This is a genomic window from Nocardia sp. NPDC019395, from assembly GCF_040632335.1.
In the GTDB taxonomy this organism is placed as follows: domain Bacteria; phylum Actinomycetota; class Actinomycetes; order Mycobacteriales; family Mycobacteriaceae; genus Nocardia.
Map to the genome: position 1 here is coordinate 57,672 of NZ_JBEYBT010000015.1, position 57,671 is coordinate 115,342.

Sequence of the window (57,671 nt, forward strand, 5' to 3'; positions counted from 1 at the left end):
CACATTCAACAGAGCCTCAACCAGGTAAGCCGGTGCACCGAGAACTACAGCCTCGCCCCTTCACGGATGCCCCGACAACAACGATGACAGGCCTGCCCCGACCCCGAAACACATCTCACGGCGCCGTGATCCGCCCCTTCCAACGCCCCAGCGCCTCAGCCCGGAATTCCTCGAAATACCCACCGTCGATACTCGCCCGGATCCGGTCGACCAGCCGGATCGTGAACCGCTCGTTGTGAATGGTGCACAGCGTCGAGGCCAGCATCTCCTTGGCCTTGAACAGGTGGTGGATATAGGCACGCGTGTAATTCCCGCAGGTGTAGCAATCACACGTTTCGTCGATCGGCGTGAAATCCCGTTTGAACCGCAGCGTATCGATATTGAAGCGACCCCCCTCCACATAGATCCCACCGTTGCGACCCACCCGGGACGGGTTGACGCAGTCGAAAGTGTCCGCGCCCGCCTCGATCGCGGCGAACATATCCTCAGGCTCGCTGATACCCAGCATATGGCGCGGTTTGTCCTCGGGCAGTTCGTCGCAGCACCAGCCGACGATCGTGCCCAGGTTGTGTTTCTCCAGCGCACCGCCGATCCCGTATCCGTCGAATCCGCTTCCCTCGGCGCCGCGTATCTCGGCGAGCTCGCGTGATGCCTTGCGTCGAAGGTCTTCGTACTGCGCACCCTGAACCACCGCGAACAGCGCCTGATACGGCCGGTGTGTGCGGGTGGCCGTGAGAAGTTCGTGCTCGTCGATACACCGCTGCGCCCACTGATGCGTGCGCTGCACCGATTTCTCCTGGTAGCCACGGGTGTTCATCAGTGTCGTGAGCTCATCGAAAGCGAACATGATGTCCGCCCCGAGCTGATGCTGGATCCCCATGGACACCTCGGGGGTGAACCGGTGCTTCGACCCGTTCAGATGCGACCGGAAGGTGACCCCTTCGTCGTCGACGGTGGCCAGTCGTTCCTTACCTTTGGCGATCACATCGTCGTTCTGTATGTCGACGGTTTCCATCGCCAGCACCTTCTTGAACCCGACGCCCAGCGACATCACCTGGAAACCACCGCTGTCGGTGAAGGTGGGTCCGGGCCAGTTCATGAAAGCGGCCAGGCCACCGGCCTCGTCGACGATATCCGGGCCCGGCTGCAGGTACAGGTGGTAGGCGTTGGCGAGCAGCGCCTGGGCCCCGAGATCGCCCATCGCTTCGGGGAGCACCGCCTTCACCGTGGCCTTGGTTCCCACCGGGATGAACGCGGGCGTGGCGACCGTACCGTGCGGAGTCCGGATCACCCCCGTCCGCCCGTGCCGCCCATCCAGGCGGGTACCGATGCTGAACGAGAAACCGGCGCTGTCGGACACGCCCGCCATCCTTGCAGGTGGCGGGTCAGGCTGTATCCATGGGGCCTGACTCGCTCAGGCCTCGACCGCGGCCGCCGCGAACTGCGAACTGTAGAGCCGGTAGTACGCCGCCTGCCGTTCCAGCAGCCCCTCGTGGGTGCCCTGTTCGACGATATGGCCGTCCTCCATCACCACGATGAGGTCGGCGTCGCGGATGGTGGAGAGCCGGTGGGCGATCACGAAACTGGTCCGGTCCCGGCGCAGTTCCGCGGTGGCGTGCTGCACCAGCAGTTCCGTCCGGGTATCCACCGAACTGGTGGCCTCGTCCAATACCAGGATCGTGGGTTTGGCGAGGAATGCGCGCGCGATGGTGATCAACTGTTTCTCCCCGGCGCTGACACCGGTGCCCTCTTCGTCGATCACGGTGTCGTACCCGGCGGGCAGCGAGTGGACGAACCGGTCCACATAGGCGGCCCGGGCCGCTGCCAGGATCTCGTCCTCGCTCGCCTCCGGGTCGCCGTAGGCGATGTTCTCCCGGATCGTGCCCTTGAACAGCCAGGTGTCCTGTAGGACCATTCCGATCCGGGAGCGCAACTGGTCCCGGCTGAGATCGGTGGTATCGATCCCGTCGATACTGATCGTGCCGGAATCCAGTTCGTAGAACCGCAGCAGCAGGTTGACCAGCGTGGTTTTTCCGGCGCCCGTGGGCCCGACTATCGCCACCACATGCCCCGGCTCGGCGATCAGCGAGAGGTCGTCGATTACCGGTTGCTCCGGTTTGTACCGGAACGAGACGCCGGCGAATTCGACCCGTCCGCGCTCGGGCGGCCGGGTGATCTCCTGCGCCGGGTCCGGGCTCTGTTCATCGGCATCGAGGATCTCGAAGATCCGTTCCGCCGACGCCACCCCCGATTGCAGCAGATTCGCCATGGCACCGATCTGGGTCAGCGGCTGGCTGAACTGGCGCGAGTACTGGATGAACGCCTGCACCTCGCCCAGTGACAGCTGTCCGGAGGCCACGCGCAGGCCACCGATCAAGGCGACCAGCACGTAGTTCAGGTTCCCCAGGAACATCGAGGAGGGCATGATCAGCCCCGAGATGAACTGCGCCTTGAAACTGGACTGGTACAGGTGCTCGTTGCGCTCGTCGAATTCGGCACCCACCTGGCGGCTGCGACCGAACGCCGTGACCACCTCATGCCCCGTGTAGGCCTCCTCCACCTGGGCGTTGACCAGGCCGGTGTACTTCCACTGGTCCCCGAAATGCGGTTTGGACCGTTTGGCGATCTGCGCCGTCACCACGATCACCGCGGGCACGGTGAGCAGGGCGATCAGCGCGAGCAGCCACGAAATCCAGAACATCATCCCGAGAATGCCGAGCACGGTGAGCACGGAGATCAACAGCTGACTCATCGTCTGCTGCAGGCTCTGCGAGATATTGTCCACATCGTTGGTGACCCGGCTGAGCACATCACCGCGCGGTGCGGAATCGAAGTAGCTCAGCGGCAGCCGGTGGATCTTGTCCTCCACCTCGGCGCGCAACCGTTTGATGGTCCGGTTGATCAGATCGTTGAGCAGGTAGGCCTGTAACCAGCCGAACAGCGCCGCGCCCGCGTAGAGCACGAGAACCAGGATGAGCACCCGGCCGACGGCCGTGAAGTCGATCCCGACGCCCGGCACGACATCCATCCCGGACAGCATGTCGGCGAAGGTGTCCTGCCCCTGCGCCCGCAATCCCGCGATGGCGTCGTCTTTGCTCACCCCGGCGGGCAGTTGCCGTCCGACCACACCGTCGAAGATCAGGTTGGTGGCCTTGCCGAGCAGGTACGGCCCGGCGATATTGAGCACCACCGAGACGACACCGAGCGCGACGACCACCGTCACCCGCACCCGTTCGGGCGCGAGCCGGCCGGCCAGCCGCTTCATCGACGATTTGAACGATCTGGGTTTCGCGTCAGGAGCACCCGGCATCCCTGGTCTCATCGAGCCTCCTCGGGAGCGAATACCCGCGGTCCGCGGACGCCGCAGCAACTACGCATCATCGCGCTTCCTCCACACTCAGCTGGGATTCGACGATCTCGCGGTATTCCGCGCAGTCGCGAACCAGCTGGTCATGTGTTCCGATACCGACCATCGCACCGTCCTCCAGCACCACGATCTGGTCGGCATCGCGGATGGTGGCGATCCGCTGCGCCACGATGATCACCGCGGCGTTCGCGATCTCCGGGCGCAACGCTTCGCGCAGCCGCGCGTCGGTGGCGACGTCGAGTGCGGAGAACGAGTCGTCGAACAGATACACCCGGGGCGACCGCACCAGGGCCCGGGCGATGGCCAGCCGCTGCCGCTGCCCGCCCGATACGGTGGTGCCGCCCTGCGCGACCGGTGTGTCCAGCCCCTGCGGCATGGCACGGACGAAATCCGCGGCCTGGGCGATCTCCAGGCAACGCCACAATTCCTCGTCGGTGGCCTCCGGGTCGCCGTAGCGCAGATTGCTCGCCACGGTGCCGGAGAACAGGTATCCCTTCTGCGGTACCAGACCGATCCGGGAGCGCAGTTCGTTCAGGTCGAGCTCGCGCACATCGGTACCGCCGAGCAGCACCGCGCCTTCGGTGGCGTCCATGAGCCGCGGGATCAGGTTCAGCAGGGTTGTCTTCCCCGCGCCTGTCGACCCCACGATCGCGGTGGTCTGCCCCGGTTCCACCCGGAAGTCGATACCGCGCAGCACCGGCTGATCCGCGCCCGGGTAGCTGAACCCGGCGTCCCGCACCCACACCTGGGCCGGGTCGCCCTGGAACGGCTGTGGTTTCTCCGGTGAACGCACCGACGATTCGGTATCCAGCACCTCCGCGATCCGGTCCCCCGAGACCGCCGCCCGTGGCGCCATCATGGCCAGGAACGAGGCCATCATGACCGCCATCAGGATCTGCATGATGTAGGAGAGCAGCGCGGTCAGCGATCCGATCTGCATATCGCCGGCGTCGATCGCTTTCCCGCCGAACCAGATCACGGCGACCGAGGTCACGTTGCTGATCAACATGACTGTCGGGAACATCAGCGCCATCAGCCGGCCCACCCGGACCGAGATATCGGTGAGTTCGGTGTTGGCCACTCCGAAGCGCCAGACCTCGAGCCGCTCACGGACGAAGGCGCGGACCACCCGGATACCGGTGATCTGCTCGCGCAATACCCGGTTGACCTCGTCGAGGCGGGTCTGCATCAGGCGGAACGCGGGCACCATCCGGGCGATGATCAGCCCCATGCTCAACGCCAGGGCCGGCACCGCGATCAGCAGCAACCAGGAAAGCCCGAGGTCTTCGCGCAAAGCCATGAAGATGCCGCCGACGCACATGATCGGGGCCATCACCGCCACGGTGGAAGCCATCACGACGAGCAACTGCACCTGCTGCACATCGTTGGTATTGCGGGTGATCAGCGAGGGTGCGCCGAACACCCCGACCTCCCGGGCCGAGAAGGTGTTCACCCGGTGCAGCAGCGCCGCACGCAGGTCCCGGCCGGTGCCCATCGCGGCCTGCGCGGCCAGCAGCACCGAGGACGCGGACGCGACGATCTGGACACCCGATACCGCCAGCATGCGCAGCCCGGCGGTCCAGATGTAGCCGATATCACCCTTGGTGATGCCTTCGTCGATCAGGTCGGCATTGAGGCTCGGCAGATACAGCATGGCTATCACCGAGATCAGCTGCAGCGCCACGATCCCGGCCAGCTGTTTCCGGTACGGGACGAGAAATGTACGGAGCAGTCGGATCAGCATGATGACCGCACGCTACCGTCTGGACCTGCGGATCGCCCCATAATTTCCGGTGGGTCCGGTGGAGTATCACCGCCGGGTTCCCGGCGGGCCCAGGCGCCCGGGTCGGCGGTCAGGTTTCCGACGAATTCCGGCAGTCCGCCGGAGGCGATATCGGCCAGGGTGACATTCTCCAGAACCGCGCGGATATTCACGCGTAATGCGATCCACACTTGCTGCAACGGTTCGGCGGCACCCGGATACCGCACCTCCTCGGGCCGCAGCCCACGCACCGAAGCGAGGGGCCCCTCGATCGCGCGGATGATATCGGCGATCGAGATATCGCCGGCCGGGCGAGCCAGCCGGTATCCCCCGTCGGGGCCGCGCCGGCTCGTCACCAGGGCGGCGCGACGCAGATCGGCGAGCACGCTCTCCAGAACTTTGGGCGCGATCTGCTGGGCGGCCGCGATCGCTTCCGCTTTCACTGCCACGGCCTGATCGGCTGCCGTGATCTCGAGCAGTGTGCGCACGGCATGATCCACCTTCGCGGTGATGTGCACGACGAACCTGACCTTTCCGCTGTGCTATCGCACGTCCGGTTGCAGAGCCGCGATCGCCGCGTCCAGCAGCGTCGACTCCACCACATCATCCCCCGCCTCCGGTGCTACTTCGTTCGAAACCAGCGCGACGGTCAGAATCTCCATGGCCGCACTCGCCCGCAACAGCCGCACCGGTGTGGGCTCGGGCCCGGCCAGCCAGTTCCGCAGGACCTTGTTGGCATCGACGATCACGGGGTACTGGTCGGCGACGGCATTGACGATGGCCACCGCGTTGCGCACCAGCATCTCCCCGGCGGACCGGTGCCGGATCATGGCCCGGATATAGGTGCGCAGCACCGTCCGGCGGCCTTCCGCGTCGGGTGCCGCCATCGCCTCGACCTCGTCGGCCAGCGCGCGCAGATCGTCCAGCAGTGGATTGATCACGGCGACCAGCAGGTCGAGTTTCGAGGAATAGTGATAGTAGAGAGACGGCTTTGTGATTCCCACCGCATCCGCGATCTCGCGCAGGCTGGTCTGTTCGAAACCTTTACTGACGAACAGTTGCACAGCAGCATCGAGGATGGCCTGCTTGGTGTCTCGACCTGCGGTAACGTGGTCGTCAGCTCTCCGATTCGCCATGCTCGGTCCTCTCGTTCTCCCGGCGTCGCGCCCGGTCGGCCGCCGGAAGTCGAGTTTGTTCCTCCGTTTAACCTGCCGGTAGTCTACCTACCGTACGGTAGATACAGATGGCGTCCACCGTGTAGGCGGGTCCAGCCGATTTCGCGCATCGAGGCAACGATCTCATCCGCGGAATCCGGTCCGCGAAAGCGACGCCGGCCGTCAGTTCGTCACAGCACATACGACCAAACCGTCTCGGCCTGGCCTAGGAGAAATCCCTCGTGTCCGTATTCCTGTACAGATGGGGAAAGTTCGCTTTCCGCCGGAAGTGGATAGTGCTGCCCATATGGGCGCTGATACTGGTCTTGCTCGGCGGCGCGGCGGCCTCTCTGGCCAAGCCGTTCCAGGACAGCTTCGAAATGCCGGGGCTGCCCTCCGAGCGGGCCACCGCCATCCTCGAGGAACATATGCCGCAGATGGCCTCGATGTTCAGCATCGACGCCGTCAACGGTCAATATGTGATCGCCGCACAGAACGGCACGCTGGCCGACGAACCCAATATGACCGCACTGGACGCGCTGGTCCAGCGGCTGAACGAAATGGATATCGTCGATCACGCCGAACCGGTCGTCAATCCGGTCACCGCGACCTCGATGATGCCCGCGAGCCAGGAGGCCGCCAAGGAGCAGGCTCAGGCAGCGGCGAACCTCGCGCCCGGTGAGACACCGCCGGCGCCGGAGCCGAACTGCCTCGACGGGCAGAGCTCCCCCGAGTTCAAGAGTTTGTGCGGCGGCGCCCCGCTGAACGTATTGAACGAGCAGAACCCGCAGACGGTCGCCGTGGTCGACGTGAAGTTCACGATGCCGTCCTTCTCCGATATCACCGAGGAGAACCGGCAGGCGGCCGAAGCCATCGCCCAGGAGGGCCGCAACGCCGGCCTCACCGTCGAGATGACGGGTGCCATCGCGCAGACCCAGCCCGAATCCGGCCAGTCCGAGATGATCGGTATCGGGGTCGCGCTGATCGTCATGATCATCGCTTTCGGCGCCGTCGTCGCTGCCTTCGTTCCGATCATCACCGGAATCGTCGGCGTCGCCTGTGCCGGTGCCCTGCTCCTGACCGGAACCTCCCTGACCGAGGTCCCGACGTTCACGCCGATCCTGGCTTCGATGATCGGCCTGGCACTGTCCATCGACTACGCCCTGTTCATCGTGTCCAGGTACAAACACGAACTGGTCGTCCAGGACTCGCCGGAAGAGGCCGCGGGTGTCGCGGTGGGCACCGCCGGATCGGCGGTTGTCTTCGCCGGCCTCACCGTGGTGATAGCCCTGCTCGGCCTGTCCGTCGTGGGTATCGGCTTCCTCACCGCGATGGGTATCGGTGGCGCCATCGCTGCCGGATTCGCCGTGCTCGCGGCCATCACCCTGATGCCGGCCCTGCTCGGAGCGCTCGGCAAGGCACTGTTCAAGCCGAAGATCCCGCTGGTGGCCAAACACGATCCCGAAGACGACAACTCGGTCACCAACGGGATGCGTTTCGCCCGGATCATCGCCCGGGTCCCGGTGCTGACGCTGATCGCCAGCGCGATCGTGCTGGGTGCGCTCGCCGCCCCGGCCACCCAGCTGAACCTGGGACTGCCCGGCGGCGACAGCATGCCGGAGGATTCCTCGGTCCGTAAGGCCTACGAACTGCAGACCGAGGGCTTCGGCGAAGGTAAGAACGGCGCCCTGATGGTGGCAGTCGATCTGTCCGGAACCCCGGAGGATCAGCGCGCCGCCGCGCTGTCCACCCTGCGCGACCAGCTGGCCGGCTACGAGGGTGTCGACTACCTGAGCGTCGCGCAGCCCAGCCAGGACGGTCGGGCAGCGCTGTTCCAGGTGGTGCCCGAATCCGGTCCGAACAGTGCCGAGACCCAGGACCTGGTCGAACACGCCCGCGATGCCGAAGCCGCGCTGAAATCGCAGTACGGCATGGAGTACGGCATCACCGGCCAGACCGCCATCTACGCGGATGTGAACAGCGTCCTGCTGACCAGCATCATCCCGTACCTGGCCATTGTCGCGGCGGCCGCGTTCGTCCTGCTGCTGCTGGTGTTCCGGTCCATCCTGGTACCGCTCACCGCCGCACTCGGCTTCCTGCTGTCGATGGCCGCGACCTTCGGTGTCACGGTGCTGATCTTCCAGGAGGGCGCCTTCGGCCTGGTGAAGGACACCCATCCGATCATCAGCTTCCTGCCCATCGTGCTGATCGGACTGGTGTTCGGTCTGGCGATGGACTACCAGGTGTTCCTGGTGACCCGGATGCGCGAGGAATACGTGCACGGCAAGAATCCGAAGGAGGCGATGATCAGCGGCTACCACCACGGAGCGCGCGTGGTCACCGCGGCCGCCATCATCATGATCTCGGTCTTCGGCGGTTTCATGCTCTCGCCCGATATCACCTCCAAGTCCATGGGCTTCGCCCTGGCGGCGGGCGTTTTCTTCGACGCCTTCCTGGTCCGGATGGTGCTGATCCCGTCACTGCTGGTGCTGCTGGGCAAATGGGCCTGGTGGATGCCGGCTTGGCTGGACCGGATCCTGCCGGATATCGACGTCGAGGGTGCGAAACTGCGTGAGTTGCAGGAGCGCGAGAAGCCCGCGGCTGTCGAAGCGGAACACGCCGGGGTCTGATCCACGAGAAGAACAACCGGCCGGCGCTTTACAGGCGCCGGCCGGTTTTCTCTTATCCGAGCGGAGTCAGCGCCAAGCGGGCAGCTCGGGCAGATCCTCGGGAAGAGTCTCGTCCGCACCGCGACCGAGCAGCCAGGCCAGCAGTGACGCGGCCGGCGCCGCCACTGTCCGGTCCGGATCACCGGTACCGACGACCGCGCCGAAACCGGTATCGGTCGCGCTGATTTCGAAGGGCCGCTCGAGCTCGCGACCACCCAGATCGGTGGCGACCTCGGCGAGCAGTTCCGTCACGAAATCCGCCGGCCATCGGGCAGGTGTGTAGCCCGCGCCCAGATCCACGTGGTGGATCCGCAACTCCTGCAACCGCATCCAGGGAATCCGGTCCGCGGTGAGCGGCCGCCCCTGCCTGGTCCGGACCTCGGTCTGCCATTGTTCCGCGGTCAGCACCTGAACCATCCCCGTCAACCGGTCCGCGGACTCCACAAGGTCCGTGCGCTGTTCGGCGAGCGGGCGCGGCGCACCCAACTCGATATCGGCATCCCGCAGCGCCGTACTCGCGTACTGCGGCGTCTCCACCCCGGTATGCGCCCACAACAGCAGATTGACCAGACTGTCGGCGTTACGGGAAATATGCGCGAGCACATGACCCCGAGTCCAGCCCGGTAACGCGGACGCGGCCGCGAGCGCCGAATCGTCCAGGGTGTCGACGGTCGCGAGTAGATCTCCGGTCGCCTCCACGACCGCTTCCATACGCCTGGTGAGAATTTCGATGAAATCGCTGGGCACGCCACCGAGACTAATGGGCGCGGTAACACGGCGAGCGGGTCAACGGTCCAGCGCCGCCTGCACCTTGTCGGCCGCGCACACCGGGTCCTCGTGTTCCCAGACCCGGATCACCTGCCAGCCCGCCGCGACCAGAGCCGCGTCCGTCGCCCGGTCCCGCGCGACATTGCCGGCCAGTTTCTCCGCCCACCAGTCCGCGTTGTTCTTCGGGTCGGTCGCGTGATCCGGACAGCGATGCCAGAAACATCCGTCGACGTACACCGCGACCCGGCGCCGCGGAAACACCAGATCCGCCCGCCGCCGTTGACCGCGAATCGGCGCGCGATCCACGAAGTACCGGATCCCGCGCCGGTGCAGTTCACGCCGCAGCGCCAGCTCCGGTTCGGTATGCGCCCGCCGCTGCCGCGACATCCGCGCGCTGGTCACCGGATCGGTGGCCGGACGCCGGCTGCCGCGGCCCGGATCACCGGTCATGCCGCCCAACCACCCATCCGGTCCAGATGTGTCTGGACATCGTCTAGGAAACCGGCCGGGAACCGCAGCTTCCCCATCCCGGTGCGCCGCAGGAAACCTGCCGTGGCCCGCGCGGAGAGCAACCGGGTGTCGGTGAGGAAGAACCGCAGATCCTCATAGGGCTCGTGCACGGGCCACGGCGAGACCGGCACCTCGAACACCTGGCCGGAATGCCCCCAGGCCGCACCGGGCCACGGACTCCCGGGCGGCAGCGGAATATGCCCCGGAATCGGATCCCCTGGCTCCCGCAATCGCGACCCCACCCAGGACGCCATCCGCACACTCACCGCATTACCCACCAGCTTCCAGCGTTGCCCGGGCCGGAATCCGGGCACCGCCAGGGCCGGTTCGGTCCAGCCGGGGGCGAATCCCTGGAGCCGCTCCCCGTCGGTGATACCCGGGGTGACGATCTCCCCGGACGGCAGCAACACCGCGGGCGCGCTCGGAATACCCAGCCCGGACCCACCCTTGAGCGTGGGAACCGCGTTGACCACCCAGCCCAGACCGCGCACCCCCTCGGTCCAGTAGAAACCGCACGGATCGCTGTCGACCGCCCCCAGCAGCCGCGGACCGGCGTCGTCCGCGAACAGTACGGTGCGCGGATCCTCGGTCCGCGAAGCCAGCATGAGCACCCGGTTGCGCCGCTGCGGCAAACCGAACGCCCGGGCATCCACCACCCGGTACGCCCAGGTATAGCCCAGATCGTCGAGCGCGGCGGTGATATGCCGCATCGCCGCCCCGCGGCCGAGTTGCAGCATGAACGGCACATTCTCGATCAGCAACCAGCGCGGCCCGCGGCGCCGGCGCACCAGGCGGAACACGTGATCGACCAGGCTGGACCGGGTCCCGGTGATACCGGCCGTCCGGCCTGCCTGCGACAGGTCCTGGCACGGGAAACCAGCGGCCACCAGTTCGGTTTCCGCGGGTAGCGCTCGCAATCGAGTGATATCGGCGTGCAGTGCGGCGTCGGGAAAACGCGCCGCCAGTACCGCCTGCGCACCGGGGTCGATCTCACACAGCGCGGTGCTGTGCCAGCCGTGCGCCGCCAGCCCGAGCTCCAGGCCCCCGATCCCGGCGAAAAGCCCCACCATCCGCGCGCCCGTCACGAGGTCCTCTCTCCATCCGGTCCGGCTCCCGAAGCGAGATTACTCTGCGTATCGCGCACGCCCGCCGCGTCCGGGTGGACCCCGGGGCCGCAGCCGCCCGACCTGCCCGGACTGGATGGATCACGTCGGCGAGTCGATCATCACAGCACGAGATCCATTCCGCGCCAAGACCATCGAAACCGCTGGTCAGAGCGGTTGAACCGGTCTCGTTCGGTCCGCTTCGCCTGCCCTCCGGTCTGGCAGTATGGGCGCCATGAGGTATCGCGCCGGACTCGCCGCCGTCGTATCGGGCGCCGTCGCCCTGTGCGGCGCGATCGCGCCCGGAGCGGCGCAGGCCGGTCCGGACGGACTGCATGCCGCGCCCGCACGCCCCGGCACCGGTTCCGCCGAGGACCCCGGTCCGGTCGAACCCGCCGAACCGGTACCGGCGCCGCAGGCCGCCATCGTGGGAGTCGAACCGGTGCACGAACGTCTGATGCGCGTTTTCGTCGACTCCCCCGCCATGCACCGCACGGTCCAGGTACTCGTCCTGCTCCCGGCCGATCGCACCGCACCCCGCCCCACCGTGTACATGCTCGACGGCCGCAGCACCCAGCCCGACAGCAACAACTGGCTCGACCGCGGCAATGCCGCACAGTTCTACGCCGACAAACCGGTGAACGTGGTCTTCACCGTCGGCGGCCCGGCCAGCTTCTACACCGACTGGCAACGCCCCGACCCGGTGCTGGGCGTAAACAAATGGGAAACCTTCCTCACCGAGGAACTACCGCCGCTGCTCGACGCCCGATTCTCCGGGAACGGCCGCAACGCGGTGCTCGGGACGTCCATGGGCGCCGAAGCGGCCATGATGCTGGCCATCCGGAAACCGGAACTCTATTCGGCCGTCGGCGCGTACAGCGGATGCTTCTCGACCGGCACCGACCTCGGCCAAGCACAGGCCCGCATGGTCATCTCGACCTACAAAGGCGACCCCGAGAACATGTTCGGCACCCCCGACGACCCCGCGTGGCTGGCCCACGATGTGACCCTGCACGCGGCGGCATTGCGCGGTAAGAAGCTGTATCTGTCCGCCGGCAGCGGGCACCCGGGGGTCCACGATGTGCTGACCAACCCGGAGACACCCGTCAGCGTGTTGATGGGCGGCCCGCTGGAGGCCGCCACCGAGTTCTGCACGCGCCGGTTGGCCCAGCGCCTCGACACCCTCGGTGTCGACTACACCGCCCACTTCCGCCCGCAGGGCACCCATTCATGGCCGTACTGGGCAGACGAGTTGGTCGCGTCCTGGCCCACCGTCTCCGACGGGCTCGGCCTAGGCTGAACCGCCCCGCTGAGCACCCGCGAAACGCGCGGCCGTTTCCGCGGCGGTGGCGAACCCCAAGAACAGGTCGTTCTCGTGGGGGTCACCGGCAGTGACCCGCACCCCCTCCCCCGCGAACGGACGGATCAGCACCCCCGCTTCGGCACTCGCCTCAGCGAATTCCATCGTCACCGCACCCAGGTCGAGCCAGACGAAATTCGATTCGCTCGACGGCACCCGGTACCCCGCGGCCAGCAGTGCGTCGCGCATCCGCTCCCGTTCGGCGATCACCGCCTCGGTACGGTCCAGCAGTTCGTGCCGGGATTGCAGTGAGGCGATCGCCGCGGCCTGCGCCACCCGGCTCACGCTGAACGGGATATGCACCTTCAGCAGCGCCGTGATCACCTCCGGGGCGCCGACCGCATACCCGACCCGCAGCCCGGCCAGTCCGTACGCCTTCGAGAAGGTGCGCAGCACAACCACATTCGGCCGGGACCGGCCGAGCTCCACACCGTCCGGATGATCCTCCGGCAGCCGCAGATACTCGTAGTACGCCTCGTCCAGGGCCACCAGGACATCGGCGGGCACCCGGTCCAGGAACCGTTCCAGCTCGGCCCTGCCCACCGCGGTTCCGGTCGGGTTGTTCGGATTGCAGACGAACACCAGCCGGGTCCGTTCGGTGATCGCCGCGGCCAGCGCGTCCAGATCGTGCACGTGATCGGTGAGCGGTACGGTCACCGCGGTCGCGTTACCGACCTGGGTGATGATCGGATACGCCTCGAAGGAACGCCAGGCGTACAGCACCTCGTCGGCCGGGCCGGCGCAGGTGATCTGCACCAGCTCCTGGCACAACGCGACACTTCCGCAGCCGATCGCGATATTCGCGGTCTGGACGCCGAGGAACTCCGCCAGTGCTGCTCGCAGTTCGCCGGACTGATTGTCCGGATAGCGGTTGGCCAGCTCCACCGCCTCGGCGACGGCTTTGCTCGCGGCGGGCAACGGACCGATCGTGGTCTCGTTGCTCGCCAGTTTGACCGCGCCGGGATGGCTGCGGCCGGGAACGTACGCCGGAATGGAATCGAGGTCCGGCCGGATGTGCGCGGTCACGTAATGAGCTTAGTTCCGATCTCGATCGCGCCACGTTCGGGCTGTTCACCTGCCAGTTCTTCCCGCTCCGGGGATATCGCCCTACGCTGGGAACATGTCGGGCACTTATGACGATATTGCGCCGTTGCGGCGTCACGAACCGGAAGCCACCGGAAGCGACCAGGAACCGACACCGGCCACCACCAGGCCCGAAACCGGCGGACACGTCCCCATCACGGTGATCGAACCGGAGGGTTACGCACGCGGCGGGATCGTGCTGCTGCACGAATCCCGGGAGTTCACCGGAACGTTGCTGGAACTGATGCGCGCCCTCGCCGGCGAGGGCTGGCTGGTGATCGCGCCGAACCTTTTCCACCGGGCCCCCGCCTCCTCGGCCGGGGTGTTCGGCGACGAACTGTTCGAGGATTTCGATGCCTGCTTCGATTGGCTCACTCATCGCGGGGTCTTCCCCGACTGCATCGGCGCCCTCGGTTTCGATACGGCCGGCACCGCGGCTTTCCTGGTCGCGACCAACCGCCCGATCGGCGCCGCGGTCAGCGTCGCCGCCCCCGGTATCACCGCCCCGCTGACCGACCAGGCCGAAGCCCTGGTCACCGCGGCCCCCCGCCTGCAAGCCCCGTGGCTGGGCCTGTTCGGCGCGGAACCCACCACCCCCGCCGACGAGGTCGAGCAACTCCGCGATGCCTCGGCCCGCGCGGCGGTCGCGAGTCTCGTCGTGAGCTATCCCCGCCTCCTGCACCGGGCCGACCAACCGGGCAACGACGATGAGGACGCCGACGAACTGATCGATTCACAAACCCGCATTTTCGACTGGTTCGACAGCCACCTTCGCTGATCAACCAGCCGTTTTGCAGTTTCACACCAAGCTCGGGTAGCCTTTCTGCTCGGCGGTTCGAAAGGACCGGTGCCCTCGAAGAGAAGGCTCCAGGAGGCGTGCCAGAGCGGCCGAATGGGACTCACTGCTAATGAGTTGTCCCTTCACGGGGACCGGAGGTTCAAATCCTCTCGCCTCCGCCACGCCCGGTTATCCGGGCGACAACTGAATACGAGCATGCGCCCGTAGCTCAACGGATAGAGCATCTGACTACGGATCAGAAGGTTAGGGGTTCGAATCCCTTCGGGCGCACAAAGATCGGCCCCGACCTGCGAAAGCGGGTCGGGGCCGATCAGCTTTTCCGATGTGAGGACCGTAATCCCGTAAGTTGCCTGCACAAACGGGTCCCACGTTCCCCGACATACCGGCCGAGCGCGCTTCTGGCCCCCGGGCTCCGAGCCTGCTGCCGCAAGCGGTGCTGTCAATCGACAACAACCTTCATCCGCGCCGCCGGTAGGACCCGCGTCGCGGCCCGTAGATCAAGGCCTCGCCGGGCCATCCCGCCCCACCACTCACGCCTCCCCAGCACTGGAGGTTGACGCATCAACACATCCGGAGGGATCATGTACCGGTAAATAATGTGCACTTATTTACCGGCAAATAATCCAATCAAGGGAGTGCACCGTGACAGAGAGCGCAACCGCACCGTCCGAAGATCCGCGCCGCGAGCGTGTGACGATCGAGCTCCGACGCCTCGACAAGAAAGAAACCACCGAGGCTTCGGCCGGCGGCGGGAACTAGGCCATCCGCGTAGGGACAGCGCTTCCCGAGGCGGCAGGGCAGGCCGGCGACAACACCGCCCCGCCGCCCGGCAGAAGCACGATCGGTTTCCCGCCAGAGATACGCAATCGCTCCCTGCCAGGTACCCAACCCGCGATCACGAGTAGGTAGGTCATGAAAAAAACCATCGAACAAACCACAAAACCGGCGCCCGAGCCCGTAAGCATCGAACTCCGGCGCCTCGACAAGAAAGAAACCACCGGGTGGTCATCCGCCGCCGGGACTTAGGCCGTCCACGTAGGGACAGCGATACCGAGGTGGCAGGGCGGGCGGGTGACAACACCGCCCTGCCACCTGGCAGAAGCACGATCGGTCTCATGCCGGGTACCCAACCTACGATCACGAGTAGGTAGGTCGCGCCGACTGCGTAACCGCCCCTGCCGGCCCGGCTCGGTATGCGCGCCGGGCCGGCAGCCGTTCCGCTCGGCAAGGGCGGCAGATCGCTATGACGATCGGTGCCGCCGACGCGGTGTCGGCGCCACCGGACAAGGATTTCCTGTGGATATCGCGAAGATGGTGCGGCCGCGGATCAAACCGGCGCACGTCCCGTACCGGACGACCGACGGGCATGTACGGATCGGCGTGACCGTACCTGGAATCGGAGCCGAGATCCTCGACCCCGACGGCTGGGTCTGGGCTTTGGTCACCGCGATGGGTACGGCCAGATCGCCCGCCGAGATCGTTACCGAAGTAACCTCCGCGCACCCCGTCACCGACAGCGACGTCCTGGGTGCGATGCAGGTGCTGCTGGACGCCGGCTTCGTCGAAGACGCCGGCGTACCCGCACCGCCCGCGCTCGGACCCGGGCAATTGGAGCGGTACTCACGGAGTATGGCGTTCTTCGACTGGATCGATACGACGCCGAGGCCGAGTCCGTGGGATATCCAGCTGCGGTTGGCTCGGTCCAGGGTGCTGCTGGTCGGCGTCGGCGGCGTCGGCACAACCGCCGCGCAGGCACTCGTGGCCTCCGGAGTAGGGCACCTGCACTGTGTCGACTCCGATGTCGTCGAGCTGTCCAACCTCAGCCGCCAGGTCCTCTACCGGGAAGACGATATCGGCAAGCCCAAGGTCGATACGGCGGTCGCGCATTTGCGGGACTTGAACTCCGAGGTCGAAATCACCGGGGAGCAGCGGCATATCCACGGTCAGGACGATCTGGCCGAGTTACTCGCACCCGGCTACGACCTGCTCGCGTTCTGCGCCGATAAACCGCGCGCTGTCCGGCACTGGGCCAATCGTGCGTGCGCGGCGGCGGAGCTGGCGTGGGTCACCGGCGGTTACCACGGTCCGATCGCGTCGGCCCAGGTTCATATCCCCGGACAGGGCGCCTGCTGGGACTGCCTGCACGAACACCAGATCCAGAACAGCGATGACCGACGCCCGGCCGATATGCCTCCGGAACACCTTGCCCCGCAGCTTCCCTGGCATCCGGTACACGCGGTATCGGCCGCCCTGACCGGTAACCTCCTGGCCCACCTGGCCCTCGCCGTGCTGACCGGCGCACCGCGTATCGAGCCCGGTTTCCGGTACGGGCTGAACCTCGCCGTCCTCGAAGAACCCGAATTCGACCGCTGCCCGCCCCGCCCGGACTGTCCAGTGTGCGGATCGTGATATGGCCGAATCTCCGCCCACCGGCCGGCTCACCGCAACGAGCCGGATCCGGTTGCACGATATACAGTCCCGCCCCGATCGCGATGAATGGATCGTCGGCCGGCTGGAGACCCGGACGTTCGTTGCGCTGCCGGCGGTGGGTGTGGAGGCCATCGAGATGCTCGGTGGCGGGTCGAGTATCGAACAGACCGAAAAACAGATGGCCGAACGGCACGGTATCGAGTTCGATGTGCGGGCGTTCGTCGCGGATCTGACCGCGCTCGGCTACGTATCCGAAATCGACGGTTGCCCGGTACCTTCCCCTCCGGTCCCACCGGCGACCTTTCCCTGGTTGCGGCCTGAGCTGGTCCGTTTCACCCTGCATCCGATCCTTCCGTTCCTGCTGGCCGGGCTGGTGGCGGCCGCCGCGATGGTTCTTGTCAGCAGGCCGGACCTGTGGCCCAGTTTTCGCGATCTGCTGTGGAGTCCGCACAGCGGACTCGTGCTGGTCGTATCCTTCGTCTTCGGCTGGTCACTGGTCGCCATGCACGAGATGGCGCATTTCGCCGCCGCCCGGGCGACCGGTGTCCACGCCCGGATCCAACTCGGCACCCGGCTGCAGTTCCTGGTTGCCGAAACCGATATCAGCGGTATCGAACTCGCGCCCCGGAGGCACCGCATCACCGCCTACCTCGCCGGTATCGGGGTGAATCTGGCGGTCGCGGCGATCGCGGTGCTGCTGGGGGCGGCCACCGCGGAGCACAGCCTCGCGCATCGGCTGCTGGGCGCGGTAGTTGTCCTCGCATCGGTACCGCTGACGTTCCAGTGCATGGTGTTCATGCGGACCGACCTGTATTTCGTGCTGCAGGAGTTCACGGCCTGCCGCGACCTGTTCGGCGACGGCCGCGCCTATGCGCGCTATCTCGGTACACGGGCAAAACACGTGGTGACCGGAAAGGGGCACACCCCGGATGATCCGAGCCGCGCACTGCCGCGGCACGAACAGCGCGCCGTCCGCGTCTACAGCCTGGTGCTGGTCGTCGGAACGGTGCTGTGCCTCGCCGCGGCGGCGCTGTTCACCCTGCCCGCCGATTTCGCACTCGCCGCCGGTGCCGTGCGGGGACTCGCCCCCGAACGGTCGACCGCGGCCCTGCTGGACAGCATCCTCGCACTGGCGATACTCGGTTTCGGGCATACGCTCTGGGCGGTGACCTGGTGGCGTCGCCACCGGGTCCGGCGACGCGACAGTCGTTACACAGCCTGAGAATGCTCGCCACGGCCGGCGTCGCTCCCCGCAGCCACGACTCGGCCATCCGGACCGGACGGCCGAGCACTGGCACCGGCCAGACCGGTGAACGAATTCAAAGGAATCAGCCCAGGCAGGTCTTGTCCGCGGACAAAATGGAAGTTACTCTCAAAAAATAGTAACTTCCAATGAAGAGAGACTGTCATGTCAGCTCTGCTCTATCGGATCGGGCGGTTCAGTTTTCGAGCTCGACGACTCGTTCTCCTGTCCTGGGTGCTCCTCATGGTGGTCCTGGGAATCGGTGCCGCCTGCCTGGCCGCTCCTTCCGCGACGACCTTCAACCTGCCCGGCACAGAATCCCAGGAAGCTTTCGACCTCCTCGAAGAGCGGTTCTCCGAGGTGCCCCTCGACGGCGGCTCCGCTCAGATCGTGTTCACCGCCGAGAACGGCACAGTGAACGATCCCGCGCAGCGCCGGAAGATCACCGACGTCGTACAGGCGGCTGCCGGGGCATCCGAGGTCGCGGCCGTGACGGGACCGTTCGACAACGGGTTGATCTCGCCGGATCAGCGGATCGCCGTCGCCGAGGTGACCTATGCGGTCTCCTTCGAAACCGTGCGTGATTCGAGCCGGCAAGAACTGATGGACCTGGTCGAAAGGAGCGGTTCGGCGGAACTGCGCGTCGCCGTGGGCGGGGACGTGATGGAGCTGATGCCGGACGTGAGCAAGGAACTCATCGGATTGCTCATCGCCGCCGTAGTGCTCGTGATAACCCTGGGTTCCCTGGCCGCCGCGGGGATGTCGTTGATCGCCGGGGTCACCGGCGTCATGGCCGGACTGCTGGGAATCCTGACGGCCACGGCATTCATGGACCTCGGAGTCACCACCCCGATCCTCGCGCTCATGCTGGGGCTCGCCGTCGGTATCGATTACGCGCTGTTCATCGTCTCCCGCTACACCCATGAGCTGTCCCGGAATCCGGACCCCGAGGACGCCATCGGCCGCGCCGTGGCGACAGCCGGATCCGCGGTGCTCTTCGCCGGGATGACCGTGGTGATCGCGCTCGCCGGACTCAGCGTGGTCGGTATCGGGCTGCTCACCGAAATGGGTCTCGCCGCGGCGGTGACCGTAGCCATCGCCGTGCTGGTGGCGATCACACTGCTACCGGCACTCCTCGGATTCGCCGGACGCCGAGTACTGCGGCGCGGTCTGCGACGGCAGCCGGCCGAGGGTGTCACGGGAGCCACGCCCGGCCGGTTCACCCTGGCACCCCGCTGGGCGGCGCTGACCACGCGGCGACCGGTGACGACCCTGATCGTCGCGCTGATCGGGCTCGGCATCCTGGCCCTTCCCGCTCTGGACCTGCGGCTCGGCGTCCCGGACCAGGGCACCTACCCCGAACACACCACCCAGCGCCAGGCCTACGACGCGATCTCCGCGGGTTTCGGTCCGGGCTTCAACGGCCCCCTGCTGGTTGTCGTCGACCTGGCCGGCGCGCAGCAGCCGGCGGATACCGCGCGGCGGGTACATACGGAATTGGCCGGGACCGAAGGGGTCGTCATGGCCGCGCCACCGGAATTCAACCCCGCCGGGGATACGGCGATCATCGGACTCGTCCCGCGCGGCGGCCCCGACAGCGAGGAGACCGAGCAGCTGGTGCAACTGCTGCGCGGCAGCGTCGCCGACACGGTCGGCCAGTTCGGCGCCCGGATCGCCGTCACCGGAACCGCGGCCGTCATCATCGATTTCAGCGACCGGATGGCCGAGGCGTTGTGGACCTACCTCCTGGTGGTGATCGGCCTGTCGTTCCTGCTGCTGATGGCCGTGTTCCGCTCTCTCGTCGTCCCGCTCAAGGCGACAGCGGGCTTCCTGCTCAGCCTGGGCGCGACCTTCGGCGTCATGGTGGCCACCTTCCAGTGGGGCTGGCTGGAATGGCTGGGAATTCACACCACCGATGTGGTGGTGAGCATGCTGCCGATTTTCATCATCGGTGTGGTGTTCGGGCTGGCGATGGATTACGAGGTGTTCCTCGTGACCCGGATGCGGGAGGAGTACGTGCACGGCGCGTCGGCGACCTCGGCGATCCGGACCGGTTTCGGTCACGGGGCACGCGTGGTCGCCGCGGCCGCGATCATCATGGTGAGTGTGTTCGCCGGGTTCGCCTCCGGTGACGCCAGCGATATCGTGCAGATCGGTGTGGCGCTGGCCGCCGCGGTCGCCGTCGATGCGTTCGTGGTCCGGATGACCGTCGTCCCGGCGGTTCTCGCACTGGTCGGGGACAAAGCGTGGTGGCTGCCGAAGTGGCTGGACCGGATACTGCCGGACCTCGATGTCGAAGGCCGGAACATCCAGGGGCAGCCGGCGCCGGACACTGCCGCCGGCGAAGTCTCCGGTTCGTTTGTCCGGTCGGTCGAGGGTTCGGCAAGATAATGCTATGAGTACCGGCGGCCTGCGAGAACTCAAGAAGAAGCGCACCCGCGAAGCCATCCAGGATCACGCTTTGCGCCTCTACCGGGAGCAGGGGTACGCCAAAACCACGCTGGAGGAAGTAGCCGCCGCCGCCGAGGTGTCGCCGAGCACACTGTTCCGCTACTTCCCCACCAAGCCGGATACGGTGCTGTTCGACCGGGTGGACCCCCTATTCCTCGAGAAGTTCCTCGCAGAGCCCGCCGGCCTCCCACCGCTCCAGGCCGCACGCAACGCCCTGCTCGCCGTACTGAACAGCACAGACGTAGACATCGCCACGGTGGAAACCACCCGGATGAGACTCATCGCCACCGTGCCGGAACTCCGCGCGGCCGTCCTGCAGAAACTGGAGACGGACCTACCGCCGTTCATGGAAGCCTTCGCTCGACGCGTCGGCCGGGAACCGGACGATCCACGCGTCCGCTACTGGACCGGCGCGGTGGCGGGCGTAGCGCTGATGGCCTACTTGCGGGCGATCGACAACGGTGACGACATCTACACCGTCGTCGACGAGGCGCTGGAATTCCTGGAGAACGGAATGCCCCTCTGAGGGTTGATCATCCACAGCGCGGAAATGCCGCGGCGCCGACGCACCCGGCTCTCAGCCGGTGACCATGGGGACCACGTAGGTGCGGGCGAACTCGTCCAGTTGCTCTTCGGAGTCCAGGGGAACGAGGCCCGAGGGGCAGAGGATGAACGAATGAACAAGCCGGCAAACCAATTCCGCCCGGGTGAGCAGGTCGGCGGGTTCGGCGAAGAGGCCGGAGTCCGCGGCGCGGCACAGGGCGGTGTGGGCGGCGGCGACCGACATGGCGAACACCGGGCCGCCCTCGGTCGTGAGCTTCTCCAGGAGACGCTCCGGCTCCACGACGAGCATGCGGTTGACCAGGGTGTGTTCGCGCCAGCGGGTGATCACCGTGACGAAGATGTCGGCGATGAGGTCGTCGAGGCGCTTGTGGCGGGTTGATATCGCGTCGACCTCGGTGAGTACCGCGGCGACTTCGCGGCTCACCACCGCCTGCACGACGTCGTCGCGTGAGCCGACGCGACGGTATATGGTGACGCGGTCGACACCGGCTTGGCGGGCGATGTCTTCGATGGTGGTCTTCTTGACACCGAACTCGCCGAATCTGATCAACGCCGCGTCCAGAATGCGGGCCTCGATACCATCCTGCAGCCCTGGGGACGACGTGTACGCGGCGGACATGAGATAACGCTAGCAAGTGCTCGGTCGGCACAAACACCTATCGGCCGGTCCCGAACAGCTATCGACCGGTCGCGAACACCATCTGGCAGTCGCAATATTGCAACATTGCCATTAATTATGTTGCCGTGTACATTCGCCAAATGGTGCAGACCAGCCAAGCAGCCGCTTGTTTTCATCTGGCACGGCGTCCGGTGGACCGACTACTACCCGGGCAGAGCTGATGGGCACCCAGGTGCCGGCTCGCGGCTTCCAGATGATCGGTGCGGCGGTGGACGTCTGCCGTTCGATATTCGTGGCGCGCCGGCCGGCCTCGACACTGCCGCGGTCGAATATGCCCGGGCACAGTGGTTTCAATCGCCGGCTCGTGGTCGCCGCGATCCAGCGGGAAGCGGTCGACGTGGTCGGGGTGGTCCTGGTCGATCCGGAAGGCGATGCGCTACCGGCCTGGCTACCGGGTGCGCATCTCGACGTATTCCTACCCTCCGGGCGGCACCGGCAGTACTCGCTCTGCGGGGATCCGCGGGACAGGTCGGCCTACCGGATCGCTGTCCGCCTCATGCCACACGGTAACGGCGGATCGATCGAAATCCATGAGGACCTGCGCAGCGGGGATACCCTCCGAGTCCACGGCCCCCGGCACACATATCCCTTCGTCGACGCCGACGAATACCTTTTCGTCGCAGGCGGTATGGGAATCACCCCGATCCTGCCCATGGCACAGGCCGCGGGCCGCCGCGGCACCCTGATCTACACCGGGCGCTCCGCGGATTCGATGCCATTTCTCGATCGGATACCTCAGGCCGTCATCCGCCCCGACGATGAATTCGGCAGCCCGGATATGACGGATCTACTCGCCCACGCGACACCCGGCGCCGCGGTCTACGTATGCGGGCCCCCACCGATGCTGGAGGCCGCGATCCGCGCGCTGCCCCGGGTCAACCCCACCTGCTCGCTACACCTCGAACGTAGCCCGGGCGCCCGTGCCACAGCCTCTTCCGCGATTCCCACGCGCCCGCATCCGACATTCTGACCTGGATCGCAGGATCGCCCGGCTTGTCCCGTCCCGCTCAGGCGCGTGACCGGACGGCGGCCCGGTCGGAAAACGCTGCCCGGCCGCGGTACCGGTGGCGCCTCTCGAGTGAACACCCGCGCAGCGACTCTCCGACCCAACACTTGCCGGGGCAGCGGTCACGACTTCGGTGGCTTGCGAACCAGCAGCTGGCCCTGTTGGCCCCGTTCGCCCTCGTACGGCTCACGAAGCATACGGCCGACCTCGACGAACCCGGCCGAGGCCAGCAGTTCCGCGAGACTGCCGGGCGACCATCGATAGGCCGGCGCGACCTTGTGGTCGAACTCTTGCGGTTGTGGATCGGTATCAGCGAAGAACCCGAGCAACAGGTAGCCACCTGGGGCCAGCACTCTTTCGAACTCGGCGAACGCCACCGGCAGCTGCTCCGGTGGCATGTGGATTGTCGAGTAGAAAGCGAGGATGCCGCCGAGCCCCGCATCGGGGAGGTTCAGAGCGGTCATCGATCCCTGTTCGAACCGCAGATCCGGATACGCCTGGCGGGCCAAGGCGACCATCGCGGGGGAAAGGTCGATGCCGAACGCACTCGATCCGAGTGCGTGCAGATGCGCTGTGACCTGACCGGGGCCGCATCCGATATCGGCGACCGGTCCGCCGCTGTTCGCCTGCACGAGTTCAGCGAACGCGGCAAGCAGTGCACGCTCCAGCGGTATGGCGTCGAGCATGTCGCTGAAAAGCTCGGCATAGAGGGAGGCGACGGCGTCGTAGGCCGCCCCGGTGTCGGGCAAGGCAGAGGCTTCGGTCACGACGAAACCGTACCGTCTCGGTAGCCGGGGATCGGACGCTGGAGTGATTCATCCTCGGCTTGCCGGCCCGCGCTTCCTCTCGAGGCGCCGCCGCCGCGGAAACGGCATGAAAAAGCCCCTCACCTGGCGTTTCAGGTGAGGGGCCGGAGCGGTGGCGGAGGGATTTGAACCCTCGGAGGGGGGTTACCCCTCACACGCTTTCGAGGCGTGCTCCTTAGGCCGCTCGGACACGCCACCGCCCGACACATTACCGGACGACCCGCCGATCGCTAAATCGGGTTTCGACCTGCACCTCCGTGGCAGCTGGGCGTCGCTCAGCGCTGGGTGCGGAAGAAATCGTCGAGGATCGCCGCGCACTCGTGTTCCAGAATCCCGCCGCGAACCTGGGGGCGATGATTGAGCCGGCGGTCGCGGACCACATCCCACAGCGAGCCGACCGCGCCCGTCTTCGGCTCCCACGCGCCGAACAGCAAACGGTCCACCCGGGCCGCGACCAGGGCGCCGGCGCACATCGTGCACGGCTCGAGGGTCACCGCCAGGGTGGTTCCGGTGAGGCGCCAGCCGTCACCGTGCACCTCGGCCGCGCGGCGCAGGGCGAGTACCTCGGCGTGTGCCGTTGGGTCGCCGGTGGCTTCGCGCGCATTGGCGGCGCGGGCGAGTTCCCGGCCTTCGCGGTCGAAGATCACGGCGCCTACCGGGACATCACGCGAGTCGGCGGTGCCGGCGGCGGCCAGCGCCGCCCGCACCATCTCGGTATCGGAGAGCGGACCGCTCACCTCAGCGTTGCAGTTTGTCGAGCACCGCGGAGAACTCCGAGGCGAAACCGAGCCGCTCGGCGATCATCGCCAGCTGCTCGTCGGGGTAGAGGTCGGTTTCGGCGAGGATCACACTGAACACCGGTTCGGGCAGGCCCAGATCGGCCAGGAGGCCGAGGTCACCCTCCTCCCACGGCTCCGTATCGTCCAGATCGTCCGGGTCGATATCGGGGATCTCGATATGCAGTTCTTCCAGGACATCGGCCGCGATGTCGTAGTCGATCGCCGCGGTCGCGTCCGATACCAGTAGCCGGGTGCCGCTGGGGGCGGGCCGGACCACGATGAAGAACTCGTCGTCGACGTCCAGGAGTCCGAAAACCGCTCCGGCGGAACGAAGTGCCTTGAGCTCGTTCTCCGCGGCGGACAGTGTGGTGAGCGCGGCCGTGGTCAGCGGACTGCATTTCCATGTACCGTCTTCCCGGACAACGGCCACCGCGAACCCTTCGACGTCGTCGTAATCGTCCGACGTCGCCCTGTTCGTGCCCGAGCGCTGTGCTGCCATGGGCGCAACGGTAGTCGGCCCGGGGCCGTTAGATGAACTCGTATGCGAATCTGTTCCGGTGACGGCTGACGACCATAAGGCGCTCTGTGTTCTCGGGACAGGTTTGATCGGCGGATCGCTGCTGCGTGCCGCGACCGCGGCAGGCTACACCGGCTGGGGATACAACCGGTCCGCGCCGGGCGTGGCGGCGGCCCGCGCAACCGGCTTCGATGTGACCGGCGACCTCCCGGCGGCATTGCGCCGAGCCGCCGATACGGATGCGCTGATCGTCGTGGCGGTTCCGATGCCGGCAGTCAACCCGATGCTGGACGCGATCGCGCAATACGCGCCGCAATGCCCGTTGACCGATGTGGTGAGTGTGAAATCACCGGTGGCTGCCGCGGTGCGCCGGTACGGCCTGGAAGAACGCTATGTGGGCGGGCATCCGATGGCGGGTACCGCGGAATCGGGTTGGCAGGCGACTGTTCCGGACCTGTTCCGCGATGCCGCCTGGGCGGTGGGGGTAGATCCGGGAACCGACCCGGGCACCTGGACACGGGTCACCCGGCTGGCCCTGGACTGCGGGGCGGTGGCGGTACCGGTGATCGCCTCGGAACACGATCGGGCCGTGGCACGGATCTCCCATCTACCGCATGTGCTGGCCGAAGCGCTGGCGGTGGCCGGGGCGCGGGGCGGGGATCTCGCGCTCGGGCTGGCCGCGGGTTCCTTCCGCGACGGGACCCGCGTCGCGGCGACCTCGCCCGATCTGGTGCGGGCGATCTGCGAACCGAATTCCGATGCCCTGCTGGCGGTACTGGACGAAACACTCGCGGCGCTGACCGAGGCCCGGGAATCGCTGAGCGAGCACACCTCCCTCGACGAGCTCACCGCCACCGGGCACGCGGCGCGGCAGCGTTACGAATCCGCGCGGCGCTGGGAGATCACCGATATCGACCCCGGGGCGCCCGGGTGGCTGGAGAAATTGCAGGAAGCCGGGCGGGCGGGCGGTGTCATCACCCGCCTCGATACCCGGCCGGAACCGGACTGAACCGCGGCGGCTCCGGTCAGATCCGCTGGGCCAGGCCCGGGTAGTCGAGCACGAAACCGTCCCGGTCGACGGTGAGCGTCGCACTGGACACCGGGGAGAGCACGCTGATCCCGTCGCCGGCGCTGCTGTAGGTGAGGTCGGCTTCCTGCACCGTCAGGTCGGGCAGGCCGACGTAGACCACGGGGACCTGCACATCCTCCATCGCGTGCTGCAGACCGAAACGGCGGATGGGCAGCGTGTTGAAGAACGGGCTGAGCACCACATCGGCGTCCAGCGCACCGCCGAACGTCGAGCGGACATTGGCCCCCGTGGCGTCGATCAGCCAGTAGTTCTCCTCGTCCCGGGCGATCGAGGCGTGGCGTTCCCCGGCCGCAGTGGTACTCCGCAGCGATAACCGGGTGGTCGCCCCGTTCTCGTCGGTGACCAGGTCGTAGGAGGCGCTGAAGGCCGGATGCTCCCCGCAACCGCCGCCGATGATCCGCCCGCTGGCCCGGACCCGGTTCCCGTTGAGCGTGACGCGAACCGATTCCATCCGGGTGCCGTCGTGGGAGCGCCAGGTGAGCACCGCGGGCCACCGAGCCGGCGCGGGCGCGGTGGCCGGACCAGGGGTTTCGTCGCTCGTTTCTGTCACGTGTCCACCGTACGCAACCCCCGGCCGACGCAGTTGACACTCATGGCCGTGCCGGGCGGTTTCACGTAGTTCCGATTCCGTCCACGAAGACCGGCGGATAGTGGGAAAACCGGGGCACCCGCGCCGGACCGCCGAGGGCGAAGGAGTGCCATCGTCGAGGCCCGCCCCTACACGGCGAGGACATTCAGCAGCGGACCGAGCCCCTTGAAATCGTCAGGGTTCCGGGTGTAGAGCGGCAGAGCGTGTTGTACCGCGGTGGCAGCGATCTGAAGATCGGCGACCCGTCCCCGGGGCTTACGCCCGATTTGCTCGACGAGCAAGGCCAGTGACCCGTACACCAGAGCCGTCTCACTGTCGAACGCCAGGGGCGCGAACGATCGCACGACCCACTGGAGTTGAAGTTGGCGTTGCGCTTTCCGCACCGGGTCCCTGGTTGCGTGCACACCCGCGGCGAGCTCGGCGAGGCTGATGGCACTGATCGCGGCCTCCGCATCCTCGGGTAGCGCCTGATGCACCTCGGGGTAGTCGATGAGCACCGAAGTGTCGAGGAGTATGTGGCGTGGTGCGGCGAGTTCACTCACCCTCGGGGATCTTCTGGTCGATCAGCGAATCCATATCCGCGCGCCACTCGTTGTAGTCGATCCGTGGCAGGTGGGCGCTGGTGCGGGCGAGTTCAGCGATCGGCACGAAGGTGCGCTGGGTCAGCGGCTTCAGTTCGGCGACCGGTTTGCCGTTTCGGGTGATCGTGAAGCTCTCGCCGCCCTCGACCGCAGCGAGGACTTTGCCACTGTCGTTGCGGAGGTCCCGTTGCTGGATCGTTCTCATGTACTCAGGCTACCCTTCTGCTACACCGTGTACATATTGCTACAGGAACGCGGGCGCGCTCGACAAGAGTTGAATGTAGCGATGTGAGGGCACGGCGACCCCGGCCGAATATCTTCCCGGGCCGGGGCAGAAGCGGAGACGGAGGGATTTGAACCCCCGGTCGCTCTCACGACTCTCGCTTTCAAGGCGAGTGCATTCGGCCGCTCTGCCACGTCTCCAGGGCCTCGATGGTAACCGATACACCCACTGACGACCGAAATCCGGGCGGCGGTCGCGCAGTAGGGCTTCGGCGGGTCAGCGCGGGAGGGCGAGCAGGTCGCGGGTGACTCCCGCGAGATCGGCACAGCCGGAAAGGCCCATGGCGGAATCGAAATCGGCGAGCAGTAGCCGCAGGGCGTGCCGGACGCCGGGAGCCCCGGCGATTCCGAGTGCGTAGGCCCAGGGCCGGCCGTAACAGACGGCCTTGGCGCCGAGGGCGAGCGCGACCAGGATGTCGGACCCGGTGCGGATACCGGAGTCGAACAGCACATCGGCGCGGTCGCCGACCGCCGAGACGATCGGGCCCAGCGCGTCGAGGGCGGCGATCGAGTTGTCGATCTGGCGGCCGCCGTGGTTGCTCACCAGCAGCCCTTCGGCGCCGGCGTCCACTACCAGGCGAGCGTCGTCGGGGTGCAGGATGCCCTTCACCGCGATCGGGAGGTCGGTCCATTCCCGGAGTTTGGCCAGGTCGGCGGGGCGCAGGGTGTGGTTGCCGAAGAGGCCGACCCAGGTGAGGATCGCCACCTGCATGGCCTCCGCGCTCTCTTCCGGGGCAGCCGGCAGTTTGGCGCGGAAGACCGGGTCGGAGAGATAGTTCGCGATTCCCTTGCCCAGCAGGAAGGGCAGATGGGCGAGTTCCAGGTCGCGGGGGCGCCAGCCCAGCGACGGGGTATCGACGGTGACGACGACAGCTTTCGCGCCCGCCCGCTCCGCGCGCCGGACGAACGATTCCGCGAGCTCGTCATCGGCCGGCCAGTACAGCTGATACCACCAGTCACCGGCCACCTCGCCGACTTCCTCGATGGTGGACGACGAGGCGGTGGACAGGATGCTGCCGATACCCAGATCCCCGGCCACCCCGGCCACCGCTACCTCGCCTTTTTCGTGCAGTAACTCCAGCACCCCGACCGGCGCCGTGAGCACGGGGGCGGCGAATCTCGTCCCCAGCACCTCGACCGAGGTATCGCGTGCGCCCGGCCCGCTGGTACCGCGGAGCATGCGCGGCACCAGACGATGCCGCTCGAACGCCGCCCGGTTGGCCTCGGCGGTACGTCCGCTGGAGGCGCTACCGGCCACGTACGCGAAGGCGCGCGCGTCGAGCAGCTCCCGGGCCCGGTCTTCGAAACCGTCCGCGGTCATCGGCAGTTCGGGTACCGCACCGCCCATACCTTGGAGGTAGATCTCGTTCTGGAAGTCGATGAAGCTGCTCACAGCGCTCACGCTAGCCGTGTCGCGCCGCCCGTGGGGCAGATGGGCGAGGGCGCTGTGTGCCGATGTCTCGCCGGCCTGAATCGCTCGTAGGACGCGGCAGGCGCCGACTCGGGAAACTTGTGTTGCACTATGGGTCGATGCGCGCGATCAACTTGAACGGTTTCGGTGGCCCCGAGGTGATGGAGTGGTCGGAGGCTCCCGACCCGGCGCCGGGCCACGGCGAGGTACTGATCGAGGTGGCGGCGGCCGGGGTGAACCGGGCCGATCTGCTGCAGCGACGTGGGTTGTACGCCCCGCCCGCCGGGGCGACGCCCGTCCCCGGGCTGGAGTGTTCCGGGGTCGTCGCGCAGCTCGGCGAGGGGGTGCGCGGCTGGTCGGTGGGCGACCGCGTATGCGCGCTGCTCTCCGGCGGTGGCTATGCCGAGCGGGTGGTGGTCCCGGCCGGGCAGTTGCTGCCGGTGCCCGAAGGCTTGGACCTGGCGGCCGCGGCGGGATTGCCCGAGGTCGCCGCGACGGTCTGGTCGAATCTGGTGATGACCGGCGGCCTGCATTCCGGACAGCTGCTGCTGATCCACGGCGGGGGCAGCGGTATCGGCACGCACGCGATCCAGGTGGCCCGGCAGCTGGATGCCCGGGTCGCGGTGACCGCGGGGTCGGCGGCCAAACTCGACCGCTGCGCCGAGCTCGGGGCGAACGTGCTGATCAACTACCGGGAACACGATTTCGTGGAGCTCATCCGTGCTGAACAGGGGCTGGGCGGACCGGGCGCGGATATCATCCTCGACAATATGGGCGCCGCCTACCTGGGCCGCAATATCGACGCGCTGGCGCCGGACGGCCAGGTGCTGGTGATCGGCATGCAGGGCGGGATCAACGCCGAATTGAACCTGGGCGCGCTGATGGCCAAACGCGGTACGGTCCGCGCGATCAAACTGCGCGACCGCCCGGCCACCGGACGCGGCAGCAAGGCCGACATCATCGCCGAGGTGCGCACACATCTGTGGCCGCTACTGGAAAAGGGCGCGATCGTGCCGGTGATCCACGCCGAGGTGCCGGTGGCCGACGCGGGCCGGGCACACGAGATGCTCGACGAGCACGAGACCTTCGGCAAGGTGATCCTGCGGATCGGGGACTACTGACCCGGCTCAGCCGAGCGCCGATAATGCCCGGCCGAACATATCGATCTCGCGCCGAGTCGTGTACGGCGCGAGACCGATGGTCACCGCGCCGCCTTCATCGTTGACCCCCAGTGCGTCCAGTAACCGGCTGCCACCGTGCGACCCGGCCAGTACGGTGATCCGCTTATCGGCCAATTCCGCCGCGATCTTCTCCGCCTGCATACCGTCGATGGTGAAGCTGACCGTCGGGATACGGGTGGACGCCCGGCCGATCACGGTCAGACCGGTGATCTTGTCCAGGGTGTTCATCAGATGCTCGAACAGCTGGTCGTGGTAGTCCTGCAGGGAGGTCACCGAAACTTCCAGCCGTTCGCGCCGGGTGCCGGTGGCTCGTTCGTCGAGACCGGCCAGATAGTCGATCGAGGTGGTCAGGCCGGCCAGCAGCGCGTACTGGTGACCACCCACTTCCAGCCGTTCGGGCCCCTTGGCGTACGGGTTCAACGCCATGGACGGAATCCGGTCCAGGAACGCCGGGTCCCGGAAAACCAGCGCACCGACCTGCGGACCACCCCAGCTCGGTGCGCTCAGTGCGACCACATCGGCGTTGAGATCCTCGATATCGATCATCGCGTACGGTGCGGCGCCGACCGCGTCGGCGACCAGGAGTCCGCCCACTTCGTGCACCCGTTCGGCCGCGACCCGCACCGAGGGTGCCGAACCCACGATCGGGGAGGCCGCGGTGAGCGCGACCAGCCGCGCGGTGGGTCCGATCAGCTCCTCGAACTGCCAGCCCGGCATCTCGCAGGTCTCGATCTCCACCTCGGCCCAGCGCACATGCGCGCCGTACCGGTTCGCGATCCGCAGCCACGGCGCCACATTCGCCTCGTCGTCCAGCCGGGACAGCACGATGCCGGTGCCCAGCCCGAGCCGCGAGCTCAGTGATTCCGAAAGCCAGGACAGCAGCACCGCACGGTCGGGTCCCAGTACGACACCGCTCGGGTCGGCGCCGACCAGGTCCGCGACGGCCACCCGTGCGTCGTGCAGGATATCGGCGCTTCGTTTGGCGGCACCGTGGCGGCCGATATGGGTGAACGACGACGTGCGGAATCCGATCGACACCGCGCGCGAGACAGAATCCGGAACCAGCATCCCCGCCTGCGGAGCCAGGTTGATCCAGCCGTCGGCCAGGGAGGGGATCAGGCCCCGTACCCGCGCGACGTCGTAAGTCATGCTGGTCACTTTAAGGCCAGTGGCCGCGACTCGGTAACCCTGGTCCAGCCCAGTGCGGGGGCTATCACCCGCTCGACCACCACCAGCTTTAGCGCGTTCGCGGCGAACACGACATGATGGGGACCATGACGCAATCGGATGACGCATCGGATCCCGTTGTCGTGATCGGCCCCGAGGGCCGCCCCCTGGTGCTGCCCGCCGGCGCCACATCGGGCGCGTCGTACCCGGGCCGGGAAGGTGAGCAGACCGGCGCCGACGGCAGCGAGAACTCCGAATCACTGGCCGATATGGTCGAGCAACCGGCCAAAGTGATGCGAATCGGCACCATGATCAAACAGCTGCTGGAGGAGGTGCGGGCGGCCCCGCTGGACGACGCCAGCCGCACCCGTCTCGCCGAGATCCACAAATCGTCCATCCGGGAGCTGGAACAGGGACTGGCGCCGGAACTGCGCGACGAGCTGGAACGGCTGGCGCTGCCGTTCGGCGAGGACGCCGTCCCGTCCGATGCGGAACTGCGGGTGGCCCAGGCGCAGCTGGTGGGCTGGCTGGAGGGGTTGTTCCACGGTATCCAGACCGCGCTGTTCGCCCAGCAGATGGCGGCGCGGGCGCAGCTCGAGCAGATGCGCCAGGGCGCGTTGCCGCCGGGTGTCCACGCCGGCGAGGGCCGCGGCGGTCAGCCCGGGCATTCGATCGGCGGCACGGGGCAATACCTCTGAACGAGGCGGTGTATACGGCCAGCCGGTACCGGGACGCGTTGCCGGGGTAGTGTCGTGCACCGTGCCTGCAGCTTCCGCTCGCTCCGACCTGGAAAACACCGAAATCCCGGAGCGCACCGACGAGGGCTCGGTGCGCACCGACCACACTCCCGCCGCAGATGAGACGCCCGTGAGTTCCGAGCAGACCCCGGTAGCCGATACCGATATCACCGAGGTGACGGCCCCGGCTCCCATCGAGCCCGATTCGCAGTCCTGGGCCCGTGCCTGGCGCGATATGCGCGAGGGCTTCGGGCAGCGCGAACTATGGCTCTCACTCGGCTGGCAGGACATCAAGCAGCGCTACCGGCGTTCGGTGATCGGCCCGTTCTGGATCACCATCGCCACCGGTGTACAGGCCGCCGCCATCGGCATCCTGTACGCGGCGCTGCTCGGTCAGCCGCTGCACGAATATCTGCCGTACGTCGCCGTGGGCTTGATCGTGTGGAATGTCATCAACGCCTCGATCCTCGAGGGCGCGGACGTTTTCATCGCGAACGAGGGCCTGATCAAACAGCTGCCGTCGGCGTTGAGCGTGCACGTGTACCGGCTGGTCTGGCGGCAGATGCTGTTCTTCGCCCACAATCTGCTGATCTATGTGGTGGTACTCGGGGCGTTCGGTGTCTGGAAGGACCTGCACTGGACCGCGATCTTCGCGCTACCGGCGCTGGCGCTGTTGTTCCTGAACGCCATGTGGGTATCGGTGCTTTTCGGCATCATCAGCACCCGCTACCGCGATATCGCGCCGATTCTCGGCAGTATGACGCTGATGCTGTTCGTGCTGACCCCGGTGATGTGGAGCACCAAGAGTCTGCAGGCCCAGGGCGGTGAGGTCGCCGAACGGGCCCGGATCGCCGAGGTGGTGCCCACGTACCACTATCTGGAGATCGTGCGCGCCCCGCTGCTCGGCGACGACCAGAAGCTGTACCACTGGGCGATCGTGGGCGGGATCACCGTGGTGGGCTGGCTGGCCGCGGCGGTCGCCCTGAAGAAGTACCGTTCGCGCGTGCCCTACTGGGTTTAGGAGTCTGCCTGTCATGACCGATCAGGTGAGTATCGAAACCCGCGACGCGTGGGTGGAGTTCCCGATCTTCGACGCGAAATCGCGTTCCCTGAAAAAAGCCTTCCTGGGCAAGGCGGGCGGTTCGATCGGCCGCAACCAGTCCGATGTGGTGGTCGTGGAGGCGCTGCGTGACATCACCCTGTCGCTGAAGGAAGGCGACCGAGTGGGCCTGGTGGGCCACAACGGCGCCGGTAAGTCCACGCTGCTGCGGCTGCTGTCGGGAATCTACGAACCCTCGCGCGGCAGTGCGCGGATCCGCGGGCGGGTGGCGCCGGTATTCGATCTGGGCGTGGGGATGGACCCGGAGATCTCGGGCTACGAGAACATCATCATCCGCGGGCTGTTCCTCGGGCAGACCCGCAAGCAGATGATGGCCAAGATCGACGAGATCGCCGATTTCACCGAGCTCGGCGAATATCTCGCCATGCCGTTGCGCACCTACTCGACCGGTATGCGGGTGCGCTTGGCGATGGGTGTGGTCACCTCCATCGACCCGGAGATCCTGCTGCTGGACGAAGGTATCGGAGCGGTCGACGCGGAGTTCATGAAGAAGGCGCGGATCCGGTTGCAGGAGCTGGTCGCCCGCTCGGGCCTACTGGTGTTCGCCAGCCATTCCAACGAATTCCTGGCGCAACTCTGCGATACCGCGATGTGGATCGACCACGGCCAGATCCGGTTGCAGGGCGGGATCGAAGAGGTGGTCCGGGCCTACGAGGGCCCCGACGCCGGTAATCACGTAGCGACGGTGTTGCGCGAACTGGAGGCCGAGAAGGCCGGGAAGCCCGCGGCCGGAACCGGCGAGCCGGCAGGGCAGCCGGCCGACGGCGAACGAGAACTGGAGAAGAACCAGGTATGAGCGAGTCAGGCCCGGAGGCGGCAGCGGAGCGTAACCACGAAGGGCCCTCGCTCAAACCCAGTGGAGACAGCATGAGCGAGTCAGGCCCGGAGGCGGCAGCGGAGCGTAACCACGAAGGGCCCTCGCTCAAACCCGATGGAAACAGCATGAGCGAGTCGGGCCCGGAGGCGGCCGTTCTCCCGGAGGTCGAGTACGGCGCGGACGCCACCATCGTCGCCGTGGTCGTGACCCACAAACGGCGTGAACTGCTCGCCGAATCACTGAAAGTCGTGGCCACCCAATCGCGTCCGGTCGATCATCTGATCGTGGTCGACAACGGCAACGAGACCGAGGTGGCCGAACTGGTCGACGACCAGCCACTGCCCACCACGTATCTCGGTTCCGCGCACAATCTGGGCGGAGCCGGTGGTTTCGCGCTGGGGATCCTGCATGCGCTGAGCCTGGGCGCCGACTGGGTGTGGCTGGCCGACGACGACGGCCGGCCCGAGGGCCCGGAAGTGCTGGCCACCCTGTTCGATTGCGCCCGCCGCCATGAACTGGTGGAGGTTTCACCGGTCGTCTGCGATATCGACGAACCGGACCGGCTGGCGTTCCCGCTGCGCCGCGGCGTGGTGTGGCGACGGTTGCGTTCCGAGCTCGGCGCCGAGGATCTCCTGCCCGGAATCGCTTCCCTCTTCAACGGTGCGCTGATCTCGGCGCAGGCGGTGGATGTGATCGGCGTACCGGATCTGCGGCTGTTCGTCCGCGGTGACGAGGTGGAGGTCCATCGCCGTCTCGTGCGCTCCGGATTACCCTTCGGCACCTGCCTCCAAACGGCGTATCTGCACCCCAACGGCGCCGCCGAGTTCAAGCCGATCCTCGGCGGCCGGATGCACACCCAGTATCCGGACGATCCGGTGAAGCGGTATTTCACCTATCGCAATCGCGGCTATCTGATGTCCCAGCCGGGTATGCGAAAACTGCTGCCGCAGGAATGGATTCGTTTCTCCTGGTTCTTCCTGGTGACCCGCCGCGATCCCGCCGGATTGCGCGAGTGGTTCCGGCTGCGCAGCCTCGGCCGCAACGAGCAGTTCCAGAAACCGGACTAGTCCGGTAACGCCCATATAGCGTATACCGGTCACCGAATTTTTAACGGGGCTTGACGGCCGATGCGAGAGTTTCCTCCCGGCCGGGTAAGTTCGGCTGGCAATCAGCTTGATTCGGGAGGAGATCGATGAGTTACCCCGGCGGTCAACCGCCACAGGGCATGCCCGCACCCGGCCAGTACCCGGCGCCGCAGCCGCAATTCGCGCCACCGGCACCGCATCCAGGTGGGCAGCCACCACAACCAGGGGGACCACAGGGGCAGCAGCAGTGGGGCGCGCCGCCGGGACAGCCGCCACAGGGCGGGTTCGGCCAGCCCCCCGGGCAACCGCAGTTCCAGAGCGGTCCGTACCCCCAGCCGACCGCGCAACCGCAGTACCAGAGCGGTCCGTATGCCCAGCCCACCGGTCAACCCCCGGCGCAGTTCGGACCGGGTGGTCAGCCGGGGCCCTACGGTCAGCAGCCCGGGCAACCGGCACCGAACGATCCCCCGGGGATCACGGTGGACTGTTCGTACACACCGATGGCATTCATCCTCGCCCTCACCAAACCGAAGATCCTGGTGAACGGTCAGCAGGTGCCGAACACCCGATGGGGCGCGAATCATATCCCGGTCGGGGCCGGTAATTACCATCTGCGGGTGAGCACGCCGTGGCTCATCGATATGGGTCCGGCGGATGTCGCCGTACCGATGCAGCCCGGCCAGGCGGTCCGGTACTACTACCGCACACCCGCGTTCTTCTTCCTGAAGGGCGCGATCGGCCCGGTACCGCAGAAGACGCCGGGTATGGTCGCGATGTTCGTGATCTGGGGCATTTCAGGGGTTTTCATCCTGCTCATGGTGCTGATGATGATCATCCTCATGGCGAGCGCCTCCACAGTCTGAGACCGGATGCTCGGTGGACCCTGCCGCACGGGGTCCACCGAGCCTCGGCACTGCCCCGCCGCGGGGAACACCCCGGTACCCGCGGACCTGTGACCCCGCGCCCCTCACCACCTGTCCCTGAGCGCCGCCGCACCCTTGTGACCAGCGACGATCGCGCGCCCTCTGGGCAACACACAGCCCGTTGCCTACCCTCGAATCGCATGCGTCGACCGCGCGGTGACCGCGTGGCGGCGGCCGCGACAACAGAAGGGCAGGCTATGACGGCACCCGGAGACAAGCCGCTGAGCGGGCGGACGATGATCATGTCCGGCGGCAGCCGTGGCATCGGCCTGGAAATCGCCAAGCGGGCCGGCGCCGACGGCGCGAACGTCACGCTGATCGCCAAAACCGATCAGCCACATCCCAAACTGCCCGGCACCATCCACACCGCCGCGGCGGAGATCGAAGCCGCCGGCGGGACAGTGCTGCCGTTTGTCGGCGATATCCGACTGGACGATTCGGTGGCCGAGGCCGTCCGGCAGACCATCGAACGCTTCGGCGGTATCGATATCGTGGTGAACAACGCCTCCGCCATCGATCTGTCCCCCACCGACGCGCTGGCGATGAAGAAATACGATCTGATGCAGGACATCAACTGCCGCGGCAGTTTCCTGCTGTCCAAGCTCTGCATACCGGCGCTGCGCGATTCCGCCACGGCCGGCCGCAATCCCCATATCCTGACCCTGTCACCGCCGCTGAACCTGGACCCGAAATGGGCCGGTTCGTCGCTGGGCTACACCATCGCCAAGTACGGAATGTCGCTGACCACACTGGGTTTGGCCGAGGAACTGAAAGACGACCGGATCGGCGTGAATTCGCTCTGGCCGCGAACCACCATCGCCACCGCCGCGGTGCGAAATCTGCTCGGCGGCGAGGAGATGGTGAGCAGCTCGCGGACCCCGGATATCTACGCCGACGCCGCGTATCTGGTGCTCACTTCGACGGCCGCCGACAACACCGGCAATTTCTTCCTCGACGACGAGGTACTGGCCGCGCACGGCATAACGGATCTGGACAAGTACCGGGTGACGCCGGGTGACGGCCCCCTCACCACCGACCTGTTCCTCTAGCGGCCGGGCAGGTGGCGGGACCGTCCGGTCCCACCACCTGTCTGCCGGTCAGAGCGACTTCGGGTCGATCCCGTACAGGCGCTCCCAGTTCTCGCGACTGGTGAGTTCGGCGTGGGCGCCGCGGTAACGCTCCTGCAGGGCGGGCAGTTCCTTGTACAACCGGCGCAGCGTGCGCAGGGTGCGCAGCAGCAGGGCCCGTCCGGTCGCTTTATCCCGTTTACGTACCCGGACACCGGACTGGGAGGCGTCGGTGACGACCACATGGTCGAACAGCGAGACATGCCACCAGTGCGCGTCCTCGCGGGTCACCCCGACCAGCCCGGGCTGCACCCGGCCGGTCCACTGCTGGATAGCCCGTTTGATCAGCACCAAGAGCAACCGGCTCGGTTCACCACCCGCCCGGCGCACCCGGATATCCGTGGCCGGAACGGGCGGGGTGGCGGCGGGATGTTTCACCGTTTCCGGATAGTCGGCGCGGCTGGTGCGGGCCCGGCGCAGCACCTCGGTACCGCCGTCGCGCAGGATCTGCGGCCCGGCCAGGAAATCCTCGATTCCCTGCAGTGTGGTGTGCGCGAGACCGTATTGCATCCCGACCAGGTACTCCGAGATATTGCGGAACAGCTGCCGGGTCACAGTGCTCGGATCGAGATCGGTGTGCATGGCACTGACGATCAGCGAATTGCGGGTGCTGAAGTACCGCGCCCAGTCGTCGAAATCCTTCCAGTAGAAGTCCGCGTGCCAGACCGCCGCGTTCGGCAGCGTGACCGTGACGAACCCGTGCTCGCGGGCCCGGACCCCGTACTCGACGTCGTCCCACTGGAAGAAGATCGGCAACGGCAATCCGATCTTCTTGACAACCTCCGCCGGGATGAGGCAGGTCCACCAGGCGTTGTAGCCGGCGTCGACGCGGCGCTCCTGGTTCTTCTTCAGCATGCTGGTGTTACGCAGCGCCTTGGGCACCTTCTGGCCGTGCATCAGCTTGTCCAGGTGCACATCCTCGGCCCCGACGTTCAGGTAATCGGGGTTGAGCAGGAAGAGCATCTGCGCGCCGACCAGAGTCGGTTCCACGGTGAGGTTGGCGAAGGCCTGCAACCGCAGCACGGTTTCGGGTTCGCAGAGAATATCGTCGTCCATCAGGATGACGTCGGCGTGTTCGTTGGCCGCGGATACCTCGTACAGTCCGCGGGTGAAGCCGCCCGCGCCGCCGAGGTTGGGCTGGCGGATATAGCGCAGCTTATCGCCGAGACCGGGCCGGATGCGCTGGAACAGCGGCCGGTCCTCCACCAGGTCGGTGCCCTGGTCCACCACGTATACCGCGTCGATCGCGCCGAGCACGGTCGGATCCGAGGCGAGCGCCGCGACCGTCTCGGCGCAGTCCTGGGCGCGGTTGAAGGTGCAGATGGCGATGGCGACCGGACGCACGGTCTCGGGCGCCGCCGCGGTCCAGGTCAGTTCGGAGATGGCGAGGTCGCCGCCGACGGCGTCGAACTCCAGCCACAGGGCGCCGCCGTCGACGAACTGGTCCAGCGGCGCGGTCAGGGTCAGCGGACCGCTGGCGGTGACCTCGGCCGTGCCGACGATCCGGCGGTGGCCGGCGATATCGGAGGCCACGATCCGGACACCGGCCCGTTTGCCGACGTGCAGCGTCATGGTCGCCTGCACCTCGGTGACGACGGTCCAGCGCTGCCAGTAGCTGGCGGAGAGCCGGCCGAAGTAGGTGTTGGTATGCGCGGTGCCGCCCTTTTCCAGGTGCAGGCTCAGCCGATCGCGCGTGGCACGGCCCTTCACCACCACGTACAGCTCATCGCTGATCTTCGCCGACGGCCCGGTGAAGATTCCCCGAGCCAGCACCAGCCGATCCGGTGCCCGGTGATTCTCGGCGCGCAGCGATTCGGGTGCGACCGCAGAGTGTTCGTTTGTCTCGGTAACGGCCTGCATAGCCGACTGATCCATGAAGTCCTCGAAATCTCATCGTGCCGACGGGACCGACATGTCCCTGAATACGGTTCGCGACCGGCCCGAGGATATCAATCAGCCACGCCGGTCGCCCGTTCGGTCGTTTCCCTATCGGGCTCGCCGGTAAACACAAACTTGTCATAAGCCCAGTACCGGAAGATCACCGCAACCATCTGACCTATGAGTGTTCCGGAAATATTGTCCGCCAGCGGAGTGGACAGATCCAGCACATAGCGGGAGAAACCCAGACAACCCAGCTGCAGGCCGATCGCGATCACATTGATCACCGCGTACAGCAGATACTCCCGCGCCGGGCTACCGGATTGCTTATGTGAGAACGTCCACCATTTGTTGCCGAAATAGGTCACCACGGTGGCCACCGCGATGGCGATGATCTTGGCCGGCAACGGGATGTCGTACATCAGCCCTTCGCCGCCCCACGCACCCAGGTTGAACACCAGCAGGTTGTAGGTTCCGGCGTCGACCAGGAATCCGACCACGCCGACAACCAGGAACGCCGCACTCTGCCGCAGCCCGGCGCGTACCCGTTCGGTCAGCGAACGGGGGGGCTGTGCGCCGGTGTCGACCACGGCCGACGACTCACCAGATGACACGCGCTGACGGTACCGCAGTGACCTGAGGCACCGGTTCCGGTACAGACCCGGTACTCTCCCGGTGTTCCCATATCCGTCGATTCCGAGGATTTTGACCAGGTGGACTCCACCGATTTCCGCATGGGCGAGTCAGGCCCGGAGGCGGCAGCGCAGGGTAACCACGCAGGGCCCTCGGCCATGCGCGATGGTTACCGGATTGCCGCAGTGGTCCCGTGCCACAACGAAGAAGCGTCGGTCGCCAAGGTCGTCACCGACCTCAAGGCCGCGGTACCCGGGATTGTCGTGTACGTCTACGACAATCTCAGTACCGACGCCACCGTCGAGAAGGCCCGCGCCGCTGGGGCGATCGTTCGTAAGGAACTCGCCAAAGGCAAGGGCAATGTCGTGCGTCGCGCCTTCGCCGATATCGAGGCCGATGTGTACCTCATGATCGACGGCGACGACACCTACGAGGCATCCGCCGCACCGGAAATGATCGAAGCCCTGCTCTCCGGCCCGTACGACCATGTACTCGGCGTCCGTAAACAGGATATCGGCGGATCGGCCTACCGCGCCGGACACGAAACCGGTAACAAGGTGCTCAACGGCGTGGTCGGCAAGGTTTTCGGCGAGAACGTCGAGGATATGCTGAGCGGATTCCGGGTTTTCTCCCGCCGCTTCGTCAAGAGTTTCCCCGCGGTGTCCCGGGAATTCGAGATCGAAACCGAACTCACCGTGCACTCATTGCACCTGCGGGTCCCGCGGACAGCGGTAGCGGTCGGATTCCGGGACCGCCCGGCCGGCAGCGAAAGCAAACTGCGCACCTACCACGACGGATTCAAAATTCTCGCGCTGATCTTCGGCCTGGCCCGGCACGAGCGACCGGTGGCGTTCTACGGGCTGTTCGGCACCCTGAGCTGGATCGTCTCGGTGGTCCTGACCATCCCGATCATCGCCCAGTACTACGAATCGCATACCGTGCCACGCTTCCCCACCCTCTTCCTCGCGTGCACCTTGCTGCTGGTCGGCTTCCTGGCCTGGACAGCGGGCCTGATCCTGGACGGTATCCGTCGCTCCCGGCACGAAGCCGCGCGCCTGATCTATCTGCGCTACGAAGCGCCGGAAGCCGCGCCCCACCCGGCCGCGCCGATCCGCGAAACCCAGCCGGATCCTGTGGCCGGGGATATCCGTTGACCGCCGATACCGAGACCCGCCCCGCCGGAACCGAGCGGGCCGCGGGCCGCACGCGGCTGTCCGGAACCGCCCGCGCCGGCCGGGCCGTGGTTCACCGGGCCGGCCCCGCGACGGTCGCCTTCGTACTGCTGGCCGGAATCTTCGGCCTGGTATTCGCGGTGATCAGCCCGCCTTTCTGGGGTCACGACGAGTTGACCCAATTCGGCCGCGCCTACCAGGTCTCGCAGGGCGGGCTGACTCCGACCGAGATCGAGGACAGCCGCGGTGTCGCCTACGGCGGCGAAGTTCCGGCGAGCGTCGACGCCCTCATGGGTTTCGCGTTCGACGACTACACCCACAACCCGGGTGAACCCTTTCCCGACGTCGCCGAGCCCAGCACCTACAAGCGGCTGAGCGACGCGCCGATCACCGACGACCGGAAAACCATCTGGTTCACCAACACTGCCGCCTATTCGGCAGTCCCCTACGTGCCGAACGCGATCGGCATCTGGTTCGCCGAAGTGATCAACGCCGATACCGGCACGATGGTGCGCCTCACCCGGCTGGCCGGATTGGCCTCCTACCTGCTGGTGGTCGGTTTCGCACTGTGGTCGCTGCGTGCGCATCGCATCCAATGGCTGGCATTCACCGTGGCCGTCCTGCCGATCGCGGTGTTCCAGGCCGGTACCGTCACCGCCGATACGCTCACCAACGCACTCGCCCTGCTGGTTTCGGCGCTGGTGGTGAAGGCGGTGTTCCTCGGCGACCGGCTGGGTCGCGCCGAAACGTTCGCGGTCATGGCCACCGCGATCCTGCTACCGCTGTGCAAACCGACCTACGTCCTGCTGGCCATGCTGGTGGTCCTGATCCCGGCGAAGCGGATGGGCCTGACCGGATGGCGGCGCTGGATCACCTGGGCCTGCGCCGCGCTGGGTGCCATCGGGTTCGCGGTGTGGATGAAGATCGCGGCGCCGACCGGTGAGGGTACGAGCCTCATGCGGCCACGCCACCAGTGGTACACGGTCGATACCGGGGAACAGCTGACCGGAATACTGACCGACCCGTTCGGCTTCCTGCGCACCTTCTGGGAGAGCATCCTGCGGCGCGACCAGGAATGGTTCACCGAATTCTTCGGCGAACTGGGCTTCGCGTACATCAATGTGCCGGCCACCGCGATCGTGGCCTGCCTGCTCGCGTTCGCCGTGAGTATCGGGATGGCCGAACGTTTCGCCGACCCGGACTTCCGGCGGACCCTGGTGGTCGCCCTGACGATGGCCGCGAGTGTCGCGATGATCTATGTGACGCTCTACATGTCGTTCACGCCCGTCGGCTACTACATCATCGACGGTGTTCAGGGCCGGTATTTCATCCCGCTGGCGATCTTGGCGTTCGCGGTGCTGCTGCGCTGGATGCCCTTCCGGCTCCGCGGTCCCGGTGATCGCGAACCCGGTCGTGGAGCCGCGCTGACGGTCGTGGGGGCGGCGGCGATCGCCCTGATCACCACGGTCGCGAAGTATCACATGTACGTCTGGGCCTGATCGAAAGCAGCTGCCGTACGAATATCGCGCCCCGCAACTCGGTTGTGGGGCGCGATCGGTTCAGCGGGCGCCGGGCTCACGGGACGGCGATCGTCCGTTCCCCCGCCTCGGCATAAGCGCGTTCGGTCGCGGCTTTGACCGGGCGCCACCAGGATTCGTGCTCCCGGTACCAGGCGATCGTCGCGGCCAGCCCGGCCCGGAAGTCCGCGTAGCGGGGTGTCCAGCCGAGTTCGTCACGCAGCACGCTCGCATCGATCGCATAGCGCTGATCGTGTCCGGCACGGTCGGTGACATGGTCGAAATCGCCCGGATCGCGACCGAATTCGGTGAGCAGCAGTTCGACGACGGTGCGGTTGTCGAGTTCACCGTCCGCGCCGATCAGATAGGTCCGCCCGATCCGGCCGCGCTCCAGCACGTCCCATACCGCCCGGTTGTGGTCGTCCACATGAATCCAATCGCGGATCTGGTGGCCGCCGCCGTACAGGCGTGGCCGCACCCCGTCGATGAGATTGGTGATCTGGCGCGGGATGAATTTCTCGACGTGCTGGTACGGCCCGTAATTGTTCGAGCAATTCGAGAGCGTGGCACGAATTCCGAAAGACCGGACCCAGGCGCGAACCAACATATCGCTGGCGGCCTTGGACGCCGAATAGGGGCTCGACGGGTTGTAAGGGGTGCGTTCGGTGAACGCTGGATCGCCGGTTTCGAGATCGCCGTAGACCTCGTCGGTGGACACATGGTGGTACCGCACATCGTGGCGGCGCACCGCCTGCAGCAGTGAGTAGGTGCCGACGATATTGGTCTGCACGAACGGCCACGGTTCGGCGAGCGAATTGTCGTTATGCGATTCGGCCGCGAAATGGACCACGGCGTCGACCCCGCTGACCAGTTCGTCGACGAGGTCCAGGTCCGCGATATCGCCGTGCACGAAGTCGATCCGATCGGCGACCGGGTCCAGCGAGGCGCGGTTACCGGCGTAGGTGAGGGCGTCGAGCACGGTGACCGTCACCTCCGGGCGTTCGGTGACGGTCGACTGGACGAAGTTGGCTCCGATGAACCCGGCTCCGCCGGTCACGAGAAGACGCACGCGTCCACTCTACGTCCCGGCCGCCACCGCCCGACCGAGTTCGCCCGGGCCGTCGTGCCGCGGGTTATGCGGGCAGCCGGTCGGCACCCCAGCTGCGGTGGACATAGCCCACCACCCGATCCAGTTCCTCGCGATCGACCGAGGCCAGCTCGCCCGGTTCCAGGGGGTCGAAATGGAATATGTAGAGCCGCGAGGCGAACTGCTCGAACGGGAGGGAGGCCTCGCCGAACCGTTCACCATGACCCGCGGTACCGACCACGACGCCGTCACCCCAGTCCTGGCCGCTGTCGTTGTTCGGATTGTAGAAGTAGACCCGCATCCGGTCCTGGGGATCGAGCGCGACCCGCAGGATCGTGATCGCGTGCCACCCGACGAACCGGGCCGCACTGTCGGTGACCGCGACCCCGGCCGGCTGCGGATGGATCAGCGGCTGGTTGCCGTTGTGGAACGGGTGGTAACTGGCGTAGAAGTGGCGCAGGAATTCGTCCAGCTCGGTCAGCTGCCCCGTGGCCACCTCGACATTGATCCGGAAACCGCGACCGGACCACCAGCCGTGGAATTCCGGATTCACCCATCGATGCGGGTCGCCTTCGCGATCGGCGCAGATCCGGCCCATCTCCGCGTAGATCCGATCCAGATGCGGCACCACCAGCAGCGATACCGGGTCCAGGTCTACGGGCAGTTTGGTGGCGACACCGGAGGCGCTCTCCCGCGAGGAGATCGGCCGGCCCTCGAAATGCATGACGATCTCGTCGTCGCGTGCCGCCCACGCCAGCGTCTGCAGTAGATAGTCGGGGTCGTTGTAGGCCCACATCGACAGGGCGCGCGCCGACTGGCAGGTCGGGTTGTCGCCCTGCCCGATACCGAGCGGCAGGCCCAGTATCGACAACATGCCCGCGAGCAGCCGGGCACGCGGATCCGGGTCCGGTCCGAAAGCCTGTGTCAGGCGCTCCCGCGAATACGGCGACAACTGCAGCGCCAGCTGCCGCCACAAGGAGGGGGCGACCGGCGGCTGATAGAGGATCCCGCGTTCCAGCAGCAACGCGATCCCGTAGATGCACTGAGCCGTCTCGACGTGCACGGCCTCGGCGATGAGGCGGCGAACCAGTTCGTGATAGCACAGCAGGCATTCACGACCGGTGCTGGACAGGCCCAGCGCCTCCCCGAGCAGATACTCGCCCTTTGTCAGCAGGAAGCGCAGCAGCACCGCGTGATAAGGCGAAACCAGGCCGGTGTCGTGCATGGACCGGGCGAACCCCGCGGTCTCGTACTGCAGCGCACTGTCGTCCATCGACTCCAGGCGCGTGCGATAGACCTCGACACCCGGGTCCTCCCGGCACGCCTCGGTGGTGCCGTAGAGGCTGCTGATCAGCCGGTCCGCGCCGAGGCCGGCGGCCCCCAGGTCGATATCGGGGTTGGTCCGGGCGACGGCGATCTGGGTGATCATCTGCTTGACCGGCTCGACCTGGATCGGCCGCTGACGCAGGATGCGCCAGATCTCGTCGACGAGGTTCTCCAGTACCTTCTCGTACCCGACCTCCTCGACGAGATGGCGCAGCAGTTCCCGCGAAACCTGGGCCATCCGGCCCTGCTGCGCACGCTCGGCCTCGGTCGGGGGCGTGAACAGCAGGGTCAGATTCATCGCCAGCACCTGCGACAGATGATGATTCGCGTGCTCGGCGGAGACCAGCGGGTGCACGTACTCACCCTTGGCCACCGCCAGCAGCCGCAGATTGCTCACCGTCTCCAGGACCACGGTGTCGGCGTTGGCACTGCGCAACGAACCGGTGCTGAGCGACGGGAGCAGGATCTGCGGTTGCGCCCAATCCGTGCCGATGAACAGCCCGGCCGCGTCCAGCCGCGCCGCCCGCGACCGCACCGCCGCACAACCGCCGGGCAGCAGCAGGACACGACGCAGCGCCGCCAGTACTCTCGACAGTTTGAGGTGCTTGCCGAAATCACTGGCGTCGGAGAGCAGCTGCGTCGCGTCGTCCAACGTGGCCAGACGTTTGTCCAGGGCCACCCCGTCGCCGCTGAGTGGGGTCAAATGAGGATCCTCCCCGTGATCAGTTACTGCCGAGCGGATCAGACGTAGAAATCGAGCTCTTCCTGTCGTTTCAGCAGATCCCGCAGAGTGTACGGGTCGTCGCCGAAGAAGTACAAGAGCCCCCAATGGTTTCCGAACGCGGTGCGTTTGGTCACTTTTTCCGTCAATGGCTCGGTGAGCTCGTGCGATTCGAAATAGTCATGGTCCTCCGTCTCCTCGGGCACCGACAACTGGCTGACAACCCGCCGTCGCGGATATACCCCGAAGCAGCCGGCGTGACCTTTCGCGTCCACAACTTCCCGCGGGAAGAAATCTTCGATCTCCTCGGCTGTCGTCTTCGGATCGAAGGCCAGGACGAGCGCATGGTAGGCATTGAACCCGTACGACCGCTCCAGCAACTCGAAGACCTTGAAGCCCGGCGGCCGGTAGGCGACCTCACCGAAGTACATCTCCCCGTCGCTGGTGACGAAGTATTCCGGATGCACGAATCCGAACTCGATATCGAATGTTTTGATCAGCCGTTCCACCTGGCGAATTATCTCGGGGCGGTATTTTTCCAGCTCCGGCGTGGCGGGCACGAACACCGAATATCCGAGGGTGACATATTCGGAAATATTGAGGAAGCAGATCTTCCCGTTGTGGATCCACGCTTCGACTGCGAATTCCCATCCATCCAGATGCGATTCCATCAGGACCGGGAACTCGTCGTCGGGAATGGTGTCGATCTCGTCGGGTGTACGGATCACCCGATGCCCGAGGCAGCCCGCTTTGTCGAAGGCCTTGACATGGATGGGGTCGTTGGGGTCGCCGTCCAGTTTGAGCAGTGTCTGGTTCACCCGCTTCAGGAAGCGGATAACGTCATCGCGCTCGTGGGCCTCCTCGAAGATACCGACACGAATGCCACCCAGTTGCGCGCGCCTCTTCATCAACGCCTTATCGCGGAGCAACATGGCCTGGCCGAAAAGTCGCGGATTGTCCATCAGCACGGAGTTGATCGCGCCCGCCCACTCCACCGTCTCCTCGAAAATGGGTATGGCGACGTCCACCCCCATATCCTGGAGCGTCTCGGCGATTTCCATCGATCGATCGTTCAGTCGTTCGAAATTCCAGGGGATATAGGGAATATTATTATCGGCGCAATAATCCGCCACCCACTCCGGTGCCACAACGACGTAGCGCCTGTCGAAACGGTCCACCGCTTCGACGGCGTTCAAACTCCAGCCCAGGAGCGCAACATACCCTTTTTCCGGATTACGATTTCTAGATTCTGATGTCGAAATCGACAAAACCTCTCCCCTCTCAACCTCTTATCGAGCTCGTTGAATCACGAGGGCGTCGGTTCACATAAGAGTTGTCCGACGTCGACGTCGGCACAGATATCGGGCCGCTACCGTATCCGCGTCGTACTCTCGAAATTGCTGTGGACCGGATCGTGTAACACCCTCATTTCCTTCGGGTACCCAAAGTCACCTGTACGAAACGCTGCCACCGGCAGGCGTCACCGCGACCGCACCCTACACGGCCACCGGGATATCCGGGATCGAGCACCGCTACATCCCCGGCGGTGCCGCGTGGGAGCCGGCACCGTCCTGCTGGCAGACTGATCGAACATGCGCGGAATCATTCTGGCGGGCGGCACCGGGTCGCGGCTGCACCCGATCACGCGCGGGGTGAGCAAACAGCTGGTCCCGGTCTACGACAAGCCGATGATCTATTACCCGCTGTCCACCCTGATGCTGGCGGGAATCCGGGACATCCTGGTGATCACCACCCCCGAGGACGCCGGATCGTTCACCCGGCTGCTCGGCGACGGGTCCCAGTTCGGCATCGCGATCACCTATGTGGTGCAACCGGTCCCCGACGGTATCGCCCGGGCGTTCGTGCTCGGCGCCGACCATATCGGTAGCGATTCCGCCGCCTTGGTGCTGGGCGACAACATCTTCCACGGCCCCGGCCTGGGGACCAGCCTGAGCCGGTTCTCCGATATCGAGGGCGGCGCCATCTTCGCCTACCGCGTCTCCGACCCGACTGCCTACGGTGTCGTCGAATTCGTCGATGGAAAGGCCATTTCCATCCAGGAGAAGCCGAAGGTTCCGCGCTCGAACTACGCGGTCCCCGGGCTGTACTTCTACGACAACGACGTGGTGGAGATCGCCCGCGGCCTCACCCCGTCGGCCCGCGGCGAATACGAGATCAGCGATATCAACCGGGCCTACCTGGACGCGGGCCGGCTCGGCGTCGATGTGCTCGCTCGCGGCACCGCCTGGCTGGACACCGGTACCTTCGACTCCCTGCTGGACGCGGCCAATTACGTCCGCACCATCGAGCAGCGCCAGGGTTTGAAGATCGGGGTGCCGGAGGAGGTCGCGTGGCGGATGGGCTATATCGACGACGACCGGCTGTGCCGGCTCGCCGACCCGCTCACCCGATCCGGTTACGGTAACTATCTGCTCGATCTGCTCGAGCACGGACGAAGTTGGTGAGTGTGTAGATGCGGATCAGTGAGATGTCGGTCCCCGGCGCCTGGGTCTTCAGCCCGAAAATCCACGGCGACGACCGCGGTACCTTCGCCGAGACCTTCCGCGCTTCGGAATTCGAGAAGGCCACCGGGCGGACGTTCGATCTACTGCAGGTCAACACTTCGATTTCGGCGGCCGGGGTGCTGCGCGGTATCCACTACACCGATAACCCGCCCGGCCAGGCGAAATACGTCACCTGCATCCGCGGCGCGTTCCTGGACGTGGTGGTCGATCTGCGGCCCGGATCCCCCACCTTCGGCCGGTGGGACAGCGTGCTGCTCGACGATATCGACCGGCGGTCGGTCTTCCTGTCCGAAGGTCTCGGGCACGCGGTCCTGTCCCTGGCCGACGATTCCACCCTCACCTATCTGTGCTCCCTCGAGTACAGCCCCGAATTCGACCACGACCTGGACGCCTTCGATCCGGATCTGGCGATCGACTGGCCGGCCACGGGTCGCGACGGGCAGCCGCTCACCTATCTCCGGTCACCGAAAGACGCGGCGGCACCGCGGCTGCGCGATCGCTGACCACCCGTTCCGCTATTTGCGTGATCCCCGGCGGAAGCGCCAGAACTGAACCGCCCGTACGTCCTCGGACAGTTGATTCATCGGTTCCGCCACCTCCCCCAGCACCTGGAACAGATCGTCGGCCATATCGCTGATGTGCTCCACTCGTGTGGCCAGCCGCGACGCGTTCACCAGGAACTCCAGGAGCAAGCGCACCGCGGCCGCGATCGTCACGGCCAGCGGTACAGCCAGGACTGCCGCGACCACTCCCAGCAGCGCGGAAAATCGCCAGGCGGCAACGGTGGCAACGATCGGCGCGGCGACCGCGAACGCCAGCCCGAGCAGATAGACCAGGGGCAGCAGAGTCCGGGTCGCGGGCCGGCGGAACTGCAGGTCTACCAACCCGCGCACAGCGTCGCCGGCCCATTCGCGGAAGTTCCCCGCCTCGCCCGCCGGAGGGTCTCCGGATTCGTCGGCGGCGGCCGCGGCCGTGAAACGCTGGGCGGCGGCAGCCTTCCCGGTCAGTTTCCGCCGGATTCGCCGAGTAGCCGGTTCGGCGGTAATGTCCTCGCCCGGCGGTTCTGTCGCTGAACCGTAACTCGGTGGGGGAACCTCCGGCCCAGGTGCCCCTGCTGCCACCGGGCCGGTTCTCGGGGACTCGTCCGCTGACTCACTGGCCATACGGGGATCCTCCTCGGATTCCCGCCGGGAAGCCAACCGTGATCACGGGTAACGGCTTGTACCACTGCCCAAACCCCGGCGCCAGAAGTGAGAGGAACTCGACAGTTGAAAAAATTCGCTGGAAGAGCGTAACGCCGCGGGGACCTACCACCGATACGAACCATGAAAGCCGGAGCTGATCAATACCGGGGAATGGAGATGACAGTGCGTACGACGTTTTCGACTTCCGTCTCGGCGGGCGCCAAGTCCGCGGCCGCGCGGGACTACGTCCAGCGTGGCTGGACGGTCGCCGAAACGACCAACGGCCTGTGCTTGATCACCGATGCCGACCTGTCCGCCGTCGAGGTCACCGGGGAGTTGGCCGCGTCGGTACGCCGGTACCTGCGCGCCAACAATATGACCGGGCCGGTCATCGAGATCCCGGGCGCCGAGCGCCGCGAGATCCATCTGGTCACCGGAATGCGCAAGGCCCAGCGTGCCGTCGAGGCGCTGCGGGAGGCCGGTGCGGTCGTGCACACCGACGGTGCGGGAATCCCGCTGCCGCCCACCCACCTCTCGGCCGGTTCGGCCAGTTGGGGTGTATCGCCGGACGAGGCCCGCTGGGTTCCGCCGGTGGTCGCGGTCGGCGCCGCGGTGCGCACCGCGCTGGCCCGGCGCCCGCGGCAGCTGACCAGCGTCGCCTGCTGAACAGGCACAACAGAACCCGACAGTAAGAGCCCCGGTCGTCTCGCACGACCGGGGCGTCTTGCTGCGCGTTTCAGCGGATGCGGAAGATGACCAGGCGCTGCACCACGAAGTTGATAACAGTGGCCGTCCCCTGGGCGATCACGTACGCCAGCGGAACCCGCCACCACAGTCCCTCGTCGAAGGCCTCGTAGAACACCCAGTTGATACCGACCTGCACGCAGAAGGTCAGGGCATAGAGCACGACCACGGCAACGAACCGGGCCCGGCTGGGCGGCGCGTTGAAGGTCCACCGGCGGTTGATCAGATATGCGGTCGTGGTGCCGGCGATGAACCCGATCGCCTTCGCGAGGTTCACCGGCAGATCCGCCACCTCGAGCAGCAGCCAGTACAACCCGAAGTCGACCACCGCCGAGAGTGCACCCGTCGCCGCGAACCGCACCAACTGAGTCTTCAGCCCGATCTGCGGGCTCTCAGCGGCAGGCGCGAGCCCAGCGGTCACCTGCTCCCCGGAAGATAGGGAGGTATCCCCGGCGTCCCCCGGCGCTACCCGAGGTCCCCGGCTCACTGCATTGCTTTCAGGGGCCACCGCCGGAAATCTACTTGCCCACCCCCACCCACAGGCCCCCTGGGTACCCAACACCCACATTTCCCGCCTCCCCGCCCGCCCGGAAATGCCGGCCATCCGCGGAATGGTGTGGAAAGACTGCGCTCAGTCGGTGCAGGCCCAGCGAACGTGGCCGCCACGACCGGAACGGTCGGGCCGAATGCGAGTAGCACCGACCGGCGAGAAGTGAAGAACGGCGGTTGAGCCCGCCTCCCCCATCCTTCGAGGTTGGTCCACCTTTGCGGGCGGGGCCCGCCCCGCTTCTGCAGCGACAGAGCGAGGGAGCGCAGCGACCGAGCGCCGGAGTGAAGAAGCGGGGTTAACAGGGCCCCGCCTCGAGCCGCGGAGCGGCTCCAAAATTACAGCCCGCCCCTTCACAGACGCCCCCGCCGAAACCAGACTCAACAGGCCCCGACCCCACCGCCCCGGAACGCCTCCAAAACACAACCCAGCCCTTCTCAGAAAGCCACATCAAGCCCCAGGGGAGAAACGGCCCTCCCCGGTTTGCCGACACCCGTGGTCGGGGTCGATAGGGCCCCGCCCCCGCGACGCCGCAGGCGTCGCAATGTTGCAGTAGCCTCTATGCCGATGTCCACGAAAGCTCCGACCTCGACTCCGTCGTCCGGTACCGAGACCCCCGCGGCCGGCGAACCAGATACCGCCGGTTCCGGGCCCACGCTACCCACCCGCACCCGCACACTCACCGGATGGGCTCGTACCGCGGCGACCACCGCCGAGGTGGTCTCCACCAGCGACCCCGAACTCATCGCCCGAGCGGTCGCCATGGTCGCCGAGGACAACGACGGCAAACCCGCGCACCTACGGCGCGGTGTCATCGCCCGCGGCCTCGGCCGTTCCTACGGCGATAACGCGCAGAACGCCGGTGGCCTGGTCATCGATATGACCGCGCTGAACAAGATCCACCGTATCGATCAGGACACCAGGCTGGTGGACGTCGACGCGGGCGTGAATCTCGATCAGTTGATGAAGGCCGCGCTGCCGTTCGGTTTGTGGGTCCCCGTGCTTCCCGGTACCCGGCAGGTGACCGTCGGTGGCGCGATCGGCTCCGATATCCACGGTAAGAACCATCACAGCGCCGGCAGCTTCGGTAACCATGTGCGCTCGATCCAGCTGCTCACCGCGGATGGCCAGGTGCAGACCATCGGCCCGAAGAAGAACGCGAAACTGTTCTGGGCGACCGTCGGCGGCTGCGGTCTGACCGGCATAATCCTGCGCGCCACCATCGAGATGACTCCGACCGAGACCGCGTACTTCATCGCCGACGGTGATGTGACCGCGGGCCTCGACGAAACCATCGCCTTCCACAGCGACGGGTCGGAGGACGACTACGAGTACAGCTCGGCCTGGTTCGACGCGCTCAGCCCCATGCCCAAGCTGGGCCGGGCGGTGATCTCGCGCGGTTCGCTGGCCAAACTGGATCAGCTGCCGAAGAAGTTGCAGAAGAACCCGCTGGGTTTCACCGGGAAGACCTTCCTGACCTTCCCCGATGTTTTCCCCAACGGCCTGCTGAACAACAAGACTTTCACCCTCGCGACCGAGATCTGGTACCGCAAGGGTGCGACATACCGGCAGAAGCCGCAGGATCTGACTGCCTTCTATCACCCGCTGGATATGCTCGGTGAGTGGAATCGTGCCTACGGTTCCCGGGGTTTCCTGCAGTACCAGTTCGTGGTGCCGCCGGAGGCTGTCGCGGAGTTCAAGCAGATCCTCATCGATATCCAGGCCAGTGGGCACTATTCGTTCCTGAATGTGTTCAAGTATTTCGGCGAGGGCAATCAGGCGCCGTTGAGTTTCCCGATGCCGGGCTGGAATGTCTGCCTGGACTTCCCGATCGCGCCGGGTCTCAACGATTTCGTCACCGAGCTCGACCGGCGCGTGCTGGAGTTCGGCGGCCGTCTCTATACCGGGAAGGATTCGCGCACTACCGCCGAAGCCTTCCACCAGATGTATCCCCGGATCGACGAGTGGATCAAGGTGCGCCGCAGCGTCGACCCGACAGGCGTATTCATGTCCGATATGGCGAGAAGGCTGGAGCTTCAGTGATCAACGCGGTAGGCAATCCGCAGTCCATTCTGCTGTTCGGCGGGACCTCGGAAATCGGCCTCGCGATCTGTGCGGAGTACCTGAAGAAGGGTCCGGCGCGGGTTGTGCTGGCCGCGCTGCCCGGCGATCCGCTACGCGATACCGCCGTCGCGCAGATGAAGGCCGCCGGCGCGAGCCAGGTCGAGGTGGTCGATTTCGACGCGCTCGATACCGGCAGCCACGGTGAGGTCGTCGAGAAGGCCTGGGCCGAGGGCGATATCGATGTCGCGATTGTCGCGTTCGGGCTGCTCGGTAATGCCGAGGAATTGTGGCAGGACCAGCGTAAAGCGGTGCAGATCGCGCAGATCAACTACACCGCCGCGGTATCGGTGGGTGTGCTGATCGGCGAGAAGATGAAGGCGCAGGGTTTCGGCCGGATCATCGCCATGTCCTCGGCCGCCGGCGAACGCGTCCGCCGCTCCAATTTCGTATACGGCTCCACCAAGGCCGGTTTGGACGGGTTCTACCTGGGGCTGGGCGAGGCGCTGCGGCCGTTCGGCCCGCGGGTGCTGGTGATCCGGCCCGGCCAGGTGCGCACCACGACCACGATCGAACACTGGAAGGCCACCGGCGCCAAAGAGGCTCCCTTCACGGTGGACAAAGAGGATGTGGCCGCCATGGCGGTCGAGGCCTCGGAGAAGGGCAAGGAACTCATCTGGGCGCCGGGCGTGTTCCGGTTCGTGATGATGATCCTGCGCCATATTCCGCGCCCGATCTTCCGCAAACTTCCCGTGTAGTCCCCGCTCACCAGGGCCGTTGAGCCGTTCGGTGAGAAAGTTCGAGGGCCGTCGCGACCGGATCTGTTCCGGTGCGCGACGGCCCTCGTCTCGTATTCGGTTCGCCCGGCGTACGGTTGCCCGTGGCCGCGCTCGCTGTCACACGCGTGTCATCCGCTGGCCCAGTTCCCGGCGCAGCACCTCCTGAGACGGCAGGCGCCCGAGGACGCGTAAGACCGTGGGTCGTAGTTCTCGCTGCTCCTCATCGGTGAGCAAGCCGACGAGATCGCGCAGTTCCATATCATCGAAGGCCGAGTTCATGTGAACCAGCGTACGACGTGTGCCCGCATTCGTCATCCGTTCGGCAATTCCCTCAGCTGGAAATAAACCAAGATGTGAGGCAACACACATGATTGACGAGTTTCGATGTAGCGCAAGCCAGTTCACTTCACCCGGATGGGATCGTCGGTCGCCAGACCGCTGCGAGTCTCCTGTGTGACCTCGAGTTCCGCCGGTCGCGCATCGGGCCGGTACGGGGTGAAGCGCTCGAGCGAACCCCAATCCCGGGCCCAGTTGTCGGAGAGATAGGTAGCCACCGAATCCGCCTGCAGCAGTAGTTCCGTCCAGCCCAGCGGGCCGCCGCCGATATGGTCCTGCCAGGCGTTGGAAGCGTCGGAACCGACCCGGTCGGGCAGGATCCGCCAGCGCGGGACCTCCGCGACGCCGTCGCTGTGGTCGAACGGCCGCTGACAACCGAAGGCCAGCCCGACATGCCAGTCCAGCAGCACCGGATCGGTATGTCCGACAACGGAATCCAGGGTCGCCAGGCGCGGCAGCCGGGGCGGGGTGACGGCCAGCCACTGCCGGCTGGTGATGTCGTTGTCCACCGCGACCAGCCGGACCGCGTTCACCTCGCGGGGCAGCTGATCCAGCGGGACCCGCAGATTGCGCCACGACGGGTTGGGGCCGATATCCAGCGGTGCCACCGATCCCAGCACCCGCATCGAGCCGTCCTCGGCGCGGGTTCCGTATTCGACGGTCAGGTCCTGGCCGTAGGTGAGAACACCGTCGGCGTCCACAGATTTGATGCGCCCCGCGGCGGTGAGGGCCAGCACCCGGTAGGCCGGGTCGGCGCGCATCTCGTCGGTCAGGTCCAGGCGGTACCACTGCGAGGTCAGGCTCGCCTGCTGCTGGTCGCCGGACTGATAGCTACCCAGCACCGGAGTGCGGGCGGGGTCGAGGCCGAACGGCAGGGTCACGGTGGAGCCGTTGATACCGGGCTGTTCCTCGGTACCACCGCCGGTACCGGCACCGGTGGTGTCGGTGGTTTTGTTCTCGGTATCCGATTCGACAGTGTTGGCGCCGCCGGAGGTGGTTTCCTCGGCGTCGGCGGTCAGATCGTCCGCGACTCCGTCCGGGGTGAAACCGGTTGTCTCCGTTTGCGGATCGGTGGATACCAAACCGTTCGCCGGATCGCCCTCGTACGGTTGCAGCAGCGAATCGGCGGTATCGGTCTCCACGAGCACATCGTCGGCCAGACCGCACGGATCACCGGCCAGGGCGCGGAAATTCGACTTCGCGATGGAATACGCGGGGTACTGGCCGACGGCGGCCTTGGTCAGGGACGCGATCTCGAAAAGCACCAGCAGTGCCGCGGCGATGGTCAGCGGAGCGGACGCGAAGCGGGCAGACCGCGACGGCGGGCCGCTGCGATACGGGGCCCGGTAGTGCAACCAGAGCGCGGTCAGCAGAGCGAGCACGCTGAGCCCGAGGAACAGCGTGGACAAACCCTTACCCGCGATCAGCGGCGCCTTGTCCCACCACGGGACACCGTAACTGGACACATACCACCAGCCGTTCGAACCGGTGAAAGTGATGGCCAGCAGGAACAGGACAGCGGCGGCGAACAACGCCCGGTTGCGGGGTGCGCGAATACCGTTGGTTCCCACGGCGACCGCGGCCAGCGCGGCCAGTGAACCCGCCAGGCCCGCGTAGACGCCGAAATGGTGGGTCCACTTGGTGGGGGTGAACATCATCAGCAGCAGCGAGGCGAACACGATGCCGAGAATGCGTACCGACGGGCCCCGCGAGGTACCCGGGATACGGCTTTTGCGCAGCACCTGCAGTACGCAGACCAACAGGCAGAGCAGCATCAGCAGCACACCGAAACGCCGGGACAGGGAGCCGTCCGGCGAGAGCATGAGCAGCGAATCCCAGCGGGTGCGCTCGTCGAACCACGCGACATTCGGCCCGACCGCGGTGCGCACCCTGGTGGCTTCCAGCACAGTCGAGAGGGTCTGATCGGCGAAGATCACCACCATGACCAGCGTTCCGGCAGCCAGACCGGGCGCGAGCAGACTCGCGTAACGCCACACCGCGCCCGCGCCGGAGGCACCCCGGGCCCGTTTGATGATGATCTGCAGAACCGGACGCGAACCCGCGATCAACGCGGCGATACAGATGAGACCCGTCGGGCCGGCGGCCAGCGAGAACGCGGCGATGAGAACGGCTACCGCGGCGGGCAGCAACCGCGCGGTGGCGATCGCGCGTTCGATCGAACACCAGGTGAGCAGCGCTCCGGCGGCGATCAGGGGTTCCGGGCGCAGGCCGTTGTCGTAGGGCAGCCAGAACGCGAGGAACACCAGGCCGGCGGTCCACAGCGCGACCTGGTTACCGCGCACCCGGGCACCGAGGCGGGGCAGCACCTCCCGGCTGATCACCAGCCAGCAGATGATCCCGGCGAGCAGGGTCGGCAGCCGCATCCACACACTGGACTCGGAGATGCGCGTCATCCAGGCCAGCACCTCGTACGACCAGCCGAACGGCGCCTCCGGCACCCCGAACCAGCGGTAATAGTTCGCCAGGTATCCGGCGTTCCCCGAGACCCGGGCCATGTTCAGGATGTAGCCGTCGTCGGAGGTGTTCGCGCCGATCACATGCCAGCCCACGAGCGTGCCGAGCACCGCGCCGTCCACGAGCCGGAACCGCCACCAGTGCGCGGGCAGGAAACGACGGGCACGCCGGCCGTCGGTGGTGTCGAGCATATGCAGGGCGATCAGCGCGAGGGCGGTGAACACGACGGCGCCGATGATCGCGGCGATCTTCAGGACGCTCGGTGACGAGGTGAACCGGGAGTCGATATCGGCGTGCAACCGGATACCACCCAATTGTTCCTGGCCGAGGTCGGTGAACACACCGACGACCTGCGGGCGGATATCCCGATCGACCTGCGCACGCAACGGTGTCCCGTCCGGACGCGCGGCCCCGGTGAGTTCCGCCGTGGTCGCGCCCGCGGTCGAGACGACCGACAGGGATTCACAGCCGCCCAACTCCGCACGGTCGGCCGATACCAGCGGTACATCCCGCAGCACCACCGAGAGCGTGTCCCCGGAAACAGTGACTCGCAGGCCCCTGGCCGAGGACTGACCCGATTCGTCCGGCACCGTCTCCACCACGGCACCCTGGGCCGCGCTCAGCGCCTGGCACGGCACGGTCAACTCCAGCCGCAACGGCTGATAACTGACCAGCGGGGCCTCGACATCGGTGGCACCCGCCTGCGGCCATTCCAGGGCCGTACTGTCCTGCCGGACCGGCAGGACAGGGGCCAGAATCGCCAGCACGAACCCGAGTAGCCCGGAAACGAGGGCCAGCAGGCGGATACGGTTCAACGCTCGAGGAGATCGCTGCGGTCGCACGGGGCTCGACTCTAATGGGTGCGGCCGGGCGAACGGGCAACGGCAGACCGCGCACGGCCACGACGCACGCGGGCGGACGCGGAACGCCGGCGACCGGAGGCGAATACGGAGCCGGGCTCGGGGTTACCGTGCGGCGGCGCAGGAACCGCTCAGCGTTTCACCACGACCAGCGTGAACGGTCCGATATCGGTGGTGGTGAACCGGGCGTCGTCGAACAGCGCCGCCGGGAAGGTGACGGTGTAGCGGCGGACATTGGGATCGTTCGGATAGGTGTCCGCGGCCAGCCGCAGGGTGTAGTCGTCACCGCTACGGCGGAACAGGAACGCGTCCGGCGCGCGCCACGGCGCGTCGGCCATCGCGTCGAGAAGTTCCTGCGGGGTCTCCACTTCGCTCCAGGCCTCGATGGTCGCGGACCGGTCCGCGTAGTCGGCCAGCGGATTCGCGTAATGCGAGGTCAGCCCCTGGAAACCGAAGTACGGGTAGTAGGCGAGGAAAGTGGTGTCGCCGGTGAGCACGACATTGCCCGAAGGTTCGCGGCCGGTCTGCGCCCGCAGCGCGTCGTCGATGTGGTGATAGTGCCGGATCGCGGCGGGGTCGCGTTGGTCGGCGCGGAAACCGTCGCCGTCGGTATCGGTGTAGGCGGTGGTGATCTCCGGGGCGAGCACATGCGGAATGTTCTGGCAG

52 protein-coding genes and 4 tRNA genes (1 of these 56 only partly in view) are annotated in these 57,671 nt (G+C 66.5%); 25 read left to right on the forward strand and 31 right to left on the reverse strand.

The genetic code is table 11. The features are described from left to right. Positions 1 to 115 precede the first annotated feature (115 nt). Genes tgt through ABZ827_RS25160 form a run of 5 tightly spaced genes read right to left on the reverse strand, consistent with a single transcriptional unit; the run spans position 116 to position 6,265 of the window. On the reverse strand, positions 116 to 1,369 hold the full coding sequence (gene tgt, locus ABZ827_RS25140; protein WP_357241264.1) for a tRNA guanosine(34) transglycosylase Tgt: 1,254 nt from the start codon (positions 1,367 to 1,369) through the stop codon (positions 116 to 118). 45 nt (positions 1,370 to 1,414) lie between these two features. After that, positions 1,415 to 3,322, reverse strand: coding sequence for an ABC transporter ATP-binding protein (locus ABZ827_RS25145; protein ID WP_357241267.1), 1,908 nt, complete (start codon positions 3,320 to 3,322; stop codon positions 1,415 to 1,417). Between the two features lie 55 nt (positions 3,323 to 3,377). Next, complete coding sequence (locus tag ABZ827_RS25150; protein WP_357241270.1) at positions 3,378 to 5,111, reverse strand: ABC transporter ATP-binding protein; 1,734 nt, start codon at positions 5,109 to 5,111, stop codon at positions 3,378 to 3,380. After that, a complete protein-coding gene (locus tag ABZ827_RS25155) occupies positions 5,105 to 5,647 on the reverse strand; it encodes an Rrf2 family transcriptional regulator (RefSeq protein WP_357241273.1) in 543 nt (180 codons plus the stop codon). The genes ABZ827_RS25150 and ABZ827_RS25155 overlap by 7 nt, the downstream gene beginning before the upstream one ends. 24 nt (positions 5,648 to 5,671) lie before the next feature. Next, entirely contained in the window at positions 5,672 to 6,265 is a 594-nt protein-coding gene (locus tag ABZ827_RS25160; RefSeq protein WP_357241276.1) for a helix-turn-helix domain-containing protein, read from the reverse strand. Positions 6,266 to 6,525: 260 nt separating this feature from the next. Between ABZ827_RS25160 and ABZ827_RS25165 the strand changes: the two genes are divergently transcribed. Continuing rightward, positions 6,526 to 8,913 (forward strand): MMPL family transporter, encoded by a 2,388-nt coding sequence (locus ABZ827_RS25165; protein WP_357241279.1) that lies wholly within the window; start codon positions 6,526 to 6,528, stop codon positions 8,911 to 8,913. A 66-nt stretch (positions 8,914 to 8,979) separates the two neighbouring features. On the opposite strand, the gene ABZ827_RS25170 is transcribed toward ABZ827_RS25165, so the two are convergent. Genes ABZ827_RS25170 through dcm form a run of 3 tightly spaced genes read right to left on the reverse strand, consistent with a single transcriptional unit; the run spans position 8,980 to position 11,300 of the window. Then, entirely contained in the window at positions 8,980 to 9,699 is a 720-nt protein-coding gene (locus ABZ827_RS25170) for a maleylpyruvate isomerase family mycothiol-dependent enzyme (RefSeq protein WP_357241282.1), read from the reverse strand. A 39-nt stretch (positions 9,700 to 9,738) separates the two neighbouring features. Continuing rightward, positions 9,739 to 10,170, reverse strand: coding sequence for a very short patch repair endonuclease (locus tag ABZ827_RS25175; protein WP_357241285.1), 432 nt, complete (start codon positions 10,168 to 10,170; stop codon positions 9,739 to 9,741). After that, positions 10,167 to 11,300 (reverse strand): DNA (cytosine-5-)-methyltransferase, encoded by a 1,134-nt coding sequence (gene dcm / locus ABZ827_RS25180; protein WP_357241438.1) that lies wholly within the window; start codon positions 11,298 to 11,300, stop codon positions 10,167 to 10,169. The genes ABZ827_RS25175 and dcm overlap by 4 nt, the downstream gene beginning before the upstream one ends. 268 nt (positions 11,301 to 11,568) lie before the next feature. Here dcm and ABZ827_RS25185 point away from each other — a divergent pair, with 268 nt between their 5' ends. After that, positions 11,569 to 12,633 (forward strand): alpha/beta hydrolase family protein, encoded by a 1,065-nt coding sequence (locus ABZ827_RS25185; RefSeq protein ID WP_357241288.1) that lies wholly within the window; start codon positions 11,569 to 11,571, stop codon positions 12,631 to 12,633. Here ABZ827_RS25185 and hisC read toward each other — a convergent pair. Continuing rightward, positions 12,625 to 13,719 (reverse strand): histidinol-phosphate transaminase, encoded by a 1,095-nt coding sequence (gene hisC / locus ABZ827_RS25190; RefSeq protein ID WP_357241291.1) that lies wholly within the window; start codon positions 13,717 to 13,719, stop codon positions 12,625 to 12,627. The genes ABZ827_RS25185 and hisC overlap by 9 nt on opposite strands. A gap of 94 nt (positions 13,720 to 13,813) precedes the next feature. Here hisC and ABZ827_RS25195 point away from each other — a divergent pair, with 94 nt between their 5' ends. The 7 genes from ABZ827_RS25195 to ABZ827_RS25225 all read left to right on the forward strand — a co-directional run bounded on the left by ABZ827_RS25195 (position 13,814) and on the right by ABZ827_RS25225 (position 21,225). Next, positions 13,814 to 14,554, forward strand: coding sequence for a dienelactone hydrolase family protein (locus ABZ827_RS25195; protein WP_357241294.1), 741 nt, complete (start codon positions 13,814 to 13,816; stop codon positions 14,552 to 14,554). A gap of 92 nt (positions 14,555 to 14,646) precedes the next feature. After that, positions 14,647 to 14,736 (forward strand) — tRNA-Ser (locus tag ABZ827_RS25200). Between the two features lie 36 nt (positions 14,737 to 14,772). Continuing rightward, positions 14,773 to 14,845: transfer RNA gene (locus ABZ827_RS25205), tRNA-Arg, on the forward strand. A 1,026-nt stretch (positions 14,846 to 15,871) separates the two neighbouring features. After that, positions 15,872 to 16,984 (forward strand): ThiF family adenylyltransferase, encoded by a 1,113-nt coding sequence (locus ABZ827_RS25210; protein WP_357241297.1) that lies wholly within the window; start codon positions 15,872 to 15,874, stop codon positions 16,982 to 16,984. A 1-nt stretch (position 16,985) separates the two neighbouring features. Then, entirely contained in the window at positions 16,986 to 18,227 is a 1,242-nt protein-coding gene (locus ABZ827_RS25215; protein WP_357241300.1) for a hypothetical protein, read from the forward strand. A gap of 186 nt (positions 18,228 to 18,413) precedes the next feature. Then, positions 18,414 to 20,639, forward strand: coding sequence for an MMPL family transporter (locus ABZ827_RS25220; protein ID WP_357241303.1), 2,226 nt, complete (start codon positions 18,414 to 18,416; stop codon positions 20,637 to 20,639). Positions 20,640 to 20,643: 4 nt separating this feature from the next. Next, entirely contained in the window at positions 20,644 to 21,225 is a 582-nt protein-coding gene (locus ABZ827_RS25225) for a TetR family transcriptional regulator (protein WP_357241306.1), read from the forward strand. 51 nt (positions 21,226 to 21,276) lie between these two features. On the opposite strand, the gene ABZ827_RS25230 is transcribed toward ABZ827_RS25225, so the two are convergent. Further along, on the reverse strand, positions 21,277 to 21,882 hold the full coding sequence (locus ABZ827_RS25230; RefSeq protein WP_357241309.1) for a TetR family transcriptional regulator: 606 nt from the start codon (positions 21,880 to 21,882) through the stop codon (positions 21,277 to 21,279). A 220-nt stretch (positions 21,883 to 22,102) separates the two neighbouring features. Here ABZ827_RS25230 and ABZ827_RS25235 point away from each other — a divergent pair, with 220 nt between their 5' ends. Beyond that, positions 22,103 to 22,912, forward strand: a complete 810-nt coding sequence (locus ABZ827_RS25235) for a ferredoxin reductase (RefSeq protein ID WP_357241312.1) — start codon at positions 22,103 to 22,105, stop codon at positions 22,910 to 22,912. A gap of 158 nt (positions 22,913 to 23,070) precedes the next feature. Here ABZ827_RS25235 and ABZ827_RS25240 read toward each other — a convergent pair whose 3' ends face one another. The 4 genes from ABZ827_RS25240 to ABZ827_RS25255 form a co-directional block, all read right to left on the reverse strand. Continuing rightward, positions 23,071 to 23,715, reverse strand: a complete 645-nt coding sequence (locus ABZ827_RS25240; RefSeq protein ID WP_357241315.1) for a methyltransferase domain-containing protein — start codon at positions 23,713 to 23,715, stop codon at positions 23,071 to 23,073. Positions 23,716 to 23,864: 149 nt separating this feature from the next. Further along, a tRNA-Ser gene (locus ABZ827_RS25245) sits at positions 23,865 to 23,952 on the reverse strand. Between the two features lie 77 nt (positions 23,953 to 24,029). After that, entirely contained in the window at positions 24,030 to 24,464 is a 435-nt protein-coding gene (locus ABZ827_RS25250) for a nucleoside deaminase (protein ID WP_357241441.1), read from the reverse strand. Between the two features lie 28 nt (positions 24,465 to 24,492). Then, positions 24,493 to 25,032: a tRNA adenosine deaminase-associated protein gene (locus ABZ827_RS25255; RefSeq protein ID WP_357241318.1), complete on the reverse strand. Its 540-nt coding sequence runs from the start codon at positions 25,030 to 25,032 to the stop codon at positions 24,493 to 24,495. A 58-nt stretch (positions 25,033 to 25,090) separates the two neighbouring features. Between ABZ827_RS25255 and ABZ827_RS25260 the strand changes: the two genes are divergently transcribed. Continuing rightward, the gene (locus tag ABZ827_RS25260; RefSeq protein ID WP_357241321.1) at positions 25,091 to 26,059 is read left to right on the forward strand and encodes a prephenate dehydrogenase; all 969 of its coding nucleotides are present in this window, start codon (positions 25,091 to 25,093) and stop codon (positions 26,057 to 26,059) included. 16 nt (positions 26,060 to 26,075) lie between these two features. Here the strand turns inward: ABZ827_RS25260 and ABZ827_RS25265 are convergent, their stop codons facing one another. From ABZ827_RS25265 to ABZ827_RS25285, 5 genes are all read right to left on the reverse strand, one after another. Continuing rightward, positions 26,076 to 26,690 carry a putative glycolipid-binding domain-containing protein gene (locus ABZ827_RS25265; RefSeq protein ID WP_357241323.1) on the reverse strand — a complete coding sequence of 205 codons (615 nt, stop codon included), beginning with the start codon at positions 26,688 to 26,690 and terminating at the stop codon, positions 26,076 to 26,078. Between the two features lie 167 nt (positions 26,691 to 26,857). After that, positions 26,858 to 27,271: a type II toxin-antitoxin system VapC family toxin gene (locus tag ABZ827_RS25270; protein ID WP_357241326.1), complete on the reverse strand. Its 414-nt coding sequence runs from the start codon at positions 27,269 to 27,271 to the stop codon at positions 26,858 to 26,860. Continuing rightward, the gene (locus ABZ827_RS25275; RefSeq protein ID WP_357241329.1) at positions 27,264 to 27,515 is read right to left on the reverse strand and encodes a type II toxin-antitoxin system prevent-host-death family antitoxin; all 252 of its coding nucleotides are present in this window, start codon (positions 27,513 to 27,515) and stop codon (positions 27,264 to 27,266) included. The genes ABZ827_RS25270 and ABZ827_RS25275 overlap by 8 nt, the downstream gene beginning before the upstream one ends. A 133-nt stretch (positions 27,516 to 27,648) precedes the next feature. Then, positions 27,649 to 27,733: transfer RNA gene (locus ABZ827_RS25280), tRNA-Ser, on the reverse strand. A gap of 76 nt (positions 27,734 to 27,809) precedes the next feature. Further along, entirely contained in the window at positions 27,810 to 28,985 is a 1,176-nt protein-coding gene (locus tag ABZ827_RS25285; protein ID WP_357241332.1) for a lactate 2-monooxygenase, read from the reverse strand. A 137-nt stretch (positions 28,986 to 29,122) separates the two neighbouring features. On the opposite strand from ABZ827_RS25285, the gene ABZ827_RS25290 reads away from it, so the two are divergent. Then, positions 29,123 to 30,124, forward strand: coding sequence for an NAD(P)H-quinone oxidoreductase (locus tag ABZ827_RS25290; RefSeq protein WP_357241335.1), 1,002 nt, complete (start codon positions 29,123 to 29,125; stop codon positions 30,122 to 30,124). A gap of 6 nt (positions 30,125 to 30,130) precedes the next feature. Here ABZ827_RS25290 and ABZ827_RS25295 read toward each other — a convergent pair whose 3' ends face one another. Next, on the reverse strand, positions 30,131 to 31,333 hold the full coding sequence (locus ABZ827_RS25295; RefSeq protein ID WP_357241338.1) for a cysteine desulfurase-like protein: 1,203 nt from the start codon (positions 31,331 to 31,333) through the stop codon (positions 30,131 to 30,133). 125 nt (positions 31,334 to 31,458) lie between these two features. Between ABZ827_RS25295 and ABZ827_RS25300 the strand changes: the two genes are divergently transcribed. From ABZ827_RS25300 to ABZ827_RS25315, 4 genes are all read left to right on the forward strand, one after another. Next, positions 31,459 to 32,049, forward strand: a complete 591-nt coding sequence (locus ABZ827_RS25300) for a bacterial proteasome activator family protein (protein ID WP_357241341.1) — start codon at positions 31,459 to 31,461, stop codon at positions 32,047 to 32,049. Positions 32,050 to 32,323: 274 nt separating this feature from the next. Further along, on the forward strand, positions 32,324 to 33,109 hold the full coding sequence (locus tag ABZ827_RS25305; protein ID WP_357241444.1) for an ABC transporter permease: 786 nt from the start codon (positions 32,324 to 32,326) through the stop codon (positions 33,107 to 33,109). A gap of 13 nt (positions 33,110 to 33,122) precedes the next feature. Then, positions 33,123 to 34,004 (forward strand): ABC transporter ATP-binding protein, encoded by an 882-nt coding sequence (locus ABZ827_RS25310; RefSeq protein ID WP_357241344.1) that lies wholly within the window; start codon positions 33,123 to 33,125, stop codon positions 34,002 to 34,004. Between the two features lie 146 nt (positions 34,005 to 34,150). Then, a complete protein-coding gene (locus tag ABZ827_RS25315; protein WP_357241447.1) occupies positions 34,151 to 35,092 on the forward strand; it encodes a glycosyltransferase family 2 protein in 942 nt (313 codons plus the stop codon). 101 nt (positions 35,093 to 35,193) lie between these two features. Here ABZ827_RS25315 and ABZ827_RS25320 read toward each other — a convergent pair whose 3' ends face one another. Further along, positions 35,194 to 35,559 carry a hypothetical protein gene (locus ABZ827_RS25320; protein WP_357241347.1) on the reverse strand — a complete coding sequence of 122 codons (366 nt, stop codon included), beginning with the start codon at positions 35,557 to 35,559 and terminating at the stop codon, positions 35,194 to 35,196. Positions 35,560 to 35,610: 51 nt separating this feature from the next. Between ABZ827_RS25320 and ABZ827_RS25325 the strand changes: the two genes are divergently transcribed. Together ABZ827_RS25325 and ABZ827_RS25330 are read left to right on the forward strand one after the other, a co-directional pair. After that, entirely contained in the window at positions 35,611 to 35,973 is a 363-nt protein-coding gene (locus ABZ827_RS25325) for a hypothetical protein (protein WP_357241350.1), read from the forward strand. Positions 35,974 to 36,230: 257 nt separating this feature from the next. Beyond that, positions 36,231 to 37,082, forward strand: a complete 852-nt coding sequence (locus tag ABZ827_RS25330; RefSeq protein WP_357241353.1) for an NAD(P)-dependent oxidoreductase — start codon at positions 36,231 to 36,233, stop codon at positions 37,080 to 37,082. Positions 37,083 to 37,130: 48 nt separating this feature from the next. Here ABZ827_RS25330 and ABZ827_RS25335 read toward each other — a convergent pair whose 3' ends face one another. Beyond that, positions 37,131 to 39,035, reverse strand: a complete 1,905-nt coding sequence (locus ABZ827_RS25335; RefSeq protein ID WP_357241356.1) for a glycosyltransferase — start codon at positions 39,033 to 39,035, stop codon at positions 37,131 to 37,133. Between the two features lie 74 nt (positions 39,036 to 39,109). After that, positions 39,110 to 39,652, reverse strand: coding sequence for a GtrA family protein (locus tag ABZ827_RS25340; RefSeq protein WP_357241359.1), 543 nt, complete (start codon positions 39,650 to 39,652; stop codon positions 39,110 to 39,112). Between the two features lie 99 nt (positions 39,653 to 39,751). Between ABZ827_RS25340 and ABZ827_RS25345 the strand changes: the two genes are divergently transcribed. Further along, on the forward strand, positions 39,752 to 40,825 hold the full coding sequence (locus ABZ827_RS25345) for a glycosyltransferase (RefSeq protein ID WP_357241361.1): 1,074 nt from the start codon (positions 39,752 to 39,754) through the stop codon (positions 40,823 to 40,825). Continuing rightward, entirely contained in the window at positions 40,822 to 42,342 is a 1,521-nt protein-coding gene (locus ABZ827_RS25350; RefSeq protein ID WP_357241364.1) for a DUF2142 domain-containing protein, read from the forward strand. Before ABZ827_RS25345 ends, ABZ827_RS25350 begins: the two co-directional genes overlap by 4 nt. Positions 42,343 to 42,418: 76 nt before the next feature. On the opposite strand, the gene rfbB is transcribed toward ABZ827_RS25350, so the two are convergent. The 3 genes from rfbB to ABZ827_RS25365 all read right to left on the reverse strand — a co-directional run bounded on the left by rfbB (position 42,419) and on the right by ABZ827_RS25365 (position 46,762). Next, positions 42,419 to 43,429, reverse strand: a complete 1,011-nt coding sequence (rfbB, locus tag ABZ827_RS25355; protein WP_357241367.1) for a dTDP-glucose 4,6-dehydratase — start codon at positions 43,427 to 43,429, stop codon at positions 42,419 to 42,421. 64 nt (positions 43,430 to 43,493) lie between these two features. Then, complete coding sequence (locus ABZ827_RS25360) at positions 43,494 to 45,476, reverse strand: hypothetical protein (protein WP_357241370.1); 1,983 nt, start codon at positions 45,474 to 45,476, stop codon at positions 43,494 to 43,496. A gap of 38 nt (positions 45,477 to 45,514) precedes the next feature. Next, entirely contained in the window at positions 45,515 to 46,762 is a 1,248-nt protein-coding gene (locus ABZ827_RS25365; protein WP_357241373.1) for a carboxylate--amine ligase, read from the reverse strand. Between the two features lie 324 nt (positions 46,763 to 47,086). On the opposite strand from ABZ827_RS25365, the gene rfbA reads away from it, so the two are divergent. Together rfbA and rfbC are read left to right on the forward strand one after the other, a co-directional pair. Beyond that, positions 47,087 to 47,959: a glucose-1-phosphate thymidylyltransferase RfbA gene (rfbA, locus tag ABZ827_RS25370; protein ID WP_357241376.1), complete on the forward strand. Its 873-nt coding sequence runs from the start codon at positions 47,087 to 47,089 to the stop codon at positions 47,957 to 47,959. Between the two features lie 8 nt (positions 47,960 to 47,967). Continuing rightward, complete coding sequence (gene rfbC / locus ABZ827_RS25375; protein ID WP_357241379.1) at positions 47,968 to 48,522, forward strand: dTDP-4-dehydrorhamnose 3,5-epimerase; 555 nt, start codon at positions 47,968 to 47,970, stop codon at positions 48,520 to 48,522. Positions 48,523 to 48,534: 12 nt separating this feature from the next. Here rfbC and ABZ827_RS25380 read toward each other — a convergent pair whose 3' ends face one another. Further along, positions 48,535 to 49,182: a DUF4282 domain-containing protein gene (locus ABZ827_RS25380; RefSeq protein ID WP_357241382.1), complete on the reverse strand. Its 648-nt coding sequence runs from the start codon at positions 49,180 to 49,182 to the stop codon at positions 48,535 to 48,537. Between the two features lie 204 nt (positions 49,183 to 49,386). On the opposite strand from ABZ827_RS25380, the gene ABZ827_RS25385 reads away from it, so the two are divergent. Further along, positions 49,387 to 49,869, forward strand: a complete 483-nt coding sequence (locus ABZ827_RS25385) for a hypothetical protein (RefSeq protein ID WP_357241385.1) — start codon at positions 49,387 to 49,389, stop codon at positions 49,867 to 49,869. 70 nt (positions 49,870 to 49,939) lie between these two features. On the opposite strand, the gene ABZ827_RS25390 is transcribed toward ABZ827_RS25385, so the two are convergent. Then, entirely contained in the window at positions 49,940 to 50,368 is a 429-nt protein-coding gene (locus ABZ827_RS25390) for a GtrA family protein (protein ID WP_357241387.1), read from the reverse strand. Between the two features lie 687 nt (positions 50,369 to 51,055). On the opposite strand from ABZ827_RS25390, the gene ABZ827_RS25395 reads away from it, so the two are divergent. After that, a complete protein-coding gene (locus ABZ827_RS25395; protein ID WP_357241390.1) occupies positions 51,056 to 52,537 on the forward strand; it encodes an FAD-binding oxidoreductase in 1,482 nt (493 codons plus the stop codon). Next, a complete protein-coding gene (locus ABZ827_RS25400) occupies positions 52,534 to 53,313 on the forward strand; it encodes a decaprenylphospho-beta-D-erythro-pentofuranosid-2-ulose 2-reductase (RefSeq protein ID WP_357241393.1) in 780 nt (259 codons plus the stop codon). Before ABZ827_RS25395 ends, ABZ827_RS25400 begins: the two co-directional genes overlap by 4 nt. A 138-nt stretch (positions 53,314 to 53,451) precedes the next feature. Here the strand turns inward: ABZ827_RS25400 and ABZ827_RS25405 are convergent, their stop codons facing one another. From ABZ827_RS25405 to ABZ827_RS25415, 3 genes are all read right to left on the reverse strand, one after another. Then, on the reverse strand, positions 53,452 to 53,613 hold the full coding sequence (locus tag ABZ827_RS25405) for a hypothetical protein (protein ID WP_328389885.1): 162 nt from the start codon (positions 53,611 to 53,613) through the stop codon (positions 53,452 to 53,454). Between the two features lie 122 nt (positions 53,614 to 53,735). Beyond that, complete coding sequence (locus ABZ827_RS25410; protein WP_357241396.1) at positions 53,736 to 56,960, reverse strand: arabinosyltransferase domain-containing protein; 3,225 nt, start codon at positions 56,958 to 56,960, stop codon at positions 53,736 to 53,738. Positions 56,961 to 57,136: 176 nt separating this feature from the next. Continuing rightward, a protein-coding gene (locus ABZ827_RS25415) for a galactan 5-O-arabinofuranosyltransferase (RefSeq protein WP_357241399.1) crosses the window boundary here: on the reverse strand, positions 57,137 to 57,671 show its 3' end. Its footprint extends 1,448 nt past the window's final position; 535 of the gene's 1,983 nt are visible here — the last part of the coding sequence; the start codon falls outside the window, past its right edge — the gene reads right to left on this strand; it ends in the stop codon at positions 57,137 to 57,139.

Bases quoted from the DNA above. Each gene is read 5' to 3' on its own strand.
- rfbA (WP_357241376.1), top strand. From the start codon at position 47,087: ATGCGCGGAATCATTCTGGCGGGCGGCACCGGGTCGCGGCTGCACCCG.
- ABZ827_RS25305 (WP_357241444.1), top strand. From the start codon at position 32,324: ATGCGCGAGGGCTTCGGGCAGCGCGAACTATGGCTCTCACTCGGCTGG.
- tgt (WP_357241264.1), bottom strand. From the start codon at position 1,369: ATGGCGGGCGTGTCCGACAGCGCCGGTTTCTCGTTCAGCATCGGTACC.
- ABZ827_RS25255 (WP_357241318.1), bottom strand. From the start codon at position 25,032: ATGGCAGCACAGCGCTCGGGCACGAACAGGGCGACGTCGGACGATTAC.
- ABZ827_RS25405 (WP_328389885.1), bottom strand. From the start codon at position 53,613: ATGAACTCGGCCTTCGATGATATGGAACTGCGCGATCTCGTCGGCTTG.
- ABZ827_RS25235 (WP_357241312.1), top strand. From the start codon at position 22,103: ATGGGCACCCAGGTGCCGGCTCGCGGCTTCCAGATGATCGGTGCGGCG.
- ABZ827_RS25275 (WP_357241329.1), bottom strand. From the start codon at position 27,515: ATGAGAACGATCCAGCAACGGGACCTCCGCAACGACAGTGGCAAAGTC.
- ABZ827_RS25395 (WP_357241390.1), top strand. From the start codon at position 51,056: ATGCCGATGTCCACGAAAGCTCCGACCTCGACTCCGTCGTCCGGTACC.
- rfbC (WP_357241379.1), top strand. From the start codon at position 47,968: ATGCGGATCAGTGAGATGTCGGTCCCCGGCGCCTGGGTCTTCAGCCCG.
- ABZ827_RS25175 (WP_357241285.1), bottom strand. From the start codon at position 10,170: ATGACCGGTGATCCGGGCCGCGGCAGCCGGCGTCCGGCCACCGATCCG.
- ABZ827_RS25195 (WP_357241294.1), top strand. From the start codon at position 13,814: ATGTCGGGCACTTATGACGATATTGCGCCGTTGCGGCGTCACGAACCG.
- dcm (WP_357241438.1), bottom strand. From the start codon at position 11,300: ATGGTGGGGCTTTTCGCCGGGATCGGGGGCCTGGAGCTCGGGCTGGCG.
- ABZ827_RS25225 (WP_357241306.1), top strand. From the start codon at position 20,644: ATGAGTACCGGCGGCCTGCGAGAACTCAAGAAGAAGCGCACCCGCGAA.
- ABZ827_RS25150 (WP_357241270.1), bottom strand. From the start codon at position 5,111: ATGCTGATCCGACTGCTCCGTACATTTCTCGTCCCGTACCGGAAACAG.
- ABZ827_RS25325 (WP_357241350.1), top strand. From the start codon at position 35,611: ATGGCATTCATCCTCGCCCTCACCAAACCGAAGATCCTGGTGAACGGT.
- ABZ827_RS25145 (WP_357241267.1), bottom strand. From the start codon at position 3,322: ATGAGACCAGGGATGCCGGGTGCTCCTGACGCGAAACCCAGATCGTTC.
- ABZ827_RS25290 (WP_357241335.1), top strand. From the start codon at position 29,123: ATGCGCGCGATCAACTTGAACGGTTTCGGTGGCCCCGAGGTGATGGAG.
- ABZ827_RS25220 (WP_357241303.1), top strand. From the start codon at position 18,414: ATGTCAGCTCTGCTCTATCGGATCGGGCGGTTCAGTTTTCGAGCTCGA.
- ABZ827_RS25315 (WP_357241447.1), top strand. From the start codon at position 34,151: ATGAGCGAGTCGGGCCCGGAGGCGGCCGTTCTCCCGGAGGTCGAGTAC.
- ABZ827_RS25295 (WP_357241338.1), bottom strand. From the start codon at position 31,333: ATGACTTACGACGTCGCGCGGGTACGGGGCCTGATCCCCTCCCTGGCC.
- ABZ827_RS25215 (WP_357241300.1), top strand. From the start codon at position 16,986: ATGGCCGAATCTCCGCCCACCGGCCGGCTCACCGCAACGAGCCGGATC.
- ABZ827_RS25230 (WP_357241309.1), bottom strand. From the start codon at position 21,882: ATGTCCGCCGCGTACACGTCGTCCCCAGGGCTGCAGGATGGTATCGAG.
- ABZ827_RS25335 (WP_357241356.1), bottom strand. From the start codon at position 39,035: ATGGATCAGTCGGCTATGCAGGCCGTTACCGAGACAAACGAACACTCT.
- ABZ827_RS25330 (WP_357241353.1), top strand. From the start codon at position 36,231: ATGACGGCACCCGGAGACAAGCCGCTGAGCGGGCGGACGATGATCATG.
- ABZ827_RS25300 (WP_357241341.1), top strand. From the start codon at position 31,459: ATGACGCAATCGGATGACGCATCGGATCCCGTTGTCGTGATCGGCCCC.
- ABZ827_RS25380 (WP_357241382.1), bottom strand. From the start codon at position 49,182: ATGGCCAGTGAGTCAGCGGACGAGTCCCCGAGAACCGGCCCGGTGGCA.
- ABZ827_RS25160 (WP_357241276.1), bottom strand. From the start codon at position 6,265: ATGGCGAATCGGAGAGCTGACGACCACGTTACCGCAGGTCGAGACACC.
- ABZ827_RS25310 (WP_357241344.1), top strand. From the start codon at position 33,123: ATGACCGATCAGGTGAGTATCGAAACCCGCGACGCGTGGGTGGAGTTC.
- ABZ827_RS25185 (WP_357241288.1), top strand. From the start codon at position 11,569: ATGAGGTATCGCGCCGGACTCGCCGCCGTCGTATCGGGCGCCGTCGCC.
- ABZ827_RS25250 (WP_357241441.1), bottom strand. From the start codon at position 24,464: ATGGTGCGGGCGGCGCTGGCCGCCGCCGGCACCGCCGACTCGCGTGAT.